This is a genomic window from Janthinobacterium sp. BCJ23 (assembly GCF_059617945.1).
In genome coordinates this window covers 1,140,730-1,198,400 of record NZ_JCAQAW010000001.1, presented here as the reverse complement: position 1 = coordinate 1,198,400, position 57,671 = coordinate 1,140,730, and the positions used below count along the sequence as shown (strand labels likewise).

General features: G+C 57.3%; 49 protein-coding genes, 1 tRNA gene and 2 pseudogenes (2 of these 52 only partly in view). 29 read left to right on the top strand and 23 right to left on the bottom strand.

The window, feature by feature from the left end; genetic code table 11:
* From AC54AG_RS05385 to AC54AG_RS05315, 15 genes are all read left to right on the top strand, one after another.
* Positions 1-107, top strand: partial view of a CopD family protein gene (locus AC54AG_RS05385; protein ID WP_034745744.1) — the 3' portion only. Its footprint begins 331 nt before the window's first position; the window shows 107 of its 438 coding nt (coding positions 332-438); its start codon lies beyond the left edge, outside the window; its stop codon occupies positions 105-107.
* Between the two features lie 10 nt (positions 108-117).
* Positions 118-735: a 2-hydroxychromene-2-carboxylate isomerase gene (locus AC54AG_RS05380; protein ID WP_034745748.1), complete on the top strand. Its 618-nt coding sequence runs from the start codon at positions 118-120 to the stop codon at positions 733-735.
* 153 nt (positions 736-888) lie between these two features.
* Positions 889-2,094, top strand: coding sequence for a THUMP domain-containing class I SAM-dependent RNA methyltransferase (locus tag AC54AG_RS05375; RefSeq protein WP_374106838.1), 1,206 nt, complete (start codon positions 889-891; stop codon positions 2,092-2,094).
* Positions 2,095-2,168: 74 nt separating this feature from the next.
* Complete coding sequence (locus AC54AG_RS05370; RefSeq protein WP_198511227.1) at positions 2,169-3,449, top strand: multidrug effflux MFS transporter; 1,281 nt, start codon at positions 2,169-2,171, stop codon at positions 3,447-3,449.
* A 203-nt stretch (positions 3,450-3,652) separates the two neighbouring features.
* Positions 3,653-5,815: an HDOD domain-containing protein gene (locus AC54AG_RS05365; RefSeq protein ID WP_072457218.1), complete on the top strand. Its 2,163-nt coding sequence runs from the start codon at positions 3,653-3,655 to the stop codon at positions 5,813-5,815.
* A gap of 5 nt (positions 5,816-5,820) precedes the next feature.
* Positions 5,821-8,025: an EAL domain-containing response regulator gene (locus AC54AG_RS05360; protein WP_496629662.1), complete on the top strand. Its 2,205-nt coding sequence runs from the start codon at positions 5,821-5,823 to the stop codon at positions 8,023-8,025.
* A 2-nt stretch (positions 8,026-8,027) separates the two neighbouring features.
* Complete coding sequence (locus AC54AG_RS05355) at positions 8,028-9,617, top strand: SEL1-like repeat protein (protein ID WP_496629661.1); 1,590 nt, start codon at positions 8,028-8,030, stop codon at positions 9,615-9,617.
* A gap of 181 nt (positions 9,618-9,798) precedes the next feature.
* Entirely contained in the window at positions 9,799-10,503 is a 705-nt protein-coding gene (locus tag AC54AG_RS05350) for a DUF4197 domain-containing protein (protein ID WP_496629660.1), read from the top strand.
* A gap of 379 nt (positions 10,504-10,882) precedes the next feature.
* Positions 10,883-13,801 carry a YjbH domain-containing protein gene (locus tag AC54AG_RS05345; RefSeq protein ID WP_496629659.1) on the top strand — a complete coding sequence of 973 codons (2,919 nt, stop codon included), beginning with the start codon at positions 10,883-10,885 and terminating at the stop codon, positions 13,799-13,801.
* Between the two features lie 55 nt (positions 13,802-13,856).
* Positions 13,857-15,767 carry an SLBB domain-containing protein gene (locus tag AC54AG_RS05340; RefSeq protein ID WP_331777267.1) on the top strand — a complete coding sequence of 637 codons (1,911 nt, stop codon included), beginning with the start codon at positions 13,857-13,859 and terminating at the stop codon, positions 15,765-15,767.
* Between the two features lie 211 nt (positions 15,768-15,978).
* Positions 15,979-17,157, top strand: coding sequence for a GumC family protein (locus AC54AG_RS05335; protein WP_331777266.1), 1,179 nt, complete (start codon positions 15,979-15,981; stop codon positions 17,155-17,157).
* Between the two features lie 48 nt (positions 17,158-17,205).
* The gene (locus tag AC54AG_RS05330) at positions 17,206-18,471 is read left to right on the top strand and encodes a flippase (protein ID WP_331777265.1); all 1,266 of its coding nucleotides are present in this window, start codon (positions 17,206-17,208) and stop codon (positions 18,469-18,471) included.
* 15 nt (positions 18,472-18,486) lie between these two features.
* Positions 18,487-19,554, top strand: a complete 1,068-nt coding sequence (locus AC54AG_RS05325; protein WP_496629658.1) for a glycosyltransferase family 4 protein — start codon at positions 18,487-18,489, stop codon at positions 19,552-19,554.
* Complete coding sequence (locus AC54AG_RS05320; protein ID WP_331777263.1) at positions 19,547-20,731, top strand: glycosyltransferase; 1,185 nt, start codon at positions 19,547-19,549, stop codon at positions 20,729-20,731. The genes AC54AG_RS05325 and AC54AG_RS05320 overlap by 8 nt, the downstream gene beginning before the upstream one ends.
* Positions 20,709-21,752: a glycosyltransferase family 4 protein gene (locus AC54AG_RS05315; RefSeq protein ID WP_331777262.1), complete on the top strand. Its 1,044-nt coding sequence runs from the start codon at positions 20,709-20,711 to the stop codon at positions 21,750-21,752. The genes AC54AG_RS05320 and AC54AG_RS05315 overlap by 23 nt, the downstream gene beginning before the upstream one ends.
* A 114-nt stretch (positions 21,753-21,866) precedes the next feature.
* On the opposite strand, the gene AC54AG_RS05310 is transcribed toward AC54AG_RS05315, so the two are convergent.
* Entirely contained in the window at positions 21,867-22,142 is a 276-nt protein-coding gene (locus tag AC54AG_RS05310) for a hypothetical protein (RefSeq protein ID WP_319990525.1), read from the bottom strand.
* 142 nt (positions 22,143-22,284) lie between these two features.
* On the opposite strand from AC54AG_RS05310, the gene AC54AG_RS05305 reads away from it, so the two are divergent.
* Both AC54AG_RS05305 and AC54AG_RS05300 read left to right on the top strand, forming a co-directional pair.
* Positions 22,285-22,932: an O-antigen ligase family protein gene (locus AC54AG_RS05305; protein ID WP_496629718.1), complete on the top strand. Its 648-nt coding sequence runs from the start codon at positions 22,285-22,287 to the stop codon at positions 22,930-22,932.
* A pseudogene (locus AC54AG_RS05300) lies at positions 22,932-24,029 on the top strand (glycosyltransferase family 4 protein); the annotation flags it as partial. The gene AC54AG_RS05305 and the pseudogene AC54AG_RS05300, both read left to right, overlap by 1 nt.
* Positions 24,030-24,709: 680 nt before the next feature.
* Here AC54AG_RS05300 and AC54AG_RS05295 read toward each other — a convergent pair.
* From AC54AG_RS05295 to AC54AG_RS05260, 8 genes and pseudogenes are all read right to left on the bottom strand, one after another.
* Positions 24,710-26,050 (bottom strand): sulfatase-like hydrolase/transferase, encoded by a 1,341-nt coding sequence (locus tag AC54AG_RS05295; RefSeq protein ID WP_496629657.1) that lies wholly within the window; start codon positions 26,048-26,050, stop codon positions 24,710-24,712.
* Positions 26,051-26,547: 497 nt separating this feature from the next.
* Positions 26,548-27,073: pseudogene (gene rfbC, locus AC54AG_RS05290) on the bottom strand (dTDP-4-dehydrorhamnose 3,5-epimerase).
* Positions 27,074-27,102: 29 nt separating this feature from the next.
* A complete protein-coding gene (gene rfbA, locus AC54AG_RS05285; RefSeq protein WP_070302889.1) occupies positions 27,103-27,996 on the bottom strand; it encodes a glucose-1-phosphate thymidylyltransferase RfbA in 894 nt (297 codons plus the stop codon).
* Complete coding sequence (gene rfbB, locus AC54AG_RS05280; protein ID WP_496629656.1) at positions 27,996-29,075, bottom strand: dTDP-glucose 4,6-dehydratase; 1,080 nt, start codon at positions 29,073-29,075, stop codon at positions 27,996-27,998. Before rfbB ends, rfbA begins: the two co-directional genes overlap by 1 nt.
* A 54-nt stretch (positions 29,076-29,129) precedes the next feature.
* A complete protein-coding gene (gene wbaP, locus AC54AG_RS05275; RefSeq protein ID WP_081368237.1) occupies positions 29,130-30,593 on the bottom strand; it encodes an undecaprenyl-phosphate galactose phosphotransferase WbaP in 1,464 nt (487 codons plus the stop codon).
* 79 nt (positions 30,594-30,672) lie between these two features.
* The gene (locus AC54AG_RS05270; protein ID WP_496629655.1) at positions 30,673-32,091 is read right to left on the bottom strand and encodes a mannose-1-phosphate guanylyltransferase/mannose-6-phosphate isomerase; all 1,419 of its coding nucleotides are present in this window, start codon (positions 32,089-32,091) and stop codon (positions 30,673-30,675) included.
* A 242-nt stretch (positions 32,092-32,333) separates the two neighbouring features.
* Positions 32,334-32,693 carry a diacylglycerol kinase gene (locus AC54AG_RS05265; protein ID WP_496629654.1) on the bottom strand — a complete coding sequence of 120 codons (360 nt, stop codon included), beginning with the start codon at positions 32,691-32,693 and terminating at the stop codon, positions 32,334-32,336.
* A 301-nt stretch (positions 32,694-32,994) separates the two neighbouring features.
* Complete coding sequence (locus AC54AG_RS05260) at positions 32,995-33,234, bottom strand: hypothetical protein (RefSeq protein ID WP_139143361.1); 240 nt, start codon at positions 33,232-33,234, stop codon at positions 32,995-32,997.
* Between the two features lie 299 nt (positions 33,235-33,533).
* Here AC54AG_RS05260 and AC54AG_RS05255 point away from each other — a divergent pair.
* From AC54AG_RS05255 to galE, 3 genes are all read left to right on the top strand, one after another.
* Positions 33,534-33,607: transfer RNA gene (locus AC54AG_RS05255), tRNA-Gly, on the top strand.
* A 92-nt stretch (positions 33,608-33,699) separates the two neighbouring features.
* Entirely contained in the window at positions 33,700-34,380 is a 681-nt protein-coding gene (gene trmB / locus AC54AG_RS05250; protein WP_331777256.1) for a tRNA (guanosine(46)-N7)-methyltransferase TrmB, read from the top strand.
* Between the two features lie 148 nt (positions 34,381-34,528).
* Entirely contained in the window at positions 34,529-35,548 is a 1,020-nt protein-coding gene (galE, locus tag AC54AG_RS05245; protein ID WP_496629653.1) for a UDP-glucose 4-epimerase GalE, read from the top strand.
* Positions 35,549-35,688: 140 nt separating this feature from the next.
* Here the strand turns inward: galE and AC54AG_RS05240 are convergent, their stop codons facing one another.
* The 7 genes from AC54AG_RS05240 to AC54AG_RS05210 all read right to left on the bottom strand — a co-directional run bounded on the left by AC54AG_RS05240 (position 35,689) and on the right by AC54AG_RS05210 (position 43,427).
* Complete coding sequence (locus tag AC54AG_RS05240; protein ID WP_496629652.1) at positions 35,689-36,975, bottom strand: Glu/Leu/Phe/Val family dehydrogenase; 1,287 nt, start codon at positions 36,973-36,975, stop codon at positions 35,689-35,691.
* Positions 36,976-37,124: 149 nt separating this feature from the next.
* Positions 37,125-38,105, bottom strand: coding sequence for a LysR family transcriptional regulator (locus AC54AG_RS05235; protein ID WP_072454897.1), 981 nt, complete (start codon positions 38,103-38,105; stop codon positions 37,125-37,127).
* 44 nt (positions 38,106-38,149) lie between these two features.
* Positions 38,150-38,632, bottom strand: a complete 483-nt coding sequence (locus AC54AG_RS05230; RefSeq protein ID WP_034745928.1) for a hypothetical protein — start codon at positions 38,630-38,632, stop codon at positions 38,150-38,152.
* Complete coding sequence (recQ, locus tag AC54AG_RS05225) at positions 38,632-40,455, bottom strand: DNA helicase RecQ (RefSeq protein ID WP_496629651.1); 1,824 nt, start codon at positions 40,453-40,455, stop codon at positions 38,632-38,634. Before recQ ends, AC54AG_RS05230 begins: the two co-directional genes overlap by 1 nt.
* Before the next feature lie 6 nt (positions 40,456-40,461).
* Positions 40,462-41,307: an undecaprenyl-diphosphate phosphatase gene (locus AC54AG_RS05220; RefSeq protein ID WP_072454899.1), complete on the bottom strand. Its 846-nt coding sequence runs from the start codon at positions 41,305-41,307 to the stop codon at positions 40,462-40,464.
* Between the two features lie 168 nt (positions 41,308-41,475).
* Positions 41,476-42,624, bottom strand: a complete 1,149-nt coding sequence (locus AC54AG_RS05215; protein ID WP_051990746.1) for an MFS transporter — start codon at positions 42,622-42,624, stop codon at positions 41,476-41,478.
* 32 nt (positions 42,625-42,656) lie between these two features.
* Positions 42,657-43,427: a DeoR/GlpR family DNA-binding transcription regulator gene (locus AC54AG_RS05210; RefSeq protein ID WP_070302905.1), complete on the bottom strand. Its 771-nt coding sequence runs from the start codon at positions 43,425-43,427 to the stop codon at positions 42,657-42,659.
* 186 nt (positions 43,428-43,613) lie between these two features.
* Between AC54AG_RS05210 and AC54AG_RS05205 the strand changes: the two genes are divergently transcribed.
* Entirely contained in the window at positions 43,614-44,597 is a 984-nt protein-coding gene (locus AC54AG_RS05205; protein WP_219328054.1) for a DUF5655 domain-containing protein, read from the top strand.
* A 22-nt stretch (positions 44,598-44,619) separates the two neighbouring features.
* On the opposite strand, the gene AC54AG_RS05200 is transcribed toward AC54AG_RS05205, so the two are convergent.
* Together AC54AG_RS05200 and AC54AG_RS05195 are read right to left on the bottom strand one after the other, a co-directional pair.
* Positions 44,620-44,898, bottom strand: a complete 279-nt coding sequence (locus AC54AG_RS05200) for a YkgJ family cysteine cluster protein (RefSeq protein ID WP_496629650.1) — start codon at positions 44,896-44,898, stop codon at positions 44,620-44,622.
* A 70-nt stretch (positions 44,899-44,968) separates the two neighbouring features.
* Complete coding sequence (locus AC54AG_RS05195) at positions 44,969-45,838, bottom strand: head GIN domain-containing protein (protein WP_496629649.1); 870 nt, start codon at positions 45,836-45,838, stop codon at positions 44,969-44,971.
* A 296-nt stretch (positions 45,839-46,134) separates the two neighbouring features.
* Here AC54AG_RS05195 and AC54AG_RS05190 point away from each other — a divergent pair, with 296 nt between their 5' ends.
* The 4 genes from AC54AG_RS05190 (at position 46,135) to AC54AG_RS05175 (ending at position 49,568) form a co-directional block, all read left to right on the top strand.
* Positions 46,135-46,785, top strand: coding sequence for a TetR/AcrR family transcriptional regulator (locus AC54AG_RS05190; protein ID WP_034745948.1), 651 nt, complete (start codon positions 46,135-46,137; stop codon positions 46,783-46,785).
* 169 nt (positions 46,786-46,954) lie between these two features.
* Positions 46,955-47,605 carry a protein-L-isoaspartate O-methyltransferase family protein gene (locus AC54AG_RS05185; protein WP_046684434.1) on the top strand — a complete coding sequence of 217 codons (651 nt, stop codon included), beginning with the start codon at positions 46,955-46,957 and terminating at the stop codon, positions 47,603-47,605.
* A 13-nt stretch (positions 47,606-47,618) separates the two neighbouring features.
* Complete coding sequence (locus AC54AG_RS05180) at positions 47,619-47,942, top strand: rhodanese-like domain-containing protein (protein ID WP_034745954.1); 324 nt, start codon at positions 47,619-47,621, stop codon at positions 47,940-47,942.
* A gap of 303 nt (positions 47,943-48,245) precedes the next feature.
* Positions 48,246-49,568 carry a TolC family outer membrane protein gene (locus tag AC54AG_RS05175; RefSeq protein WP_034745957.1) on the top strand — a complete coding sequence of 441 codons (1,323 nt, stop codon included), beginning with the start codon at positions 48,246-48,248 and terminating at the stop codon, positions 49,566-49,568.
* Between the two features lie 72 nt (positions 49,569-49,640).
* On the opposite strand, the gene AC54AG_RS05170 is transcribed toward AC54AG_RS05175, so the two are convergent.
* A complete protein-coding gene (locus tag AC54AG_RS05170; RefSeq protein WP_496629648.1) occupies positions 49,641-50,108 on the bottom strand; it encodes a DMT family transporter in 468 nt (155 codons plus the stop codon).
* Positions 50,109-50,198: 90 nt separating this feature from the next.
* Here AC54AG_RS05170 and AC54AG_RS05165 point away from each other — a divergent pair, with 90 nt between their 5' ends.
* Positions 50,199-51,104, top strand: a complete 906-nt coding sequence (locus tag AC54AG_RS05165) for a LysR substrate-binding domain-containing protein (protein WP_496629647.1) — start codon at positions 50,199-50,201, stop codon at positions 51,102-51,104.
* A gap of 4 nt (positions 51,105-51,108) precedes the next feature.
* On the opposite strand, the gene gloA is transcribed toward AC54AG_RS05165, so the two are convergent.
* The 4 genes from gloA to AC54AG_RS05145 form a co-directional block, all read right to left on the bottom strand.
* Positions 51,109-51,516, bottom strand: a complete 408-nt coding sequence (gene gloA, locus AC54AG_RS05160) for a lactoylglutathione lyase (RefSeq protein WP_080698394.1) — start codon at positions 51,514-51,516, stop codon at positions 51,109-51,111.
* 114 nt (positions 51,517-51,630) lie between these two features.
* Entirely contained in the window at positions 51,631-52,053 is a 423-nt protein-coding gene (locus tag AC54AG_RS05155) for an OsmC family protein (RefSeq protein WP_034745965.1), read from the bottom strand.
* Between the two features lie 105 nt (positions 52,054-52,158).
* Positions 52,159-53,469 (bottom strand): PQQ-dependent sugar dehydrogenase, encoded by a 1,311-nt coding sequence (locus AC54AG_RS05150; RefSeq protein ID WP_496629646.1) that lies wholly within the window; start codon positions 53,467-53,469, stop codon positions 52,159-52,161.
* Between the two features lie 39 nt (positions 53,470-53,508).
* Positions 53,509-53,775, bottom strand: a complete 267-nt coding sequence (locus AC54AG_RS05145) for a hypothetical protein (protein WP_128141755.1) — start codon at positions 53,773-53,775, stop codon at positions 53,509-53,511.
* Between the two features lie 261 nt (positions 53,776-54,036).
* On the opposite strand from AC54AG_RS05145, the gene AC54AG_RS05140 reads away from it, so the two are divergent.
* The 3 genes from AC54AG_RS05140 to hemH all read left to right on the top strand — a co-directional run.
* Entirely contained in the window at positions 54,037-55,008 is a 972-nt protein-coding gene (locus AC54AG_RS05140; protein WP_223278865.1) for an NAD kinase, read from the top strand.
* A gap of 47 nt (positions 55,009-55,055) precedes the next feature.
* Positions 55,056-56,723, top strand: a complete 1,668-nt coding sequence (recN, locus tag AC54AG_RS05135) for a DNA repair protein RecN (protein WP_331777244.1) — start codon at positions 55,056-55,058, stop codon at positions 56,721-56,723.
* Positions 56,724-56,897: 174 nt separating this feature from the next.
* On the top strand, positions 56,898-57,671 hold the 5' portion of the coding sequence (hemH, locus tag AC54AG_RS05130) for a ferrochelatase (RefSeq protein ID WP_496629645.1). The gene runs 336 nt beyond the window's last position; 774 of the gene's 1,110 nt are visible here — the first part of the coding sequence; it begins with the start codon at positions 56,898-56,900; its stop codon lies off the right edge, out of view.

The following is a 57,671-nucleotide window of genomic DNA, read 5'->3' as shown; positions in this document are numbered from 1 at the left end:
AAAAAGGTCTCAACAAGCGCAGCCACACCTGGTTCCGCTGGTTTAATGAAGTGCCGGTGGTGATGCTGCTGGCCGTCGTCGTGCTGGTCGTGGTCAAGCCTTTCTAAGGGAGTCGAGATGAGTGCAAGTCAGAACAAAGTCGTGCAGTATTTCTTCGCCCCCCACTCGCCATGGACCTACCTGGGCCACGCGCGCCTGATGGCCATCGCCGCGAAGACGGGCGCACAGATCGACGTGCGTCCCTTCGACCTGGGCAAGGTCTTCAGCGTCTCGGGCGGCCTGCCGCTGGCCAAGCGCGCGCCGCAGCGCCAGGCCTACCGCCTGGCCGAACTGGCGCGCTGGTCGGCCTTTTTGCAAGTGCCATTGACCCTGCAGCCGAAGTTCTTTCCCGTGTCGCCGGAAGCGTCGGCCAAGCTGATCATCGCCACGCGCCTGGCGCACGGCGTGGAAGCCTCGCTGAACCTGGCGCACGCCATCATGCGCGGCCTGTGGGCCGAAGAACGCAACATCGGTGACGAAGAGACGCTGGTGCAGATCGCCGTTGATGCCGGTTTCGATGGCCGCCAGTTGCTGAAAACGTCGGAAACGGCCAGCGTGCAGGCCGAATACGACGCCAATACGGAGGCAGCCACCGCCGCATCCGTCTTCGGCTCGCCGTGGTACATCGTCGATGGCGAGGGTTACTGGGGCCAGGACCGCCTCGATTTCGTCGAGCGCGCGCTGGATGCAAAATAGATAGGGATGTAGGTCGGATTAGCGCTTCGCGCGTAATCCGACAAGCTCAGTCGGCAGCGCACGTCGGCTTACGCCCTGGCGGGCTAAGCCGACCTACGTGATATGCAGGATTTTTAGTTAATTGTTTTTCAACGGATAAAAGGTATCCTCATTATGGCTTCATATTTTTGCCCATGCCCGCGCGGCATGGAAGCGGCGCTGGCCGAGGAACTGGGCGAGATCGCCCAGGATAGTGCGACCATGAAGGTCCACAACCAGGTACCGGGCGGCGTACACTGCTCGGGCGACCTGCTCGATTCCTATCGCATCAACCTGCATTCGCGCATCGCTTCGCGCGTGCTGATGCGCATGGCCCATTCCGGCTACAAGACGGAAAACGACATCTATGACCTGACCCTGGCGCAATCCTGGGAAGACTGGTTCGGCGTGCACCACACGATCCGCGTCGATGTCACGGCCGTCAAATCGCCGCTGCGCAGCCTGGAATTCACGACATTGAAAATCAAGGATGCGATCTGCGACCGCTTCCGCGACCAGTTCAACGAGCGTCCTTCGGTCAACACCAAGACGCCGGACATGCGCATCGTCGGCTTCCTCGACGCGCACACGTTCACCGTCTACCTCGACACCTCGGGCGAAGCCCTGTTCAAGCGCGGCTGGCGCGAAGAGACGGGCGACGCGCCGCTGCGCGAAAACCTGGCCGCCGGCCTGCTGCGCGTGTCGGGCTGGAAGCCTGGCATGGTGCTGTTCGACCCGATGTGCGGTTCCGGCACCATCCTGGCCGAAGCGGCGCAGATGCTGCAGGGGATTCCACCGGGCGCGTCGCGCCAGTTCGCGTTTGAAAACTTCCACGACTTCGACCCGGCGCCGTGGAATGCCATGAAAAACGCCATCAAGGTCAATCCGCTGCCGGCCGAACCGACCATTTTCGGCAGCGACATCTCGGGCGACATGGTCGCCATGACGCGCCACAACCTGCGTTGCGCCGGCGTGCGCTTTGACGTGCCCTTGAAACAGATCGAGGCGCAGGAAGTCAAACCGCCAAGCGACGTGCCGGGCATCATGCTGACCAATCCGCCGTACGGCGAGCGTATCGGCGTGCGCGGCGACAGCACCATCCCGGAAGATGAACTGTCGACGTCCTTCTACTCGGCCATGGGCACGACCCTGAAGCAGCGTTTCGCCGGCTGGACCGTGTTCCTGTTCACGGCCGACCTGGGCTTGCCCAAGCTGCTGCGCCTGAAAGAAGCGCGCAAGACGCCATTCTTCAACGGTGCGCTGGAATGCCGTTTGTTCCGCTTTGATATGGTCGCAGGCTATAACCGCCGCGAAGAAGCGAAACCGAAGCCACAGCAGTAAGCATTCACCGCAAGACACCCGCAGTAACCCCGCGCGCGGACCGCAACCGGTCCGCGCGCCACTTTGGATCCGCCATGTTTCCCACCCCTCCGGCCGATGTGCCGCCAGACCCGGTTACCCCCGTTCCGCCTCCCACGCCGAGCCACATGGCGCCGCTGAGCCGCGGTGCGCTGGCGATGATGCTGGCCGGGCTGTCGATGCTGGGCCCCCTGTCGATCGATACGTATCTGCCCGCGTTTGGCGCGATCCAGGGTTCGCTGCAGGCGTCGCCGCTGGAAGTGCAGCAGTCGCTGACGTTCTACATGCTGGCCTTTGCCGGCATGGTGCTGTGGCATGGCGCGATCTCGGACACCTTTGGCCGGCGCAACGTCATCCTCGTGTCCCTGCTGATGTTTGCCATCGGCTCGCTCGGTTGCGCGTCGGCGCACACGGTGCACTATCTGTGGTTCTTCCGCATCATGCAGGGCGTCTCGGCCGGCGCCGGCGTGGTGATCAGCCGCGCCATCATCCGCGACCTGTATGCCGATGCGGCGGCGGCGCGGCTGCTGTCGCTGGTGACGATGATCTTTTCCATCGCCCCGGCCGTGGCGCCGATTCTCGGCGGCTGGATCGTCATCTGGTTCGACTGGCGCTCGATCTTCCTGTTCCTCGCCTTTTACACGGTGGTGCTGCTGGCGTTCTGCTACTGGCGCCTGCCCGAAACCCTGCCTTTGGCCAAGCGCCAGCCGTTCAATCCGCGTTTCCTCGCGTCGAGCTATGGCCAGATCCTGCGCTCGCCCCTGTTCCACATCAAGGCCGGTATCGTCGCCCTCAATTTCGCTGGCCTGTTCCTGTTCATTACTGCCGCGCCGGAAATGCTGCCCAAGCAGCTGGGCCTGGGACCATCGCAATTCGCCTGGCTGTTCATTCCCTGCGTGAGCGGCATCTTCATGGGCGCCGCGGCGGCCAACCGCATCGCCGGCAAGGTCACGTTCGCGCGCCAGATCGGCATCGGCTTTGCCTTCCTGCTGTGCGCCGCCAGCGTCAATGTCGTGTATCACCTGTTCCTGCCGCCATCGTTGCCCTGGTCGGTGTTGCCCCTGTTCTTCTACACCTTCGGCATGTCGCTGGTGGGGCCGGGCGCGACCCTGCTGGCGCTTGACCTGTTCCCGCATATCCGCGGCACGGTGGCCTCGTGCCAGTCGTTTGCCAGCACCTTGCTGGGCGCCGTGGTAGCTGGCGTGATCTCGCCGCTGCTGTCCGGTTCCGTGCTGTGGCTGGCCTCGGGCCAGCTGGCGTTTACAGGCCTGGCACTGGCGCTGTGGCTGATATCGCGGCGCTTCCGCCACCGTTTGCTTGGTTCCTTCAAGGCATAAGTTTCCACTGTAGAACGCTGGATTTATTTCAACTTAATTTTCTATATTGCAAGTAATATCCGGCGCTTATGATAAGATGACTGCTTTCCCGGCATCCTCTCAGGCAACACATTTTTTGCTTACAGGAGTGGAGGATTCCTCTGAACGTGGCCGCGCTTCGCTGCTGAGCGCTCATCCTTTTCGAACCGGCAATGCCTGATACGATGCATCAATCTGATCAAGATATACGCAATCGCCTGCTGATTGCCCGCCTGCCGGCCATGCCGCAGATCCTCCTCAAGCTGATCGCCCACCTGCAGGCCGACGATGCCGGCATGCCGGAACTGGCCGCCCTGATCGCCAAGGATGCGGGCATGACCAGCAAGATCCTCGGCGTGGCCAACAGCTCGGCCTACCATCGCCAGAGCAAGGTCGTCAGCCTGGAGCAATCGCTCGTCTCGCTCGGCACGGACATGATCAAGACCCTGGTCATCAGCGAATCCGTGTTCCAGACCTTCAACAGCTTCCCTCATTCCGGCAGCACGGATTTGCGCGCCTTCTGGAAAAGTTCGCTGTCGGCCGCCGTCATGGCGCGCGCGCTGGCCAAGGCCATGGCCTATCCGCACGCCGAGGAAGCGTATCTGGCCGGCTTGCTGCACAACGTGGGCCGACTGGCCTTGCTGGCCACGGCGCCGAAGGAATACGCCTTCAATTTCACGGCGCGCGACGATGCCGCCCTGTGCGCGGTGGAGCAGCGCACCTTGCAGATCACGCATGCGGAGGCGGGCGCCTGGCTGATCGAACGCTGGCACCTCGATTCCTTCCTGGCCGACAGCGTGCTGTATCACCATGAACCGCTGGCGCGCCTGGAAGCGAGCCATCCCCTGATCCGCATCGTGCGTCTGGCGCACCTGTTGTGCTGCCATGCCGACGATGCGGACGAGGCCGAGTCCATCACGCAGGCGGCAAGCCTGTGCGCGCTGGACGTCGAGACACTGGACGACCTGGCCGGCAGCGTCGCGCGCCAGGTGGAGCAGGCCGCGCAGCACCTGGGCATCGACCTGGCCGGCGCGGATGATATCGCCACGCCGCCCGCGTATGCGCCGCCAGCCGTCGATCCGGTGCAGCGGCGCCTGTCCGACGAAGTGCGCAATATGGTGCTGGTGTCCGAAGTGGGGCAGACCTTCGCCCGGCAGCAGGGCGAGAGCAGCCTGCTCGAAGCCATCACGCGCTCGGCGCGCATCCTGTTCGATTTCGACACCGCCGTCATCCTGCTGCAAAACCCCACCGGCCATGCGCTCGTCGGCGTGGCGGCGGGCGAGCATCAGCAGCGCCTGGCCGGCTTCTCGATCCCGTTGGCCAAGGGCGGGCCTTTGGCCGCCTCCGCGCTCGAGTGCCAGCTGGCGTTCCTGAAACGCGACATGCCGGCGCTGGGCATCGTCGAAGAGCAGCTGTTCCGCATTCTCGGTACCGACAGCCTGGTTTGCGTGCCGCTCGTGGCGGGCCAGCGCAGCCTCGGCGTGCTCATTGGCGGCGTGGCGGCGTGGCAGATTCCCGCTTGCCAGAAGCGCGAAGGTTTTTTGCGCGCGTATGCCAACCAGGCCGCCACGGCGCTGGAAACGGCCTTCAGCGCGCGCGGCCTGGCGCGGCGCCAGCTCGATCACGTGGCCGAGGAATACCGCGCCGCGTCGCGTCGCGTCGTGCATGAAGTGAACAACCCGCTGTCCATCATCAAGAACTATTTGAGCGTGCTCGATCACAAGCTGGAGAAGCAGGAGCCGGTGTCCGGTGAAATGGCGATCCTGAACGAGGAAATCGACCGGGTCGGCCAGTTGATCGGCGGCCTGGCCGATCTGCAGCCGGCAGCGGCCAGCGGCGTGACCGATTGCGCGCGCGTCGTCGACGATGTGCTGCGCCTGTTCCGCGCCACCGACTTCCTGCCGCCGAAGATCGAGGTGGTCACGCGCATGCAGGATGCGCCATGCGAGGTGGAGGCCGATGCCGACATGCTCAAGCAAATCCTGCTCAATCTGCTGAAAAACGCCGTCGAAGCCTTGCCCGATGGCGGGCGCATCGAAGTGGCGAACCGTGGCCACGTCAACCGCGACCGCCGCCTGTACCTGGAACTGTGCGTCAGCGACAATGGCGCCGGCCTGGCGCCGGAAGTGCTGGCCAATCTGTTCTCGCCTGTGCGCAGCAGCAAGGAAGGCGCGCATCACGGCCTGGGCCTGTCCATCGTGCATGACCTGGTCACGCGCCTGCATGGCGTGATCGGCTGCCGCAGCAGCAAGTCCGGCACCTCGTTTGAAATTTTACTGCCCATTCCCTTGCCAGCGAGCGCTGCAGCCGCGCTGCCCGCGCCCGGCAATACCGCCTTGTCTTCGTAACGTCCATGAACTCCTCCGCCATTCCGTTTGACCTGGAAAATAGCCCGCGCATCCTGCTGGTCGACGACGAGCCCCGTTTGCTCGTCTCCCTCCACGAATTGCTGAAGGACCGCGGCTACCAGCTGCACACGGCCACCTGCGGCAGCGAGGCGCTGGCGCAGTTGTCGAAACTGCGCTTCGACCTGATCCTGCTCGACTTGCGCCTGCCCGACATGAGCGGCCATGAAATCATGGACCACATCAACCGGCGCGGCATCGAGGGCGACGTGATCGTCATGAGCGGCGACGTCGGCATCGAGGCGGCCATCGGCGCCCTGAAGCGCGGCGCCTACGATTATCTGCGCAAGCCTTACAGCCGCGAGGAGCTGCTCAAGACGGTGGAGAACGCGCTGCAAAAGCGCAAGCTGGCGCTGGAGAACGAGCGCATCGCGCTGCAGCTGGAAAACTCGGAAAAGATGTACCGCTACCTGGTCGACAGCTCGCCCGACATCATCTATACGCTGAACCACGAAGGCCGCATCACCTTCATCAACGACAGGGTGCACCAGTTGCTGGGCTTTAGCCGCGAAGAACTGATCGGCAGCCATTATTCGATCCTCGTGCACGATGAAGACCAGGAGCGGGCGCGCTATGCCTTCAATGAGCGCCGCCTCGACGAGCGCGCCTCGCGCAATGTGGAATTGCGCCTGAAGTGCCATAGCGGCACTGGCAGCGACCGCACCTTCAACAACACCTTGATGACGATCCCGCTCAATTCGATCGGCATGCACGGCCACGATCAGGAAGTGAAAAAGCCGGAATACTTCGGCACCTACGGCGTGGCGCGCGACATTACCGACCGCAAGCGCGCCGAGGAAGTCATCTCCTACCAGGCCTATCACGACATCCTGACGGACCTGCCGAACCGCATGCTGTTCAAGGACCGCCTGGGGCTGGCCGTGATCCAGGCGCGGCGCAAGCTGACGGAGCTGGCCGTGATGTTCATCGACCTCGATCGCTTCAAGCTGGTCAACGATACCCTGGGCCACGTGAAGGGCGACGAATTGCTGCAGCAGGTGGCGCTGCGCCTGAAGGATTGTCTGCGCCGCGGCGATACGTTGGCGCGCCAGGGCGGCGATGAATTTACCATCGTGCTGCCGGAACTGCGCGACCGCCAGGATGCGCGCCTGATCGCCGACAAGTTCCTCGAATGCCTGCACCAGCCCTTCGACCTCGATGGCAACCAGGTGCATATCTCGGCCTCGATCGGCATCGCCATCTATCCGGGCGACGGCGAGACCATCGACGAGCTGCTGCGCCATGCCGACATCGCCATGTACCAGGTCAAGGCGCTGGGCAAGAACGGCCACAGTTTTTATCACGAGTCCATGCTCGACGTGTCGCACCAGAAGATCGCGCTCGAGCAAAGCTTGCGCAAGGCGCTGGAGCTGAACCAGCTGGAGATGTATTACCAGCCGCAGGTGGACGTGATGACGGGCCGCATCGTCGGCGCCGAAGGCCTGATGCGCTGGAACCACCCGCAGCGGGGTTTGCTGACGGCCGCCGAATTCTTGCCGTTTGCCGAGGAAAACGGCTTGATGCTGCCGATCTCGGACTGGATGCTGGGCGCGCTGTGCCGCGACCTGGTGCAGTGGAACGCGGCCGGCGGCGACGCCGTGCGCCTGTCGCTCAATTTGTCGCCGCAATACCTGGACCGGGGCGACTTTTTCGAGAAGATGCGCGGCGCGCTGACGCGCTATGGCATCGCGCCGGAAAAGATCGAAGTGGAGATCACGGAAAACATCTGCATCCGCAACCCGCAGTATGCGATCGAGCAGTTGAACAAGCTGTGCCAGCTGGGCGTGTCGGTGGCCATCGATGATTTCGGCACCGGTTATTCTTCGCTGTCGTACCTGCACCGCTTCCCCATCCACACGATCAAGATCGACCAGTCGTTTGTGAAGGAAATCCACGACGAGCACGGACACTATCCCGTCATCCTGGCCATCATCTCGATTGCGCGCGGCCTGGGCCTGCACCTGATCGCTGAGGGCGTGGAAACGGAAGGGCAGGCGCGCTACCTGCAGGACAAGGGTTGCACCACGATGCAGGGCTATCTGTACCATCGGCCCATTTCGCTGGGCAGCTTCATCGGCGTGCTGCAGGAGCAGAACCGCCTGATCGCCGATGCCGCCCCCGCGCCGTCCCAGACGCTGACCATCGAGGCTTGACCGTGTCGCTTGCCGATCCCCGCTCCACGGCCGCTCATTCCACAGCTGCTCATTACACGGCTGACTACCTGCGTCTGAAAGGTCTGGCCGAGAAGGGCAATGCGAACGCCCAGCACGGCCTGGGCTTCATGTATTTCAATGGCCAGGGCATCGAGCAAAGCTATGCGCTGGCGCTGCACTGGTACGGCCTGGCTGCCGCGCAGGGACTCGAGCATGCGCAATACAACCTGGGCGTGATGTGCCAGAAGGGCCAGGGCGTGCCGCAGGATTTTGCGCAGGCGGCGCACTGGTACCAGCAGGCGGCCGAGCAAGGTTACGCGGCGGCGCAGTACAACCTGGGCTGGCTGTATGCCAAGGGCCAGGGACTCGCGCAAGATAGCGGGCAAGCCATGCTGTGGTTCAGCCGCGCGGCCGAGCAGGGCGACGCGGGTGCGCAGAATAACCTGGGCATGATGTATGACAATGGCAAGGGCGTGCCGCAGGACTTCGTGCAAGCGATCGCCTGGTACCGCAAGGCGGCCGAGCAGGGCTATGCGCGCGCGCAGTTCAACCTGGGCCTGCGTTACGACAATGGCCAGGGCGTGCGCCAGGATCGCCAGCAGGCGACGGCCTGGATGCGCAAGGCGGCAGAACAGGGCTATGCGCCGGCCCAGTTCAACCTGGCGCTGCGCTATGAAAATGGCGACGTGCTGCCGCAGGACAGCCGGCAGGCGATCGCCTGGTACCGGCGCGCGGCCGAGCAGGGCCACGCCAGTTCGCAGTTCAACCTGGGCCTGATCTACGACAATGGCCAGGGCGTGCCCTGCGATAAGCAGGCGGCGCTGGAGTGGTATGTCAAGGCGGCGGGACTGGGCCATGCGGCGGCACAGCACAACCTGGGCCTGCACCATGAACACGGCGCCCACGATTACGCGCAGGCGCAAGCGTTCTACCGCCAGGCGGCAGAGCAGGGTTTTCCCGCCGCCCAGTATCAGCTGGGGCTCTTGCATGAGCATGGTCAGGGCATGCCCGCCGATGCGCAGGAAGCCATCTTCTGGTACCGCAAGGCGGCCGACCAGGGGCATGTACGGGCGCAGTTCGACCTGGGCCTGCGTTACGAACATGGCCAGGGCGTGCCGCAGGATCTGGCGCTGGCGCTGGAGTGGTACCGGCGCGCCGCGGATCAAGATTACGCGCCGGCGCAATACATGCAGGGCGTCTTGCACGACCGCGACGATGGCCCGGCGCCCGACAGTCAGCAGGCTTGCGCCTGTTACTGCCGCGCCGCCGCGCAGGGCCACAGCCTGGCCCAGTTCGCGCTGGGGCTGCGCCATGACAATGGCCAGGACGTGCCGCAGGATTATGCCGCCGCCTGGGACTGGTATGCGCTGGCTGCGCGCCAGGGCCATGCGCGGGCGCAGATGAATCTGGGCTTGATGGCGGCCAGCGGCCAGGGCGGTCCGCTCGATTTGCAGCAGGCGTATATCTGGCTGTCGATGGCCGTGGCGGCCGGCGTGGCCGGCGCTGAAAAATCCTTGCGCCAGACGGCGGCGCGCATGCGCGAGACGGATCTGGCGCGGGTGCGCGAACAGCTGGCGGCGATAGCAGGCTGAGCCTTGCCGCCCGCGTTAGCGTGCGCGGATACAACAGCAGGTGCTGTATAGTCCTTTCCCTTCGCCATCTGTGGCACCCCTTGTTTCCCCCAGACGCACAAAATTGCTGCGGTATTTGCAGTTTTGATGTGCTAAGGTTCCAGAAGAAGGTGGTCTGTATATTCTTTAGAAAAGGAAAACCATGCGCCAGAACCCTTTCCCTGGCCGTCCGGCCGCCATGCTGTGTGCGCTGGCGCTGCTGTCGTCCGGCGCAGGTGCCGCCGGCCCTCTCGATGCCCTCAGCAACCAGGATGCCAGCAATGGCTTGAAAGCGGCGCTGGAAGCCGGTTCTGCCGCCGCCGTATCGAAGCTGGGTATCGAGAATGGTTTCCTGAACAACGACAAGGTCAAAATCAAGCTGCCCGGCATCCTCGAGCAAGCCAAGCCCTTGCTGAAAATGACGGGCCGCGGCCAGCAGCTGGATGATCTGGTCGTGTCGATGAACCGCGCCGCCGAGTCGGCCGTGCCCATGGCCAAGCCCTTGCTGCTCGATGCGGTCAAGTCGATGAGCGTGAGCGATGCGAAAAATATCCTGTCCGGTGGCGATACTTCCGTCACGGATTTCTTCCGCCAGAAAACATCTGCGCCCCTAGCCGTCAAATTCCTGCCCATCGTGAAATCCGTCACCGACCGTTCCGGCCTGGCCAGCAAATACAACAGCACCATGAGCCAGATCGGCAAGACGGGACTCGTGCCGCAGCAGCAATCGACGGTGGAAGGCTACGTCACGGACCGCGCGCTTGACGGTCTGTACCTGATGATCGGCGAGGAAGAAAAAGCCATCCGCAGCAATCCGCTCGCATATGGCAGCAAGATAATCGGCAAGGTGTTTGGCAGTTTGAAGTGACGGTTCAAGCGTGATGGCGGTTGCGGACAGCGTTTGCGCGGCATTGACAGGTGTGGCGCAAGGGAAACAAGTTAAGCATTTGCTACAAGAAAACAATGTTAAAATTCTGCGACATACATTCCTGGGGCATGGTTAAGCAACGATCAATTGCCAGGGAGTGCCCAGTTTTAGCGGCGAACTGATGCGTGGCATTGCGAGATGCCCGTCAGTTGGCCTTTTTTCGTTTTATTCACGTTTCCCCAAGCTCATTGATTTTCTGAATATATTGTCAGGAATTCCAGGTGCAGGATATTTTAGGTAGCCGGATTTGTTAAGCGTACTCAGAAAATCAATCAAATATACCTGGTGTGGCTGTCTGGTGCTTGGCGTGCCTTCGGTGATGGCCGCGACTCCGAATCACGGTGGTCAATCCGGTTATATCAATATGCCCAGCGCCGTGGTGGAAACGGACGGCACCTTCAGCGTCGGCTACAGCTACGACAGCCCGTATGGCCAGCTATGGGCCACGGCGAATATCCTGCCTTTCCTGCAAATGACGGGACGTTATGTATCGATAACGGGCATTCCGGCGTTTGGTAGCAGTGATCCGGAATATGGCAAAGGATACGGCCGCTATAAAGATAAGGTTGTCGATGGGAAATTACGCCTGTGGACGGAGACGGAGTGGATGCCGTCCGTCGCTGTCGGCATGACGGATATGTTCGGTACTGAGCTGTTCAAGGGGCAATATGTGGTCGCCACCAAGACTTTTGGTGCCAGCAAGAATATCGAAGCGAGCCTCGGCTATGCCCATAGACGCCCGGATGGCGTGTTTGCCGGCATGCGCTGGACGCCAAAGGCATTGCCGCGCTGGTCGATGGTGGCCGAATATGACGCGACGAATTATCAGCGCGATATCCGCGCCATCGAGACCGGGGCGGACAAGCGCCGCAAGGGCGCTTCCGTGGGCCTGGAATATCGCTGGGGCTGGCTTGCCCTGCAAGCGGCCCGCAGCCGCGACCAGTTCAGCGTGAACGCCTTTATCAGCATTCCATTTGGCGAGCGCGAGTTCATCCCCAAGGTGTACGAGCCGCCGTATTTCGTCGACGACAAGAATCCGCCACCGCTGCCGAGCAAGGAAGAATGGCACCGGGATCCCGTATATGGCGCCGACCTGGTCAATGCTCTGGTAAAACAGGATTACAAGAATATCCGTGTCGAGCAAGAGGGCAATGTCCTGAGCCTGAGCCTGACCAACAGCCGTATTTCGAACATGGGCCGCGCCGTCGGCCGTGCCGCGCGCACGGCTGTCGCCTTCACGCCGAAGGGCGTAACGACCTTGCGCATCACGTATACCAAGCTGGACCAGCCAATCGCCACCTACGAATTCTTTGATTTGCCAAAACTGAACGACTATTTGGCAGGCAAGATCGACCGCAAGGCATTTCTCGATGTCGTGCTGCTGCGCTATCCTGAAAAAAGCGATGTCATCCGGGATGACCAGCAAGGCTGGCTGCAGGAGTTCCTCGACAAGCCCGCGCCCGTCGTTGCCGCCGCGCCTGCGCCAGTAGTAGCACCCGTGCCCGCGCCGTTAATGGCTGCAGCGCCTGCTCCCGCCGTTTCCGCACCGGCTCCCGTCAAGGCTGCCAACGTCCTCAAGGACGATGGCAAGCTGGCCGTCGGTGTCGGCGTCGATGGCGACGTGGTGCAGATCAAGTCGCTGGACCGCGAGGCGAACCGTTTCAAGATCGCTCCCAAGGTCGGCTTCTTCTTCAATGACCCGAGCGGCGCCTTCCGCTATTCGATTTCGGCCGTGGCCAACTACGACCGCCGTCTGGGCGATGGCTTGTACCTGAATAGCGCCGCCAGCTTGCAGTTGCTGGAAACGGTATCGGGCGTCAAGCAGCCATCGAACAGCAATTTGCCGCACGTGCGTACCGATATTGCTGAATATTTACGCGGCGGGCGTTTCTCGCTGAGCCGCGTCTTGCTGAACAAATACAACAATCCGGCCGAACGCGTGTATACCCGCATGTCGGCCGGCTTGTATGAGGACATGTTCCGCGGTGTGGGTGGCCAGGTGCTGTACCTGCCGAAAGATAGCCGCTGGGCTGCCGACGTGGCCGTCGATGCCTTGCAACAGCGTGGATTCAAGGGCTTGCTCGACTCGCGCGACTACAAGACAGTGACGGCGATCGGCTCGCTGCATTACCGCTTGCCGCACGACATTACCGTGACGGCCCGCGCCGGCCGCTTCTTGGCCAAAGACACGGGCGTGCGCATGGAATTCAAGCGCCGCTTCCAGTCCGGCATCGAAGTCGGCGCCTGGTACACGCATACGAACGGCAACGACATCACCAGCCCCGGCACGCCATCGAAGCCATACCAGGACCGAGGCATTTTCCTGTCCGTGCCGTTGAACAGCATGTTGCCGATGGATACGCAATCGACGGCCGGCTTCGCCATCTCGCCATGGACGCGTGACGTGGGGCAGATGGTGGCTTCGCCGGGCGATCTGTACGACATGTTCGAGCGTCCGCGCGCCGACATGCACAGCTACGATGGCCTGGGCAACTTTGCCGAGCGCCCGGACGAACAGCACTTGTCAGCAGTCAATCCGCCGGATCGGCCCTTTGTCAGCCCGTGGCCGGCTTTCCGCGCACGACTGGAGCAATCGTCTTCCGCCTTGCCGCAACCGGCCGAGTGGGTCAAGGCCACAGCCCTGATCGGCGGCGTGGTGGTCGCTTCCGCGCTGGCCGACAAACCCGTCGACCGTTTCGTCAAGAAACATGAAGATTCCAAGGTCTACCGCCACTGGGACAAGCTGGGCAAAGCCATGCCCTACGCGGCAGTGGGCGCCGCTGCCGCTGCTTTCGCTCTGGGCGATGATCGCATGCAAAATACGGGACTCATTTCCCTGCAATCGGTTGCCGCAGCAACGGGCCTGGCGGTGGCCGGCAAGTATGCGTTTGGCCGCGCCCGCCCAGAGGAAGACCGCGGAGCGTGGAGCCGCGTCGGCAGCGGCAATTCCCGCTCGAATTCCTCGTTCCCTTCCGCGCATGCCGCCATCGGTTTTGCCGCGGTGACGCCATTTGCCAAGGAATACGATGCGCCATGGCTGTACAGCGTGGCCGCCGTGGGTTCCGCCGGCCGCGTGTTTGGCCGCAAGCACTGGGTATCGGACACGGTCGCCGGCGGCATCCTCGGTTACGCCATGGGCAGCTGGCTGTGGCACGCGCAGCGCGACCAGAGCAAATCGGGCCTGTCGATCAATCCCGGACCGAAAGAAATCAGCGTGACCTGGCAGGGCAAGTATTAAAAGCGCATAGCGCCCCTTTACTCATACAACATCATTCATCCAGACAAAGACCAGCATGAAAAAGCAATTTCGTACTTCCCCGCCTTTCGTGAAACACATGATTTTATCGGCTTGCCTGCTGGGCGCAACTTCGGCCTATGCGGCAGGGCAGGAACTTGGCGCGGGTGAGATGCCTCGAACGGATCTTTCGCGGGCACAAGCGAATGACATAGGAGGCAGCAGCTTGCCCAGCATTCGTAGTGGCATCAATGAACAGCGTCACGCAAAATCGCCACCTGCCAATCCCGGCAGCCAGCGTAGTACGGCTGATGTGTCCGTTGGCGCATTTGAAGCGTATGTCGATGGCGTCACAGGGCAAAAATTAAGTGTCTTTGGCAAGGATTTGTTCAGCGATGTACCGTCCACCTTTGCACCGCTCGATGGAGTACAGGTAAACCAGGAATATGTGATCGGTACGGGCGACGAGTTGCAGGTACGCGGCTGGGGCATGGTTGATATCGACGTCAGTGCCACGGTCGACCGCAGCGGTGCGATTTTCATCCCGCGCGTCGGCTCCATCAAGGTCAGCGGCGTGCAGTACAAGGACTTGCAAGGCTACCTGAAGAAAGCCATTGGCAAGATCTATACCAATTTCGACCTGACAGCGAGCATCGCGCAAACGCGTGCCGTGCAAGTGTACGTGGTTGGCCACGCGGTGCGTCCTGGGACATATACCTTGAACTCCATGAGCACTCTGCTCAATGCCTTGTTTACGTCGGGTGGGCCGGACGCCACCGGTAGCATGCGCAATATCCAGCTCAAGCGTGGCAAGGATACCGTCAGCACCTTCGACTTGTATGACATGCTGGTCAACGGTGACAAGAGCCGCGACGTCACCTTGCGCGACGGCGACGTGATTTATATTCCTGAAGTGGGCCCGCTGCTGGCGTTGACGGGGAGCGTGAAACGGCCCGCTATTTTCGAATTGAAGGGCAGTTCCAGCCTGGCTGATGTGTTGAGCTGGGCCGGCGGCTTTGATTCTGCTGCGGAAACGAAGCAGGTGATTGTCGAGAGAAACGTCGATAACCAATACAAGACGGTGCTGGAGTTGGCTGCCGATAAAGACATCAGTCATACCCAGCTGGCCAGTATCGCAGTCAAGCCTACCGATATCCTGCGGGTGTTCGCGCCTGGTGCAGTGCCCGTGCAGGCACAAATCCAGAATGAATACGTGCGCGTGGCCGGCGAGGCAAAGCAGAGCGGTATTTTCCTGTTGAAAAAAGGTGAAACGCTGCGCGAGCTGATCGCCCGTGTCGGCGGCGCCAATGAAAACGGCTACTTGTACGCCACCCAGCTGAACCGCGAATCCGTACGTCGCGCCCAGCAGATCAAACTGAATCAGGTTGCTGACCGCTTTGAACGGGAGCTGGAATCGAATGCGACCCAGCGCATGGCTGCTTCTGGTGACAAGGAAAATGCAGCGAAAACCGCTGCCGAAGTGGAGCAGCAGCGCCGCATCGTGCAAAAACTGCGTTCCGTTAAGGCCGAGGGCCGCATTGTGCTCGATTTGCCCGGCGTTGACACACAAGTCAAAAACCTGCCGGATTTGCCGTTGCAGGACGGCGATTCCATCCTGATCCCGCGCCGTCCTGGTACGGTAGATGTGCTTGGTTCCGTCTTCCAGCAAAATGCGTTCGTTTACCGTCCGCAACGTACGGTTAACGATTATGTACAACAAGCCGGCGGCATCACATCCAACGCGGACAAATCCGAAATGTACGTGATTCGTGCCGATGGCACGGCGCAAAGCGGTCAAGGCACGGGCTGGTTTAGCGGCCTGGGTGGCACGGCGTTGAACCCTGGCGATACCGTCGTGGTACCGGAGAAAATTGAACGTAGCACGTTCATGCAGAGCCTGAAGGACTGGACTGCCATCTTTTATCAGTTTGGTTTGGGTGCGGCTGGTTTGAAAGTGTTGAAAAACTAGAATGCCTGTAAACCGTAAAGTACATCTTTGGTAGTGACTATTGATGGCAGAGCGGTTTTACAGTACTACGCCGTTTATCGCGTGACAATTTCATATACCATCGGTGTGTACTTGACATATAGTTATCCCGATGGTTTTTTAAATATTCAGCCCCTAAAAAATATTCACGTTATTTTTATTATGCGTGAAATAACGAAGTAGCGAGAAAAAGATGTCAACTGTAAATCCTTCAAATAATAGTGGTGACGGGATGGCTGGAAAATCAGAGTATTTGAATATTTTTGATTTTTTCAAAATAATAAAAAAAAATAAAAGGATCGTATTCCTGACGCCGTTGGCATTTGCCGTAGCAACAGCGGCCGTAAGTATGTTGTTACCTAATATATATACTGCGTCAGCGAAAATCCTGCCACCGCAGTCGCAATCAGGCGCATCTCAGTTGCTTGGGCAACTCGGCGGCCTTGGCGGTCTCGCTGGCGCGGCCTTGGGTAGCAAGAATACAGGTGAGACATACGTCGGCATGCTAGGCAGCCGTACTGTTGGCGATAATCTGGTCCAGCGATTCAACCTGATGGAAATATACAAAGCTGATTTCAAAAGTGACGCCCGTAAGGCGCTGAAGAAAGCGACCACGATTACTAATGGACGTGACGGCATTATTGTCATCGATGTCGATGATAAAAATCCTGAACGTGCCGCACTTTTGGCGAATGGTTATGTTCAGGAGCTGCAGAAACTGACAGAATCGCTGGCGATCACGGAAGCTTCAAAACGCAGGTTGTTTCTTGAAAAACGTTTGGGTGAATCTAAAAAAGCTCTTGATGAGTCAGAGCTGGCATTGAAGGAAATTCAGGAGAAAACGGGACTCATTAAGCTTGATGGTCAGGCACAGGCAACGATTACTGCCATTGCAATGATTAAATCACAAATCGCCTCGAAAGAAGTTGCTTTGGCGGCAATGCGTACTTTTGCCACCGCAGACAATCCCCTGTATATCCAGAACAGACAGGAAATAAATGGCTTGAGGGCTCAGCTGGAGAAAGTGGAGCGAGGTACTAATCAGGGCAATGGTGATATTTCCATTTCTACCGAAAAGTTACCGGGTCTGGGCATGGAATATATCAGGAAAGTCAGGGATGTGAAATATAACGAACTGTTGTTCGAAAACCTGGCGAAGCAGTTTGAAATTGCACGTATTGATGAAGCACGCGATAGTTCGATGATTCAGGTACTGGATGATGCGGTGATTCCGGATAGGAAGTCAAAACCTACCCGCAGCATATTGGTGATGATATTTTTGATGTTGGGTGGTATTGTCGGTCTGGTCTGGGCATTTTCAAAAGAAGCGTTGACACAAGTTGGAAATCCATTTCTAAAAAATAATGAATAATTATGCTGGAGGAAAAATTGCCTTCGATTTTTTTGGGTGGACGTTCAAATGTTCTTGAAATATGCCGGCTCGAAAGTCGCGAGAGATATTGTTAAAGTTCTTTCTGGAAACGTTGTAGCACAAGGACTATCATTTCTCGCGATAATTATCATATCGCGGGATCTTGGCCCCAAAAGCTATGGCGATTTTGCCCTGATCATTGCCATTTTCACGTTCCTTACCCAGATATCTGATTTTGGTACGTCTACTTCCTATGTGAAGTTTTTGAGTGAAAATAAATCCGAGGAGAAAACAATATTTTCTTCAGTTTTGATATTCAAGACACTGACAGGCATTCTATTTTCTGCGGCGATCTGGTTTTTTTCATCCGACATATCAGAGTATTTTTTCTCGGTAGACAGGTATGAGTATTATTTCAGGTTGGCCGCCATTGCTCTTGTTTTTCATTCTATCTTGGGGACGGTTATTGCCCATTTTCAGGGGTTGGAGAAATTCAGGCAGTATTCTCTCGTCAGTATTTCGCATTATGCTATTCGGTTCGTGGCGGTAGTCGTCGTTATCTTTGCTTTTTCTGCAGGAAAAAGGTTCGAGTATTTTATCTATATTTATTTCTTCGCTGTCGTGCTTGTTTCAGTATCCGCTATTTATATCTTGAAGACCGGATTTTTATTCAAGTGGAAATACGTTGAAGAAATTTACAAGCTGGGATTTTGGATATTTTTCTCATCAGTAGCGGTCGTTATAATGATGAGAATTGATGTGGTCATGCTGAAGAAATTAGGCGATGCCGAGGCGGTTGGATTCTACTCTGTCGCGTCAAATGTGGCAATGATTCTGCCATTGATTACCATGTCGATCACGGCCACATTGATGCCAAAAATGGAAGCTTTCTTAAGGGAAAGTACCATTCGAGAATTCATTAAGAAAATACTCAAGAAAGTAAAGTATGTCATCGGGATCAGCTTGCTTTTACAAGCGGCCTCACCGTTGATCATCTATATATTATTTGGTGAAGCATATTTAAAAAGTATTCCAGTCTTACTGATACTTGTTGTTTCTTATATGTTTGGCGTCATCGTCAATCCGATCTCTTTGATTTATTACCAGATAAAGAAACCTTTTCTGTTGACTGCTGTGAACTGGGGACAGCTTTTGATCGGTTATTCCCTCAATCTGCTGCTGATTCCCGATTTTGGAGCGATAGGCGCAGCCATTTCTTCGCTCGGCATACATATATTCAGCAGTTCGATTATTGTTGGATATCTTTATTTCTCCAAGATTCGAGATTTCAGTTTAAAAGAGAAACTAATATAAGAAATTGGACAGAATATGCGTGTGGCTTTAATGACGGAATACCATCACATTGGTGGTGGCGAGTCAAATTTACTCAATTTGTGTGAAGAACTGAGCAAGAGTATAGAAGTTGTACTTTTTTGTGACGGTGCAGTTTATAAAAAGGCTAGAGAACTTGGACTTGCATGTAGGAAAACTGATTTGTCGGGAAAAAGATGGCTCCGCTTTATTCCGTTCCTGTCTTTCCCTGCTGAGCTCAGAAAAGAGTTAAATAGTTTTGATGTGGTTCACTCTTACTCATTAAATGTTCTTTCCCGGCTGGCTTTTCTGAAGCGTCCTGTTATATGGACTACGCATGGTTTCTGGGAGAGCCCTTTTGGATTGCGCGCGAAAGTCATCAATCTGATTGTTGATAAAGTAGTAGCAGTTTCTACAGATGTATACGATATTTGTAGCTTTGGATCAGATAAGCTGTCCAAGATATTCCTGGGCACGAAAATGAAAGGAATCCAAGGAACGAAAAAGGAAATTGATCCTCGCAATATTACTATATCCTGCATTGGCCGTTTTCAACGGATAAAAGGCCAGGATATCCTGTTGTCAGCGTTGATGGATATTGCAGAAGAGCGGCACGACATTAATATAAAATTGCACTTTGTTGGTGGCGTGAATAGTAATAAAAAAGAGGATATTGATTTCCATACGGAATTACATAGTATCGTGGAAACGCAAAGGCATGATAATCTGGACGTTGTTTTTGATGGATTCCAGGCAGATATTTCTCCCTTTCTGACGGCTAGTGATTTTATCGTCGTACCTTCTCGTTATGAATCTTTTAGCATGGTAGCAATTGAAGCTCTTGCATATGGCAAGGCAGTGATTTGTCCGAATATCGGTGGCCCTAAAGATATTATTAACGCCAAAAATATTGGAATCTTGTTCACTCCGGAAGACTCCACGGCGCTGAAGAAATCAATATTGGAAATGATCGAGAGTTTTGAGATGTTTGATCCAGAGCAAGCCAGGGTTAGGGCTGAGGATTTTTCTATTGTTCGCCAGGCTCGTGAACATTTGACGATTTATCAGGACGCCTGTAATGGATAAAGTATTGATTGTTGCGACCAGTTATCCTTATCCCGAGTATAGGGACGGCCTGGCGAAAATAAATGCAAATTTGCTAAAGAAAAATGATTATTTTGATGCCGATATGCTTTGTATTGGTGATTTAGGTGATTTGAACACTTCCGATGTTGGAAATATATTTAAAATTTCTCCAAGGAAGAAGAAAAATAAGTTCTCCCAAATTTTCAGTTTCATTTTTTCGATGAAACCAATTAATGTATCGAAATATTCTGAATATGTTCGTCAATACAAAGATTTTTTGCTCGAACATCACTCTCGTTATTCGGTTATTCATCTTAGTTCCCCCTATCTGGCGGAAATAGCTATTGGCATGCCATCAGAAATTGTCAATAAGATGATTATTTTCCCTATCGACTGTATGACGCTGTTCTGGTGTCGCCGCAAGAAAAATGAAGAGAATATTCTTAAAAAAATAATTTATTCGATCGAATTTCTGAAGTGTTCGTCATTCGAGAAGAGATATTATAATATATTCAAGGCTGCCGTCTTTGTTTCGGATGTCGACCGAGATTATGCCAAGGCAATTACCAAAAAAGATAATTATTACTGTATTCCTAATGGTGTAGATGTAGATTACTTCAAGTCTGATAGTTTGGCTCAAAGGGATAAAAATTTCCTGATTTTTACAGGAGACATGTCATACGCCCCAAATAAGGATGCGGTCAATTTTTTAGTTAATAAAGTACTCCCAAAAATAGACCAAAAATTTCAACCACATCTGCTTCTGGTAGGGCAAAAGCCGGATGAAACCACGTTATCTTTTGCTAGTGAACATATCACCGTGACTGGTTTTGTCGAGGATCTGAGGCCATACCTGAACCGTTCCAAGGTCTATATTTCTCCTTTGCGCTTTGGAAGTGGAATTAAGAATAAAATTCTGGAAGCCATGTCCATGGGGATGGTTGTTATTGGGACGAAGGTAAGCTTTGAAGGGATCGGATGTACCCCTGGTCATGATTGTGTACAGGTCGAGGTTGATGAATTTAAAATGGCAAAAGCCGTGGAAGAAATTTTTCAGAATCAAGTAGCTTATACGTCAATGCGCAAAAATGCCAGGGACTTGGCTGAGAAGAAGTATTCCTGGGATTCCATAAGAAAAGCATACGGATTGATTTATGAAAATCGCTTTAGTAACTGACAAATTTTCTACCGGCGGGGGATTGGAACATATTTATCAACTATGTCGCGGCATGCCGGATGTAGAGTTTGGTGTGTTTGCTAAAGATGGGAATGCCAAGGACAAATTCCTTTTACTGGACAATGTTACTGTCTTCAATAACGGATACACCTCGGAATCCATTGTTGCCTATGCTCCTGATGTGATTCACTTCCACCATTTAAGGCCGTTGCTGGCATTTAGAGGTAAAGCCAAGAAAACCATGTTTACAGTACATGGAATTCATTTGCACCAGTATGAATTCAAAAACGGAACTGTATCAAAGATTCAATATTTCATCCGATTAAATCTTGAGAAATTTTTATATCGAAAAGTTGATAAAATCATTTCGGTATCATATGAGGATGAATATTTTATTGAAGAAAAATATGGAGTTAAGGCAAAGACCGTATTTAACGGAATTCAATTCGACGCAATAAAAGATGTTCAGGGAAGTCAAGATAGCTATAGAATTTTATTAGATATCCCTTTGGATCGGAAAATCTTTCTTACCGTCGCGCGTTTTGATTTTCCCAAAGGATATGATGTATTAATCAAGGCGATTGGGCTTCTGAAGCAGCAAGATAAATTAACCAACCAGCTGTTTGTCTTTGCTGGCGATGGTGCCGAGCTGGCCTCGATGCAGGAACTAGCCGTTACGCTAAAGATCGATAAACATGTGCGATTTTTAGGGCGTCGGACGGACGTCTATGAGCTGATGAAAGCGGCTGATGTTTTCATACTTCCAAGCAGGTGGGAAGGGTTACCCATTACATTAATCGAATCGCTGGTCTCACATTTGCCGGTTATCGCTAGCAATACCTATGGCATAAAAACGGTTTTTAATGAAATAAAAAATAACATTTCTCTTTTTGAAAACGAGAATTCTTCAGATTTGGCAAAGGTTATTCTTGAGGAACTTACCTACAAGCCATGCGATATGAGCATTTTTTCACTTGCTCCCATGATATCGGCTATGCAGAAGGAATACTCAAATGTATAAAATAAGAAATTCCCTGATATTTTTCATATTTTTCTTTTTTTTATTAAGTGTCATTTCCATGCCTATGGCATTGTTGGATAAATTCACTATTGCAGGAAGTGAATTTTCAGCATCCTACATATTTGTATTTTGCATGATACTCACTTTCGTGGTTTTTGCTTTGTCGAGTATAAGGAAAAATTTTCCAATTGAAATAGATAAGAATTTTTTGTGCGTAATTGCTCTTGCCTTCAATTTTTTATTTTTTTCCTTGCTCAATGAGCCAGATGGCGGGTTTTTTCTTGGAATATCCTTTTGGATAATATCAATATTCATTGGTTTGAATATAGATACCTTGAGCGGAACTAAATTTCTAAAAATAATATTTTTTCTAGCATGGACTTTGTCCATTATCGGGTTGATATTGTATTTTCTGAATTTACCATTGCTCGATTTGAAAACGGCTGGCCGCGAACTTTATTTTATAAACTCGAATGGTTATTATAGGGCATCGTCTGTATTCTTGAACCCGAATAGTTTTGCATATTTTTTGGTGTTCTATTTTTGTATTTTCTCTATATCAAGAAAATATGACATAAAGCACTGTGCTGTATTCCTGATTGTTTTTCTTGCATTCTACTTTTCCGAGTCCAGGTCGGCCATGCTGTCTCTGTTCCTGATTTTCTTGTTTGCCATCTTTGTAAGGACAAAGCCGGCCAATTTGTCAGGGAAATTGTACTTCCTTAATATAGCCATTCTTTTGGCATTGTTCTTCTTGTTGCTATTGTCCGGCGATCTTTTCTCATATGACATCAGGTTCGAAAAATGGCACATGGCACTTGATATCTTTTTTGGAAATTATGAATACCTGTTGAAGGGAATTCCTTTTTCTGTTCCGTTATCCTCTCAAGGAATTACTTTTAGCGATAATATGTTTTTATATATATTATTCAGGCTGGGTTTCTTTGGTTTTTTGGGTTTCTTTGTATTTTATATTTCTATATTAAAAAAATCATGCACAATCTTGGCGAACGAAAGTACCCATAGCCAAAGTGCACCGTATGCAATGTATTTTCTTGTGTCATCAGTTTCGATGTTTTATTCAAACTTCTTATTGTTTTATCCAATAATGATTTTGCATGGAATTGTGGTCGGCGTCGTTTTGCAAGAAAAAAATGTTAAAAGTAGGTGTGGAAAATAATGAAGATTGCAATTGTTCATGAGTGGTTCGTAAACTATGCGGGCTCAGAGAAAGTCGTCGAGAAAATTCTGGAGTGTTATCCCGATGCAGATCTGTTTGCTTTGGTTGATTTTTTGCCAGACGATAGCAGAAAATTTATTATGAATAAAAAGGTGAAAACATCATTTATTCAGAAATTGCCAATGGCGAAGAAGTCTTATAGAAATTATATTGCGTTGATGCCAATTGCAATAGAGCAATTTGATCTTTCATCTTACGATTTAATTATTTCCAGCTCACATGCCGTGGCGAAAGGTGTATTGACAGGACCAGATCAATTACATATCAGCTATGTTCATTCTCCAATCCGATACGCTTGGGATTTTCAGCATCAGTATCTACAAGAATCAGGGTTGACAAAGGGATTGAAATCCATATTGGCGCGCTGGATTTTGCATAAAATCAGATTGTGGGACACTCGTACATCCAACGGTGTTGATTATTTTTTGGCCAATTCTCACTTCATAGCAAGAAGAATTATGAAGTCATATCACCGGCAAGCTACTGTAATTTATCCACCGGTTGATGTAGATGCGTTTACGTTTCAGGGCGAAAAAGAGGAATTTTATCTCACCGCATCGAGAATGGTTCCCTACAAAAAAATTGATTTAATTGTGGCCGCTTTTTCATTAATGAAGGACAAGCGGCTTGTTGTCATTGGCGACGGTCCGGACTTCGAAAAAATAAAGTTGAAGGCTGGCGAAAATGTCGAATTACTGGGTTATCAGGAATTTGATGTATTAAAAAAATACATGATGAATGCCAAGGCTTTTGTATTTGCGGCAGAGGAGGATTTTGGTATCACTCCGGTAGAGGCTCAGGCTTGTGGTACGCCAGTTATTGCATTTGGTAAAGGCGGGGCGCTTGAAACTGTTTTGCCGTTATCACATGAGACACCTACTGGAGTGTTATTTTCACAGCAGACAGTCGAGTCGGTCATCGAAGCGGTGAACACATTTGAAAATAGCTCTGCACAGATATCGGCGGAAAACTGCAGAAAAAATGCTGTACGATTTAGTAATGACCGTTTTAAAAGCGAGTTTGTTGACTTTGTCAAAAAATCCCATGAAGACTGCAATGAGAGAAAATTTACAGTTCCTGAGAAATTATTGACTTGAGAACTGAGGTTACTGTCGAAGAGAGAACCCATCGCATTTGCTTCTCTGCTGAATATAAAATACAGAATCTCGGTTTCATCCATGAATCAGCTGATGGAGTCAACTTCATCCAGTGGATTCGTCAGCGCTGGCTCGCCATCGTCTTCCCTTGAGCGCCGCGCGTCTTCATGCCAGGCTGTTTGGTTGACGCGGCTATACCGCCACTGGCGCGACTGTTGCCAGGATCGGCTTGTCAGCAGGCATCAAGGTCAGGCTGGCCACATGACCGCCATGTGCGCCAGCATGAACGGACTGGCGACAACGGCGTTGGCCGAAAGGGCCGTTACAAGGAGAGGACGACTTTTGACACTTACGCCCGGGAATTATCTGTACCTGAAAAGCACTCCATCTCCCAACTATGTGAGGCCATCCTCTGACGCGATACGGCACCCTGCTCAGGACCGCGCCGGGTAAAAAAGAGGCCAGACCGTGCATGTGCGCGGTTTGGCCTTGATTTTTTACAACCGTGACAAGCGTCGCTGCTATTTTTTGAAATTGCAATCTTGTTATAGATCAGAGCGTTTTTTCCCGGAAAATCTGGGAATTAATTGATCAGGCGTTATGGCGACCATTAATGGCATCTACTCTTTGCAATGAAAGGACATCCGCATATATGGAACCTGATTTGCCGGGAGTTGTTCACTATTGACCGCCGATGGCGGTTGGTGATCACCTACAATGTAGGCTTCGGTACACCCCATATCAGCACTCATGCTCAAGGTGGCTGCCATGCTGCCAATGGCATTGCGCGCAACAATTTGTGAATCGCCGATAGCATCGATATCCCGGAAATACTGGGTTGGAGTTTCCAGCATGGACGAGGCGACCGGTTCATGACTGGACAATGAAAGCATGTATAAAAATGCCCTATCTTCATGACGTATCAAGTCAATGCCAAAAGTAATCATATCCTCATCACAAATGCCTGCAAATGGTCCGGGGCAGGTATTGAGTTGCCGCATTTCCGGTTGAAAGTATGCATTATCGATACCCAAGTGCTTCCAAACAGTATCGCGCGCATAAAACATTTTTTGATAACCATGCACTCCAAAAACTTCATACCCCTTGTTTTTCATATACGCAGGTGCGCAGTTATCGGCAACCGATGAAAAGTTGGTGCCAGAATCGAGTTTTATATATTGGGAACATAACTCGCGGATCTCTCCCTGCATGGTAGAACCGTGGTAGTCGGTAAAACCTGAGTCAAGCACTTTGACACCGTCGCGCTGTAACCGCTTCTTAATTGACACCAACGATGCCTGGCTCTCTCCCCATGACTCCACAACCATCAAAACCATCTTTTGGGGCATCTTTTCTGCACCCTTGATATGATTTAAAAATGTTGGCTCGGCAGTTTTCCCCAAAAAATTCTTGTCACTAGAGATATCATCAAGAAACAATGTCTTTATTGCAAACGGCGATGGTGTAATGATCGATTTCCGTAGCGATGTTGGGCCCACATCAAACATCGACATGGTGGATTTTAAAATAAGTAAAAAAACTCCAATAATTAATGCAAATTTTCTGAATCCAAGGGAACTTTTTCTATATATGTCGGAGAAAACGAAGAATGACATTACTGCCACAAATAAAAAGCAGGTAAATAATACAGGCGTAGGGGCATTTCCCATTACTGTAAAGAAATAGAAATTATAAGCGTTCGGCCGGATATTCCAATTTGCCAAAATGGAAATTAAAAAGACAAAGAACCAGACGCTCTTTATCAAGAGAGATAGCCAAGGCTTGAGGCGTTTTTCCATGTAAGGAAAAAACAGCGGCTCGATGCATATGTATATCCTGCCGAATGCAAAACTCCAGATAATGCTGGGTAACAACATCCATAAAAAACAGCGAAAATATATGAATTTTTTAGATTGAAGAGAAAAAGATTGATCTTCTTGTAGTGTATAAGGTGAACTCATGAATTTGGAAATGCAAAAAAAGAATTTTATTGGCGCGAGGAAGAATCTCAGAAAGCACCAAAAGATGTGAATATTTGGCAATGTTTTTTTTGGGTATTTATTGTAACACGCTTGTCATAAATTCTGCCTAGCATACCCACATTCAAAAACGCCGTATAGTCGTGCAAAAAAAAACGCTGTATTTGGTTCATTTTTGTGACAGTTCAGTGGCAGTGAACCAGCTGGTCTTGAAGCAGGCTGTCTTACACTGACGTGTCCAAGTCGGCCGGAAATGTGGTGGTATGGCTTGTCCTGAGCTGCGGCGCAACGTCGAAGCGTGGGCTCGACGACCGGGCATCATGTCATCGACACTTCGAATATCCGGCATCGTTCCGCGACGCAGCCTCGCATGGACGGAGCTTGGTAGCAGCGATTGCCTTGGAATGGCCTGCGATAGTGTACGGCTTGGCCTTTTGATTCCTCAGCAGACCAAATTTTGGACGCGAGGTTAGCAGTGTTTACGCGAAGACATCGGCATTGGCCAGCAATGCGCCGAGTTTTTTCCTGCCCGACAAGAGCGGTTCGCCACCCAGCGGCTAGTCGATGCCGATTGCCGGGTCATTCCACAGGAGACTACGTTCAAATCCGGCGCCCAGTAATCGGTCGTTTTGTAGGGGAATTCAGCGTTGTCGCTGGTGACCACGAAGCCTTCAGGAATCCATATTTGGCGGTTGTTGGCCGCTGAAAGGTCGCGCCTGTCCAGTGGCCGAATGTCGGCGAGCTCTTGCTTAGGTCGACGGCAACGCCGAATACTTCGTCGGCGGTGACGCGTACGAGTTTGCCTTGCGGCTGCTGGATCTGATAGTGCAGGCCGCGCAACACCCCCTTGGTCGACTTGGAATGGTTACACTGTACGAAGTCGCGCGTGACGCCGGTCAGTTCGGCAAAGCGCTTCTGGTTGAAGCTTTCGCAGGAAAAGGCCCGGTCGTCGCCGAACACGGTGGGCTCGAGAATCAGGATATCAAGTATGGCGGTTGTTTGAATTGCATGATGTGAAATGAGCAGTAAGCCTTTTAGTATATTTTTTCTTCGAGCAGGCGCAGCAGGTATTGACCGTAGGCGTTCTTTTTCAAGGGTTGCGCCAATGCCTCGAGCTTGGCCGCGTCGATGTAGCCGCGGCGGTAGGCGATTTCTTCTGGGCAGGCAACTTTCAAGCCTTGGCGGTTCTCGATGGTGGCGATGAATTGGCCCGCTTCGAGCAGGGATTCATGCGTGCCGGTATCCAGCCAGGCCATGCCGCGCCCCATCAGCTCAACGTTCAACTGCCCGCGCTCCAGATAGGTGCGGTTGACATCCGTAATTTCCAGCTCGCCACGTGCTGACGGGGCGATGCCGGCAGCGATATCGCACACCTGGCTGTCGTAGAAATACAGGCCGGTGACGGCGTAGTTCGATTTTGGCTTGAGCGGCTTTTCCTCGATGCTGACGGCGCGACGTTGCGCGTCGAAATCGACGACGCCATAACGTTCCGGATCGTGCACGTGATAGGCGAATACGGTCGAGCCGCTGGTGCGTGCCGAGGCTTCGCGCAACTGCGTTTCAAAGTCATGGCCGTAATAGATGTTGTCGCCAAGAATCAGGGCCGATGGCGCATCGCCGACAAATTCTTTGCCAATGATGAACGCCTGTGCCAGTCCATCCGGAGTCGGCTGCACGGCGTAGCTGAGCTTGATACCCCACTGGCTGCCGTCATTCAGTAACTCTTGGAAGCGCGGTGTATCTTGTGGCGTGGAAATGATCAGGATGTCGCGTATGCCGGCCAGCATCAGCGTGGTCAGCGGATAGTAGATCATCGGCTTGTCATACACGGGCAGCAGCTGCTTCGATACGGCCATGGTGACGGGATACAGGCGCGTGCCGGAACCGCCAGCGAGAATAATGCCCTTGCGTTCGATGGTGGTTCCCATTATTTTTGCTCCTGGGCCGTCTCGCGTGCCGCGTAGTTTTTCTCGACCCACTTCAGGTAATCGCCCGACTGCACATCGCGTACCCAAGCCTGGTTGTCCAGGTACCACTGAACCGTCTTGCGGATGCCGGTGGCGAAGGTTTCGGCCGGCTTCCAGCCCAGTTCGCGCTCGATCTTGCGTGCGTCGATAGCATAGCGGCGGTCGTGGCCCGGGCGATCCTGCACATAGGTGATTTGTTCGCGATAGCTGCCGGATGCCTTGGGATCGAGCGTATCGAGGATGTCGCACAAGGTATGGACGACTTCCAGGTTGGCCATTTCATTCCAGCCGCCGACGTTGTAGACCTCGCCCAGGCGTCCTGCTTCCAGGACGCGGCGGATCGCCGAGCAATGGTCGCCCACGTACAGCCAGTCGCGCACCTGCATGCCATCGCCATAGATAGGCAAGGCTTTGCCGGCACGGGCATTGCTGATGATGAGCGGAATCAGCTTTTCCGGGAAATGGAAGGAGCCATAGTTGTTCGAGCAGTTGGTGGTGAGCACCGGCATGCCATACGTATGGAAATACGCGCGCACCAGATGATCGGACGCCGCTTTCGATGCCGAATAGGGGCTGTTGGGCGCATACGGCGTTGTTTCCGTGAATGGTGGGTCACCCGGTCCCAGGGTGCCGTAAACCTCGTCGGTCGAGACGTGCAGGAAGCGGAAACCGTCCTTGTCTTCACCTGTCAGGCCGGACCAATAAGCGCGTGCCGCTTCGAGTAGGCTGAAAGTGCCATTGACATTGGTTGAAATGAATTCGCCGGGGCTATGGATCGAGCGATCGACATGGCTCTCAGCGGCAAAATGCACGATGGCGCGGGGCTGGTGTTCGGCCAGCAGGCGGGAGATGTGGGCGGTATCGCAAATATCGCCGCGTACGAAGATATGCCGCGGGTCTTGCTCCAGACTGGCCAGATTGCTGAGATTGCCAGCATAGGTCAGTTTGTCAAAATTGACCACGGGCTCATCGTTGAGCGCCAGCCAGTCGCGTACAAAATTGGAACCGATGAAGCCGGCGCCGCCAGTCACTAAGATCATACTGTTATCCTTTTCTCACTGTGTAAGTTATCAAATTCTACACTGTATATTTTGTTAATACGCGCCATCCTTCTTGAAGATGACTTTGACTGTTTTCAGCAGAATGACGATGTCGTTGAACAGAGACCAATTCTTGACGTACCAGGCATCGAGATAAACGCGCGTATCATAGCTCACGTCGTTCCTGCCGCTTACTTGCCATAGGCCTGTGACCCCGGGTTTCGCCTCAAGATAATAGTCGATCTGGTTGCCGTAGCGCTCCAGTTCCGCATCGACAACCGGGCGCGGACCGACCAGGCTCATTTCGCCCTTCAGTACGTTCCACAGTTGCGGCAGTTCATCAAGGCTGGTGCGGCGCAGGAAGTGGCCGATCGAGGTGATGCGCGGGTCGTTCTTCAGTTTGAAATCACGGTCCCACTCGGCACGGGCTTCAGGATCGCGTTCCAGTAATTCCTTCAGCAAAACGTCGGCATTCACGGCCATGGTGCGGAACTTGTAGCAAAGAAAATGCTTGCCATTCTGACCTACGCGTTTGTGGCCGTAGAAGATGGGACGGCCCGATGCCATGACCTTGGCTGCGATCCACAGCAAGACGGGGGCGCCGATGATCAATACGCCGACCGAGGCTATCAGATCAAAGCAGCGTTTAATCAGCTGCAAGCCTGGCCGCGCCAGGTTATTGCGCATGGTCAGCAGCAGCACTTCATGTGCAAAGAAATGGTTCACTTCCATGCCGTACAGGGGAAGTCCACGGACGGCAGGTACTACTTGCATATTGGCAACGCAACGGCTGACCTGCTGGATCATGCCCTGATAAGCGTCGATGCCGCCTTGCTCCAGGGCGACAACCGTATGTGGGTCGCCCAGCAGTTTAAGCGTTTGTTCCGGTTTTTCGCCCAGCTGAATGCAGGGCACAATTTGCTTGCTGCGGTTGACATAACGATGTTCGAGGCGGCCTTGACCTTCGGGGATCAGGAACGCAATCAGGCGGTAGCCCATTAACGCTTCCTCATCGAAAGCGCGTGCTGTTTGCAAGGCGTTGTCACCCCATCCGATGATGACCATGGGCCGTATCCAGCCGCCAGCTTTCATCAGCAGGTATTTGATCATGCCACGCAGCAGCAAGACACAGCATGGCACCAGCAGCCAGGTAGCCAGCAGTGCCTCGCGTGAGGAGTCGCGCTTGTCGAGGAAGACCAGGGCAGCATCGATCAAGCCCATGACCATGACGATCTTCAGGAGTTCCTTGATTTCATTCGAGTACGGACGGCGCTTGGCATGATGCCCCTTCAGCTTGAAGATAGCCACAGTGACCAGAGATAGCAGGCTGTAACTGAGCAGGCGCGAGCTATCCAGCCCGAAGCTGTTCAAGTCGGTGGCATCGAGGATCCATTTGCCAGCAAACCAGAATGCCATGAACATGGCAAGTGCATCGGCAAAGGTGAGAAAATATTTTTCTGCCCTATTGCTGCAATACCATTTCACTTCTTGTACAAAGATGCCTTCGATTGGTTTCATGATGACTTGCTAAACCTTATAAACTTCAGTGTGAATTTTTTTGCGATGCCGACTGCGTGGTGATGACGTATCTGATGAGTCAAGCGCGGCCGTAGCGGTCTTCAAAGCGGACAATATCGTCTTCCCCAAGGTAGCTGCCTGATTGAATTTCAATCAATTCCAGCGGTAGCTTGCCTGGGTTGGCCAGAGAATGGACAACGCCGAGGGGGATGTAGGTGGACTGGTTTTCGGTCAGCAAATATTCCTTGTCGCCATTGGTGATCTGGGCAGTGCCCGATACCACGATCCAGTGCTCGGCGCGGTGGTGATGCATTTGCAATGACAGCTTGGCGCCAGGCTTGACCGTAATCCGCTTGACCTGGAAGCGGTCGCCATTGCCGATGGAATCATAGGAACCCCACGGACGGAAGACTTCACGGTGCATGGTGGCTTCGGGGCGTTCCCTGGCGATCAGTTGCGCGACCATGGATTTCGTTTGTTGTGCCTGATCCGCATCCATGACCAGCACGGCATCGGCTGTTTCGACGATCACGGTATTGCGCATACCGATGGCGGTGACCAGGCGGCTACCGCTGTGCACCAGGCAATCGTTGCAATCCTGGATCAGTACATCGCCGTGGGTGCTATTCTGGCTGGCATCCTTTTCCGCCACATCGAGTACGGCTTTCCATGAGCCGATATCATTCCAGCCCGCATCGAGGGCGATGGTCGAGGCATGGCTGGTGCGCTCCATGACGGCGTAGTCGACGGCGATATCGGGACTGGCAGCGTAGGCATCCTTGTCCAGGCGAATGAAGTCAAGGTCGCTCTTCGCGGCGGCAATGGCAGCGCGGCAAGCGGCCAGTACGGCAGGTTGGAAACGCTCAAGCTCTTCTAGGTAACGGCTGGCGCGGAACAGGAACATGCCGCCGTTCCAGAAGTAATCGCCGCTGGCAATATATTGTTCTGCAAGCGCCAGGGCCGGCTTTTCGACGAATTCAAGTACGCGCTGGATCTGCCCGGTTGCCATGCCTTCGGCGCGGATATAGCCGTATCCTGTTTCTGGTCCCGTTGGCGTGATGCCAAAAGTCAGCAAATTACCTGCTTCAGCAGCCGTGCGTGCCAGCGCGATCGCGCGATGGAAAGCCGGGGTATCCAGTATGACGTGATCCGATGGCAGTACCAGCAAGAGTGGATCTTCGCCGTTCTCCATCGCATGCAAGGCGGCTGAGGCGATCGCCGGCGCCGTATTGCGGCGCATGGGTTCAAGTAACATGCGGCTATTTTCCAGGCCGATTTCACGCACTTGCTCCGCGATGATGAAACGCGACGATTCGTTGCATACCAGCAGTGCTGGCGACACGGTGTCGATGCCCGCCAGCCGCTGCAGCGTTTGTTGCAGCATGCTGCCCTGAGTCGACAAGCGCAGAAACTGCTTTGGGAACGCTTCGCGCGAAAGCGGCCATAAACGTGTGCCGGAACCGCCACAAAGAATTACCGGTAAGAGGGGAATAGTCATTTATGCTTCAATTTAAATTTAGTATTGGATAGAACTGAATAATTGGTCATTTGGGTATTAAAACTTGCCCGGCTTGCCGCGCTTGCATGCGGCGGCGTATGTACTGGCAAAACATCAATATTGTCAGTGGGGGCAATATTTTAATAAATTACAGGAATCTTTGTATTTTCTCTCGACGCGCTGGAGTCTGAGAGGCGCGCACTTTAGCGCGTCCTGTATTGTAGTTTGCTACCCTGGTATTTCTACTTGGCACACAACGTTTCAAGCAAAAAAGCAACAAACACGCACACAGCCATCACACTGAGGAGTAACACTGCTCCTGCTGCACAATCCTTGGCAATCTTGATGCTCGGATGTAGCGATGGATGGAGGTGGTCGATCAGGTGCTCCAGCGCGGTATTAAATAATTCCGCAGCCAGAATCAGGCCACAATTGAGCAATAGCAGAGCCCACCACATCAGGGAAGGTTTGTACCAGCAGAGCACGATGAGTACCATTAAGGCAGCCAGGCATTGCAGGCGAAAGCTCGATTCCAGGCGGAAGGCGGCGCTTATTCCTTGCAGAGCAAATCCCATGCGCTTGAAGAAAGATTGGTTCTTCATGGCAACTGTAGCGATGGCGTGGGATATGTCAATGGCATGAAAGCGGATCTGTTAAGAAATGGATGAGGATCGCAGGCGTGATCATACGATATGGCATTATTCGTACACAGCAGAAAGACTGCTGCCAATCTTTTTGATGTTGGATAAAAAGTAAAAAAGCCCGTTTTCAAATGAAAAGGGCTTTTATTGCAATAGCTAAGACATTTGAGTATGTCAACTATTGCGGTACCAGGCCTTCATCTTTCGGCTTGAGATCAAGCTGCAGAATGGACCTACCTGTCGCTGCCTGGGCAGCCAGGTATTAATGGTGGGTTGGGGTGGTGTGCGCGGTGGTCGAATCCGAGCTGGCGGCACCGGCCACAACGGCAACTGCTGCGCCGATTGCGATCATGGTGCTGACGCTCAGACCGGCAACGGTGGTGCCGGCAGCAGCGCCAGCTGCTGGTGCAGCTGCTGCTGGTGCAGGAGCTGGTGCCGATTGAGCCATGGCTTGTGCGGAAGCGAAGCACAGGATTGCCGAAGCGATCAGAATTTTCTTCATGGGATATCCTTTTAGGTTGAACAGCGGGAATGCTAAACTGTCACGCGATTGTAGCAACATTTCTCTTGCTAGTCTGCGCCACACCATTCACGGTGACAATAATTTATTCTATTTTAGCCGTATACCAGACCATTCACCGTGCTTGGCAGCCTGTGATGTTGTTCTTTATTAACAAAAACGCTACCTCGCCGATGCGGCCGTCTTATCTTTTTATTCAATGTCGCGAGAGTTCCTGATGAATTCGACAGCGCCGCACAAGTTTGCCAAGTCCTTGCCATCGCGCGTAAAATGCAGGCTTCGCGGGTGTAGCTCAATGGTAGAGCAGAAGCTTCCCAAGCTTACGACGAGGGTTCGATTCCCTTCACCCGCTCCATTTTCCGCTGGCGCCTGGTTTTGTGCGGCGCGGCCACTATTTTCCTCATTCCCATGTCTTCTGATACCCCAGCAAACGGCCCGGCGCGGCCGATGATGTACGATCCGACCGAACACCGCATCCGCAGTTTCGTGACCCGCGCGGGACGGCTGTCTGTCGCGCAGGCGCGCGCGCTCGAGACCCTGGGGCCGCAATTCCTGCTGCCTTTCGCCAAGGAATCCATGGATTTCGAGCAGGTGTTTGGCCGCAAGGCGCCCGTGATTCTGGAAATCGGTTTTGGCATGGGCGCGACGACCGCGCATATCGCCAAGGCCATGCCGGAGAAGGATTTCATCGGCGTGGAAGTGCATACGCCCGGTGTTGGCAGCCTGTTGAAGCTGATCGGCGAAGAGTCGCTGACGAATCTGCGCTTGCTGCAGCACGATGCCGTGGAAGTGCTGACGCACATGATTCCTGCCAATTCGCTGGCCGGTATCCACGTGTTCTTCCCCGATCCATGGCACAAGGCGCGCCACAACAAGCGCCGCCTGATTCAGTCGCCGTTCGTCAAGCAATTGACCGATCGCCTGGCGCCGGGCGGCTATCTGCATTGCGCCACCGACTGGGAAGATTACGCAGTGCAAATGTTGGAAGTGCTGGGCGCCGAGTCGCAGTTGCGCAATAGCGCAGAGGGCTACGCGCCCCAACCCGCATATCGTCCACTGACCAAGTTTGAAAACCGCGGCTTGAAGCTGGGCCATGGCGTGTGGGACCTGGTGTTCATCAAGAAATAACCTGGCGGTTTGCCCACCTGTGCCGTTGGCACGAGAACAAGCCTGCCGCGGCGACGCCGCAGGCTTTTTTATGTACGCGCTATCGTGCGCTGGCTAGGCAAGGTGGGCGAATTACGGTAGTCTTATCTTTTTTGCATTGATTGATATTATGTCCAAGAAAATACTCGTGACCGGCGCATCCGGTTTCATCGGTTCGCATACCTGTGTCGAATTGCTGGCTGCCGGCTTTGAGGTAGTCGCGGTGGATAATCTGTGCAACAGCGCGCGCGAAGCGATGGCGCGTGTGGAGCGCATTGCCGGCAAAAGCGTGCCCTTCTATGAGGCGGACGTGCGCGACCGCACGGCCATGGCCGCCGTCCTGCGCGAGCACACCATCGATGCCGTGATCCATTTCGCAGGCTTGAAAGCCGTGGGCGAATCCGTGGCGCAGCCACTGATGTATATGGATAACAATGTATCGGGCACCGTGGCGCTGCTGGAAGTGCTGGCGGCGGCGAACGTGAAGCGTTTTGTGTTCAGCTCGTCGGCTACCGTGTATGGCGATCCGGAAGCCTTGCCGATCCTGGAATCGTCGCGCCTGTCCGTGACGAACCCGTACGGCCGCTCGAAGCTGATGGTCGAGCAGATCCTGGCCGATCTCGTGCATGCTGATGCTCAATGGCAAGTCGGCGTGTTGCGCTACTTTAACCCCGTTGGCGCGCATGCCAGCGGCTTGATCGGCGAAGATCCGGCCGGCATCCCGAACAACCTGATGCCCTTCATCGCCCAGGTGGCCGTGGGCCGCCGCGAGCGCCTGGCTGTGTTCGGCAACGACTACGATACGCCGGACGGCACGGGCGTGCGCGACTACATCCACGTGGTCGACCTGGCGCTGGGCCACGTGGCCGCGTTGAATCGCCTGTTTTCCACCGAGGGCGGCTTTACCGTCAACCTGGGCACGGGCCACGGCTACAGCGTGCTTGACACCGTACGCGCCTTCGAGGCCGCCAGCGGCCGCAAAGTCCCTTACGAGATCGTGCCGCGCCGCCCCGGCGACATCGCCAGTTGCTACGCCTCGGCCGACAAGGCGAAGCAATTGCTGGGCTGGCAAGCGCAGAAAAACATCGACGACATGTGCCGCGACCACTGGCGCTGGCAGCACCAGAACCCGCAAGGCTACGCGGCGTAAAAAGTCCGCAGATACAAAAAATCCCGCTCACACGTCAGTGCGGCGGGATTTTTTTTAGAGCGCCAGCAACCCAATGGCGCCTGAAAAATGTCTGGAGCGAGGCGAAGCAACAACGCCCCAGGCATTTTCTCAGGCAGCCATTATGGATACAGGCCGCGTACTTCGCGAGCCTGCAGCACACGCGTGCACGCCAGGATGAAGGTCGCGGTACGCATCGACACTTTCTTCTCTTGCGACACTTGCCATACCGAGTCGAACGCTTCGCGCATGATGCGGGTCAGGCGGCTGTTGATTTCTTCTTCCGTCCAGAAGAAGCTCGAGAAGTTCTGCGCCCATTCGAAGTAGCTGACGGTCACGCCGCCGGCGTTGGCCAGCACGTCCGGCACGATCAGCACGCCGCGGTCGGTCAGGATGTCGTCCGCTGCCGGCAGGGTCGGGCCGTTGGCGCCTTCCAGGATGATCTTGGCGCGGATGACTTGTGCGCGTTTAGCCGTGATTTGCTGTTCCAGCGCGGCCGGGATCAGGATGTCGCAATCGATGCCCCAGAAATCTTCGCGTGGCACGAATGCCTCGGCGCCCGGGAAGCCTTCGACGCTGCCCACTTCGGCCACGTGTGCCAGCAATTGCGGGATGTTCAAGCCGCCGGAGTGCACGACGGTCGTTTTGTGGTCTTGTACCGCGACCACTTTCGAGCCGGCCTCAGCGAACATGCGTGCAGCGACGCCGCCCACGTTGCCGAAACCTTGCACGATGACTTTCGCGCCTTCGAGCGACATGCCGACCTTGGCGGCCGCATCGCAACCGACGACGAACACGCCGCGGCCCGTCGCATCGCGGCGGCCCAGGCTGCCGCCCAGCGAGATTGGCTTGCCCGTCACCACGCCGGTCGACATATTGCCGCCGATCATGGCGTAGCTGTCCATCATCCACGCCATGACTTGTTCATTCGTGTTGACGTCCGGCGCCGGGATATCCTTGTTCGGTCCGATGATCATGCTGATCTCGCTCGTGTAGCGGCGGGTCAGGCGTTGCAGTTCGTTGCGCGACAGGGTCTTCGGATCGACACGGATACCGCCCTTGGCGCCGCCGTATGGCACGTTGACGGCTGCATTCTTGACCGTCATCCAGGCCGACAGGGCCATCACTTCCGACAGGGTCACGTCCTGGTGGAAGCGCACGCCGCCTTTGCCCGGGCCGCGCGACAGATTGTGCTGCACGCGGTAGCCTTCGTAGTGGGCAATGGTGCCGTCATCGCGCTCGATAGGCACGTCGACCGTCAGGATGCGCTTTGGACGCTTCAGCGTTTCCACCCAGCGCGACAGGTTGCCCAGGTATGGCGTAACGCGGTCGATCTGCTCGAGGTAGACGCCCCATGGGCCAAGGTCTTCAGGATTGAGGTAGGAAGGAAGTGCGTGCTTGCTGGTCATGCTTGATAAGCTCCTGGACAATACGAATACGTTAGAGGCACAGCCGAGATGCAGCTGCGCGCAGCGGAACCGCATCGTAGGCGATAGCCTCATGCCCCGGCCAATGCTTTGTGCGCATCCGGTTATGCATTTATTGCATAGTTAGGAAATCAGGAGGGAATTGTGGTGACAGCTGCGCGCCGGCGTTTTTTCCCGCTGCGCGCGGCGCTTTCCTGCGCCTGCACCAGGTACTGCCACAGGCTTTCGACGATCTGCTTGCCGGGACGCAGGCTGGACGGGCGTTCGCGGTACAAGCGGATTTCCAGTTCGATTTCCCAGCCGGGCGCGCCGCCGTCGGCGCGTGCCAGGTGCTTGTATTTGACGTCGCGCATGACGGCCGATTCGGGCAGGAAGGCGATGCCGCGGCCTTCCAGTGCCATCATTTTGAGGCCTTCGGCCATGTCCGTTTCATAGCAGGTTTCCAGGAACAGGGGCGCCTTGGCGTCGGCCAGCAGCAATTCCACCATGCGTCCCAGGTAGGCGTTGCTGGTGTAGGAAAGGAAGGGCAATGGCTCCTTGGCGCTGCCGGGCAGGACGAAGTCCGGCACCTTGTCCTGGCCGCAGCGCGCATACGCGCGCAGGGTTTCGCGGCCCATCACCAGCATGTCGTAGCGGCCCGGGTCCAGCTGCACCGGTTGGCGCGGATGGTGGTAGCACAGCAGCAAATCGCAGCCGCCGTCGACCAGTTGCAGCACGGCGTCGTGCACGTTCAACGCCATCAGGCGGCTGTTGATCGGCGCGAAACCCTCTTCCAGCGCCGTCAGCCACTTCGGCATGAAGGTCAGCGACAGGGTATGCGGCACGGCGAAATCGACGCTCGTTTGCGTGGCCGCCCGCTTGCCGCGCAACAGGGCGCGCACGCCGTTGATCTGCCCCAGCATTTCCAGCGCCTGCTCGTAGAACACGGCGCCGGCCGGCGTCAAGCGCGTCGGGTAGGAGGTGCGGTCGACCAGGTCGATGCCGAGCCAGTTTTCCAGCGACTGGATGCGCCGTGAGAATGCCGGCTGGGTCACGTGGCGCAGGGCCGCGGAACGGCTGAAATTATGCGTTTCAGCGAGCGAGATGAAGTCTTCCAGCCATTTGGTTTCCATCGCGGGACCGTTCTCTTATCAAGGGCAAAGGCAAGGTAAAGTGGTCAGGGCGTCTCGGGCGATGCCGCCGGCTGGTACAGCGCGGCGGGCAGGCCAAAGAAGGACGGCGGACCCAGGGTCGTGCCATCGAGCGAGCCGCCCGCGTTCAATCCCTTGTTGATGGCCGCCAGCAGGGAGCTGCGGTTGGCCAGATTTTGCAGCAGCGCGCGCGGGCCGTTGTGGAAGGTGTGCTGGGCGATATCGGCGGCGACGACAAAGATCGGCTCGCGGCGCAGGGGGAACTCCACCCATTCGCCGTCTTCGTCCTGCGCGCAGAACGTGTCGGGCAGGGTCATGTTTTCGGCGCCGGGAAGGTGCGACGCCAGCACCAGTCCAAAAGCTTCCGGCACCACGTCGGCCAGGCGGCGCAAGGTGAGCTCGTCCTGCACCAGGGCGCGTACTTGCGCTTCCACCGCATCGTCGGCGTCTGGCTGGGCGCCCAGAATTTTCACGGCCTGATAGATCAGGTCCGGCGAGAGTGCTTCCATTAAATCATCTCCAGAATCATGGCGACGATTTCGTCGCCGTACGAGGCCAGTTTTTTCTCGCCCACACCGCTTACGCCGCGCATCTGTTCCAGCGAAGTAGGCTTGGCCTTGGCGATTTCGCGCAAGGTGGCGTCGACGAAAATCACATAGGCGGGCACGTTGTGCGTGCGCGCCGTCTCCACGCGCCACCAGCGCAGCTTGTCGAAGATCGCCTGCTCGCTTGCCGATAGATCCGTCTCGACATAGCCCTTCGCCACGCTGGTGCTGCGCTTGCTGGTTTTCACCGGTTTCTGGTACTGGCGCAGCTGTACTTTCTGGCCGCCCTTGAGCACGGGGCGCGAGGCGTCCGTCAGTTTCAGCGAGCTGTATTGTTCATGGTCGACCGAGACGAGACCCAGCGCGATGGCCTGGCGCAGGATCGATTTCCATTCCGCTTCGCCCAGGTCCGAGCCGATGCCAAACACCGACAAGGAATCGTGGTGCCAGGTCTTGATGCGTTCCGATTCCACGCCGCGTAGCACGTCGATCACGTGGCCGCCGGCGAAACGCTGGTCAACGCGGTAGATGGCCGACAGCAGTTTTTGCACGGGCACCGTGGCGTCGAACGATACGGGCGGCACCAAACAGGTGTCGCAATTGCCGCACGGCGAAGCCGGTTCGCCGAAGTATTCGAGCAGCCGCATGCGCCGGCAGCTGAGCGTTTCGCACAGGCCCAGCATGGCGTCGAGTTTGACGCCCAGCACGCGCTTGAAGGTGTCGTCCGCTTCGGACTCGTCGATCATGCGCCGCTGCAGCACCACGTCCTGCAAGCCGTACGCCATCCAGGCGTTGGCGGCCATGCCGTCGCGGCCCGCGCGCCCCGTTTCCTGGTAATAGCCCTCGATGCTTTTCGGCAGATCCAGGTGGGCGACGAAGCGCACGTCTGGCTTGTCGATACCCATGCCGAAGGCGATGGTGGCGACCATGACGATGTTTTCTTCACGCAGGAAGCGCGCCTGGTTGGCACTGCGCTTGGCGTACTCCATGCCGGCGTGATACGGCAGGGCGCGGATACCGCTCTGGTTCAGAAATTCCGCCGTCTCTTCGACTTTTTTGCGCGACAGGCAGTACACGATGCCGCAGTCGCCCGCGTGTTCCGTGTTGATGAAGTCGAGCAGCTGCTTGCGGCCATTCGCCTTTTCCACGATCTGGTAGCGGATGTTCGGGCGGTCGAAGGACGAGACGAACTGGCGCGCGTCTTCCAGCTGCAAACGCAAGGCGATTTCGGCGCGCGTCTGCGGGTCGGCCGTGGCGGTGAGCGCGATGCGCGGCACGTCCGGGAACTGCTCGTGCAGCACAGACAGCTTGATGTATTCGGGACGGAAGTCGTGGCCCCACTGGGCCACGCAATGCGCCTCGTCGATGGCGAACAAGGAGATCTTCGAGGCCTGGAACAGGTCCAGGCAACGCTGCGTCATCAGGCGCTCGGGCGCCACGTAGACGACGTCGATGCCGCCGGTGCGCACCAGGCGCTCGATGCGGCTCGCTTCTTCGTAGGTTTGCGTGGAATTGAGGAAGGCGGCGCGCACGCCGACTTCGGCCAAAGCGTCCACCTGGTCCTGCATCAGCGCGATCAAAGGCGAGACGACGACGCCGACGCCATCGCGCAGCAGCGCGGGAATCTGATAGCACAGCGACTTGCCGCCGCCCGTGGGCATCAGTACCAGCGCGTCGCCGCCATGGCTGACGTGGTCGACGATGTCGGCTTGCTGGCCTCGGAAAGCCGGGTAGCCGAAAACGGTTTGCAGCAGGTGCAGCGCGCGCTGGTTAAGATCTTGATTCATAGTGCCTTATTCTGCCCAAACAACCCAGCCGTAGTGGGCGCTGGCCAACACCAGCAAGCCGAACACAATGCGGTACCAGGCGAAAAACGTGAAGTCGTGCGAGCTGATATAGCGCAGCAGCCAGCGCACGCACAGGAAGGCGGAGACGAAGGCGGACACGGTGCCCAGGCCGAACAGGGGCACGTCGGTGGCCGACAGGATATCGCGCGCCTTGTACAGCGAGTAGAAGGTGGCCGCCAGCAGGGTGGGGATGGCCAGGAAGAACGAGAATTCGGTGGCCGTCTTGCGCGACAGGCCCAGCAGCATGCCGCCGATGATGGTCGAGCCGGAGCGGCTGGTGCCGGGAATCAGCGCGAACGCTTGCGCGCAGCCCACTTTCAAGGCGTCGAACGGCGTCATTTCATCGACCGAGTTGACGCGCACGGTGACGGGATTGGTGCGCGCGCGGCGCTCCACCAGCAAAATCACGATGCCGCCGATGATGAAGGCCATGGCCACGGGTACTGGTTTGAACAGCGCATGCTTGATCATCTTGCCAATCGCCAGACCGATGACGGCCAGCGGCAGGAAGGCGATGGCCACGTTCAGCACGAACTTGCGCGACTTCGCTTCGCTGCCGAAGGTGGTCAGCACGCTGCCGATGCGCTGGCGGTATTCCCAGCACACGGCCAGGATGGCGCCGGCCTGGATGGCGATCTCGAAGACATCCATGACTTCTTTCGATACATCCTTGGTAAAGTCGAGCAGGCTGCCGGCCAGGATCAGATGACCGGTGGACGAAATCGGCAAGAATTCGGTAAAACCTTCGACCAGCCCCATGATGATGGCTTTTAACGCAAGAATGAGATCCATAGATGTATAAAAGGGTATAAGTACGGGTATAAGTGACAGGATGGGGTGAGTGTGCGGCGCCCGCAATGTGCGCGGGGTCGAAGCTTACCATGCCGCAGGCCCGGCTAGCCGATTTGGGCGCAGGCGGACAGCGGTTTTTTGCCGCTGCCAGCCAGGCAAGGGGAGGGGTCAGGAAGCCTGTTTTGCCGGCGCCACCAGGCGCGCGCTGGCCGCCACCAGCAGCAGGGCGGCGCCCAGCATGGCGAAGGCGATATTCAGGCTGGTAGCGTGCGCCACGAAGCCGATCACGGCCGGACCGGCCAGGATGCCCGCATAGCCGATGGTGGTGATGGCCGCCACCGCCAGGCTGGCCGGCATGGCATGTTGCTGGCCCGCCGCCGTAAACAGGATGGGCACGATGTTTGCCGCACCGAGGCCGATCAGCACGAACCCAAGCATGGCCAGGCTGGCATGCGGCGCCAGCACGGCCAGGAAGAAGCCTGCCGCCGCGCACAAGCCGCCAAAAGTAAGCACCCGCTTGCCGCCAAAGCGGCTGACCACCTTGTCGCCCGTGAAGCGGCCCACCGTCATGGCGATGGCGAAGGCGGCATAGCCGAGGCCACCCTTGGCTTCTTCCACGCCGCGCGTGGTGGTGAGGAACAGGGCGCTCCAGTCGAGAATCGCGCCTTCGGCCAGAAAGACGATAAAGCACAGCAAGCCGATGAAAATGACGGCGCCATGCGGCATGACGAACAGCGGCGTCTTTTCGCCGGTTGCGGACGCCGTCGGCAGCAGATGGCCTTGCGCCGCACCCAGCACACCGCACAGCAGCAGCATCACCACGACGCAGGACCAGGCCGGCGTCAGGCCCAGCCACAGCAGCAGGGCCATGCAGGCCGCGCCGGCGAAGCCGCCCACGCTGAACAGCGCATGAAAGCCCGACATCATGGCGCCGCCGTTGGCCTTTTCGATGATCACGGCCTGGATGTTGATGGCCACGTCAAACGTGCCCATGGCCGCGCCGAACACCAGCAGCACCAGGCCCAGCTGCAACGGCGTGGCGGCCAGCGCCAGGCCGGGCAGCACGGCGGTCAGCAGCAGGCCGGCGCAGACGATGACCTTGCGGCAACCGAAGCGTGCCGTGAGCATGCCCGTGAACGGCATCGCGCACAGCGAGCCTGCGCCCAGGCACAGCAGCAAAATGCCGAGCGTGGCTTCATCGAGGCCCAGGCGCGACTTGGCGTAGGGAACCAGCGGGGCCCAGGCGGCCATGCCGAGGCCGGCGGCGAAAAAGACCAGGCGCGTGGCGCGTTGTTGCAGGGTGCCGGTGAGATGCATGGGGGAGCTTTTCAAGAGTCGGGTGGATAAAATCAGGCGCGGGCGCGCAAGATCTGCACGCCCAGCCGTTCAAAGGCGGCCACGTGGGCCGCATCGGCATCGGCTTCCAGCACCAGGTGCTGCAGCAAGCCCGTGGCCAGCACGCCGAATGGCGCGGCCGTGCCCAGCTTGTCGCTGGTGACGGCGACGACTACCGCCTTGCTGGCACCGGCGATGCTGCGCTTGAACTCGGCCTCGTCGTAGTTGAATGCCGTCACGCCCGCGTCCGCATCGGCGCCGCAGGCACCGAGGAAGCACAGGTCGGGATGCATGCGCTCGACCGTGCGCAAGGCTTGCGGACCCAGGCTGGCGCCCGCGCGGCGGTCGACCCGGCCGCCAGCCATGATCAGCTCGATTTCCGGGCGTTCCATCAGTGCCATGGCGATCGCAGGCGCATTGGTGATGACAGTGAGCGCCAACTCTGGCAAGGCGCTGGCGATGGCCAGGTTGGTTGAACCCGCATCAAAAAACAATACCTGGCCCGCGCGCACGAGCGACACGGCGGCCTGCGCCAGGCGCGCCTTGCGTTCGGGCGCTTCCTGCTTGCGCTGCGTCAAGGTGCCGCCGTCGGGCGCCAGCGGCAGGGCGCCGCCATACACGCGCTGGCACAGGCCGGCCGCCGCCATCTCGCGCAGGTCGCGCCGTATCGTATCTTCGGAAACATCGAGCTGGCGCGCCAGGTCCAGTGCCAGCACCCTGCCATCGGCGTGCAATTGTTGCTGAATCAGCGCGTGGCGTTGTTTGAGGAGCAGGGTGGCGGACATGGTGAACTTGTAAACGTGCAGGAATGTGCATGAATATACGCAAACGTGCAAAATGCGTCAACGTTTACTTGATGCAGGCATCGTCGCAAATCAATTTGCAAAAAAGATAAATTTACGTTTATGCTCATCGCCGATATCGTGATGCACCTTGGTGTTTGCTTACCAAGGAATAAGGGAAACAGACGGATGAGCGACATTAAACTTTTCAAGTTGGCCCATGGCCAAGCCCAGGAACTGCAAGGTAGCGCATCGGACCTGGAAAAACCATTGCAGACCTTGATTGAGGCAAACCTCGATACTTTGCTGAGCATCCGTTTTCTGGCGAGCGAGTATTCGACCGGCAAGACGCATGCTGGGCGCATCGATTCCCTTGGATTGGATGAGAACAATTGCCCGGTCATTCTTGAGTACAAACGGTCGGTTGGTGAAAATGTGATCAATCAAGGTTTGTACTACCTGGACTGGCTGATGGACCATCAGGCAGACTTTAAACTGCTGGTCCTCGACAAGCTGGGCAAGCTTGCATCGGAGGCCATCGATTGGAGCGCGCCGCGGGTGATTTGCATTGCGGCTGACTTTACCAAGTTTGATAGCCATGCCGTCCAGCAGATAGGCAGGACGATCGAACTTATTCGCTATCGCCGATTTGCAGAGGACCTGCTCCTTCTTGAGTCCGCAAGCGCCGGCATGGATCCGGCAACAAAAAAGGGCCCTGCCAAGCGGCAGACATCGGTGCCAGCCAGGTTGGAAACAATGGCGGCGGGGCCCGCAGATGGGGGCACGAACAAGTCGACGGGACCAGACAGGGCATTTGTGGAAATACTGGCAGGTCTGTCGGAGTCCATGCGTCAGTTGCTGGCCTCGCTAGAGGATTACACGATGTCGCTGGGGGATGACGTTGAGCGTAAAGAGCTGCGCTTGTATTTGGCTTTCAAACGGCTGAAGAACTTTGCGACGGTGGTGATACACAAGAAGAATTGCCTCGTGCTGTACTTACATATCGACCCGGCGCCCGTATTGCACGTCCTGCCAAAAGCGCGCGACGTGAGCGCCATCGGGCATTGGGGTACGGGTAATCTGGAGATCAACATCGGTACGCTCGCGGAACTCGATGCTGCAAAGCCGTTCATTTTTGCCGCGTATGCAGGCCGGAGTAGCGTGCAAACGTAGCCAATGGTGGCCTATGCGTGTGTCAGTTGTGCGGTGCCGTCAGCCGTTCCAGCTCGGCCAGCCAGTGCACCGCATGCTCGCGGCTGTCGCCGCACATGTCCTCGGATGGCTGCAAGCCGCCGCAAAACGCGGGCCGTTCCGGCCGGCCAAAGATCTTGCAGCGGTTGTCGTCAGCCAGCTGTACGCAGCGTACGCCCGCGGGTTTTCCATCCGGCATGCCAGGAATCGGGCTGGTGATGGACGGGGCGGTGCAGCAGGCGCCGCACGAAGGACGGCATGCCAGGGTGGCGGAGGGTGACATGGGATTTCAGGCGAACGGGTGAGGAGCCGACAGTATAGCAAGCCGGCTCCCATGCGTCGCCAGGGTGCGTTCAGCGCACGATGCTGACGCGCTTGCCCGACAGGGTGCGGCGGGCCGGATCGCCATGCACGGTGATACGGCCGGAACCGCTGGCGCGGGCGTTGACTTCATTCTGGACGGTGACATCGACGTCGCCGGAACCGTTGCTCGCCAGATAGGCAACGTCGCTGCGCAGGGCGGCCAGGTTGATATCGCCCGAACCATTCACGTTGGCGTCGAGGCGCTGCACGGCGCCGCTGGCGCTGATGCTGCCCGAGCCGTTGACGGCCACGTTGACGCGCTCGCCGCGCACATTGCCCAGCTGGATGTTGCCCGAACCGTTCTGCACCGCATCCGTGTTGCCGCTGGCGAGGGCCGCCGCGTTGATGCTGCCGGAACCATTGTTGGCCACGTCGAAGCGTCCCACCGTGCCCGACAGTTCGCTCTTCATCGAACCGCGTTGTTCCAGGCTGAAATCGTCGCCGTTGAAACCGCTGGCCACCAGGCGGCCCGAGCCGGAAATGGTGATCTTCTTCAATTGCGGCGTCGTGTAGATGACGTGGATGCCATTGCTACTACGAATGTTCGTATCGCTCCAGATGCGCAGGGTATTGCCGCTCACTTGGCTATGGATGCGCGGCTGCAGATTGCTGTCCGCTTCGATCACCAGCGATGCAGCTGGCCCGACGCGCACGTCGATCTTGATATCGATGCGTTTCATGCTGTCGATGTCGAGCGTGCTGATGTTGCTGACCTGGCGCACGTCGCGGCTCACTTGCTCGTTGCCCTGGATGGCATTGCCACCCGTGTCGACATGGCGCACTTCGCCATCGTTGGGGTTGATGACGATGGCGCAACCGCCAAGGGCAACGGCACAGCACAGGGCCAGCAAGGTACGCATAGTGTTTCCTTTATGATTGTTTTAGTTTGGGAACAGAAAAAGCCGGCTGCCGCGCCGCGGCTGCCGTGCTGTCGATGACAAGGTAGCAAATCGGACACGCTTGCTGAGTGGAAATGCGATGAACTGCGCAAAATGGGGACTGAAACGCATTCTGCTTCACCCGGCGCCGCAGGCCCGGCGTCGGCACGGAGCGTACAATGCCTGTATTCGACGTGCCCGGCGGTGCCTCGCGCTTGACCTTGGCGGTAGACAGGACTACTATTAATGACTCAAAAGTAAGTTACTTGGAAAGATACATGCAAGCCCCGATTGATACCAAGCCCCGCTGGGAGCGGCGCAAGGATGCCCGCCCGCAGGAATTGCTCGCCGCCGCCCTCGACCTGTTTGTCGAACGGGGTTTCGCATCGACGCGCCTGGAGGATGTGGCCAAGCGGGCTGGCGTGTCGAAAGGCACTCTGTACCTGTACTTTGAGAATAAACAAGAGTTGTTCAAGGCCGTGGTGCGCGACAATATCGTGCAGTCGATCGGCGAGGCGGAAGACAGCATGGCCGCCTCGGACAGCAGCAGCGCCGAGTTGTTGCGCAGCATGATGATGCAATGGTGGGAAGAGTTCGGCGCCACCAAGCTGGCCGGTTTGACCAAGCTGATGCTGGCCGAAGCGAACAATTTCCCGGAACTGGCGCAGTTTTACAACGAAGAGGTGGTCACGCGTGGGAATGCGCTGATTGCCACCCTGGTCGAACGGGGCATGCAGCGCGGTGAATTCCGCCAGGTCGATCCCGTGCTCGTCAGCACCATCCTCAGCGCACCCGTCACCATGCTCATGATGTGGACGCATTCCTTCCTGCCGTGCGAGGTCAAGAATATCGATCCGATCGCCTACATGGATGCGTTTATCGACATGAGCTTGCGCAGCCTGCAGGTGGAGGCGCCCGGGAAAAGTTGAGGCGCCGTGCCTGCTACTACCGTTCAGTTGCCCCTTTTCCAAGGTTCGCCCCCCCAAATCTGCAGATCGTCGCAAATTCCCTCCATTCCCCGCCTTTATGGTTAACATGTGCTTTCAGCCAGTTCAACGATAAAATGGCGGATTATTACTTCACTTACCGAGTCCAAAGATGAATATCGAACAAGCCCGCTTCAATATGATCGAACAGCAAATCCGTCCATGGGACGTACTGGATATCGACGTGCTGGAGCTGTTGAACGTGGTCAAGCGTGAAGATTTCGTACCGGCCGCCTATAAAAACCTGGCCTTCGTCGATACCGAAATTCCACTGGGCGGCGGCGAATGCATGTTGACGCCGAAGCTGGAAGCGCGCATTTTGCAAGACGTAGCCGTCAAGAAGCATGAAAATGTGCTGGAAATCGGCACCGGTAGCGGCTACATGGCCGCTTTGCTGGCGCACAAGGCGCGGCATGTGACGAGCGTGGAAATCGTTCCCCAATTGAAAACCCTGGCCGAGCAGAACCTGGCCGCCAATGGCGTGACGAACGTCACCGTGGAACTGGGTGACGGCGCCCAGGGCTGGAGCAAGGGCGCGCCGTACGACGTGATCGTCGTGTCTGGCGCCCTGGCCGTGTTGCCGGAAGCGTTGTTGCAACAAGTAAAAGTGGGCGGCCGCATCCTGGCCATCATCGGCGAAGCGCCGATCATGTCCGCGCATCTGATCACGCGCAGCTCGGACAAGGCCTACGACACGCGCAAGCTGTTTGAAACCAATGTCACGCCGCTGCAAGCTGTTGCACCGTCGCATTTCCAGTTCTGAGGCGACCGATTCGATGGAGCATTTGAGTGCACCGCAGCTGGCCGCCTGGCTGGCTGACCCTTCCCGCCCGCGTCCGTTGTTGCTGGACGTGCGGGAACAGTGGGAGTTTGACCTGTGCCACCTCGACGGTGCCACCCTGATGCAGATGAACTCGATTCCTGCCCGCATCGACGACCTCGATGAAGACGCCGAGATCGTCTGCATCTGCCATCACGGCATGCGCAGCATGCAAGTGGCTGCCTTCCTGGAGCGCAATGGTTTTGGCAAGATCAGTAATTTGACGGGCGGCGTGCACGCCTGGGCGCTGCAAGTCGACAGCGCGATGCCTAAATACTAAGAGCCTATCCCAGTAGATGAATACATCTCCTGCTGGCGCCCCTCAGAAGCGGGGACTGCGTTGATCGTCGTTGCGTGGCTCGCCACGCGTCCTCCTCACGCCTTGTCCGCGCTCCTGATGAACTGCCAACAGAAGACGCTCCCTACTGGGATAGGTTCTAAGTTATTTTTTCAGTAGATGCACCCAGGCATGTTTTTCTGCATGCCTGCGGAGGCCTGTACCCCGCTCACCCGGCGGGCGCAAGGCAAGCGGTAGCAGATTTTTGATTCCATCAACTTTTGACGACTCCAACGGAGAAATGCAATGCGGAAACCCCTTATCGCCGTGCTGATGACCAGCGCCTTTGTCTCGATGACATGCTCGTTGCAAGCGCAGGCGGCCGATCTCATCCAGGTGTACCAGCAGGCGCTGGCCAATGACGCGCAGTATGCGAGTGCGCGTGCGGCCCTGTCGGCCGGGATGGAGCGGGTTCCGCAGGGGTTGGCAGGCTTGCTGCCGCAAGTGTCCGCTTCGGGCAGCAATACGCGCAACAGCATCGAGCCGATCACCAGCACGATCTCCATGCCGACGGTCAAGGTGCACACGAACACTTACAACCTGACCCTGGCGCAGCCGCTGTTCCGCTGGGATCGCTGGGAAACCTATCAGCAAAGCAAGCTGGCGCAGGCGATTGCTGAAGCGCAATTTGCACAGGTACAGCAAGACCTGATCACGCGCGTGGCGCAGGCGTATTTCGACGTTCTGAGCGCGCAAGATAACCTGGGCGCCACGCAGGCGCAAAAAGTGGCCACGACGGAGCAACTGGCATCGGCCAAGCGCAACTTCGAAGTCGGCACGCAAACGATTACCGATACGCACGAAGCGCAAGCGGCGTACGACCTGGTGGTGGCGCAGGAATTTGCCGCCATCAATGACCTGGCCAACAAGCGCAGCGCCCTGCAAACCATCATCGGCGAAGCGCCAACGTCGCTGGCGCCGATGCGCACGGGCGTGGTCATCAGCGCGCCGGAACCGGCCGCCATCGAACCATGGGTGAGCTCGGCGGAAGAGCAGAACTTTGGCGTCGTCACGGCCCAGTTCAACGTGGAATCGGCCAAGCGCGACATCGGCCGCAACCGCGCCGGCCATTATCCGACCCTGGACCTGATCGCCAACGCGGGCCATACCTACACGACAGGCGGCGGCAGCGGCAGTTCCAACAACAACGCCATCGGCGTGCAGTGGAGCATCCCGATCTTCAGCGGCTTTGCCGTCACCAGCAAGGTGCGCGAATCGATCGCGCTGGAAAACAAGGCCCGTAACGACCTGGAAACGGCACGCCGCACGGCATCGCAAGGCGCGCGCCAGGCTTTCCTCGGCGTCAACAGCGGCCTGGCGCAAGTGAAGGCGCTGGAAGCGGCGGAAGTGTCGAGCAAATCGGCGCTGGAATCGAACCAGCTCGGCTATCAAGTGGGCGTGCGCATCAATATCGACGTCTTGAATGCGCAGAAACAACTGTTCTCGACGCAAAAAGACCTGTCGAAAGCCCGCTACGACACCATCATGAACGGTTTGCGCCTGAAGGCGGCGGCCGGCACCCTGAAGGAAACGGATTTGATGCCCGTCAACGCCTTGCTCGACAAGTAATCTTTTTTCTGCAGATTCAGATGAAAACCAGCACCGGCAGCGGCGCTGGTTTTTTTTCGTCTTGACCTGTTTTCACGCGGCACGGCTGTTGGCTATTTGCGTGAGGATCACCCCCGCCACCACCAGTCCCGCACCGGCCCAATGCAGCGGAGAAATGTGCTTGACGGCAAAGCCCAGCAAACCGTAGCGGTCGATGGCCAGCGCGGCCAGCATCTGTCCGCCGATGACGGCCGCCATGAAGGGGCCGGAACCCATGCGCGGGGCCAGCATCAGCGCGGCCGTAATGTAAAACACGCCGGCCGCGCCGCCCAGCCAGGACCAGCCCGGTCCACGCATGGCGAGACCGACATCGGGCGCGGGCACCCGCCAGACCAGCATCACGAGCGCCGCAAGCACGGCGCTGACGGCCAGCGAGGCGAGCGTGGCCCACAGCGGGTGGCCCAGGTTGCGGCCCAGCGCGGCATTCGCGCCGGCCTGGAACGGGACGACGGCGCCGGCCAGCATGGCCAGCGGGGCAAATACGGTAATCCATCCATGCATATGTGACTCCACAGTTGAGTTGATGGAGTCATCGTATTATGCTGTCATCATTAAATCCAATTCGTAGTTTGTCAGCCAACTATGCAGCAAATGAATAATCTGCGGGCCGTCGATTTGAACCTGCTGGTGATCCTGGAAGCGCTGCTCAGCGAGCGCCATTTGTCGCGCGCAGCCGAGCGCTTGCACATGAGCCAGCCTGCCGTCAGCCATGCGCTGGCCCGCTTGCGCCATCTGCTCGGCGATCCGCTGCTGCTGCGCGGCAAGGGCGGCTTCCAGCCGACGGCGCGTGCTTTGGAGCTGGCGCGGCCGCTGGCCGAAGCCTTGCAAAGCGTGCGCTCCGTGCTCGGTGGCGCCGTCTTCGAGGCGGCCACGGCGCAGCGCGTGTTTCGCCTGGCCATGTCGGATTACGGCGCGGCGCTGATCTTGCCGCGTTTGTTGCGCCGCTTGCGCGTGGAAGCGCCCGGTATCGACCTGGCCATCAGCTATGCCAGCCGATCGGCCGTGATCGCTGGCGTGCAAGATGGCGAGATAGACCTGGCGCTGGGCGTGTTTCCGCAACTGCCCGAGCACTTACATCGTGAAACCCTGTTCGAGGAAACATTCGTGTGCGCGCTCGATCCTGCCAGCCTGGCGTCCGGTGAAATGCTGAGCCTGGAAACCTATCTGGCGCGCCCGCATGTGCTGGTGGCATCCAGCGAAGGCGGCATGGCGGCCGAAGTCGATGCTGCCCTGGCCCAGCTGGGACAGACACGCCGCATCGCCGTGCGTGTGCCGTACTGGACGGTCGCACCGGAGGTCGTGAGGGGGACGGACTTGATCCTGACGGTGGCGCAGCGCGCCTTGCAGGACAGTGCGGCGCAGGGGCTGGTGCTGTACGCCGCGCCATTTGCCATCGCGCCGTTTGCGTTTGAAACGATACGGCACCGCCGCACGGACGGCGATGCGGGCATCGCCTGGCTACGCGCGGCCATTGCACAGGCCGCCGAGCCAGGCTGAGGACTTACAGCCCGCCACCCTGGCCGTCGAACTTGCGTTCGATCAATTCGATCTTGTAGCCGTCCGGATCGGTGATGAAGGCGATGACGGTATTACCGCCTTTGACGGGACCCGGTTCGCGCGTGACGTTGCCGCCATTCGCGCGTGCCGCAGCGCAAGCGGCGACGATGTCGTCGGCCGAAATGGCGATGTGGCCATACGCCGTACCCAGCTCGTAGCTGGTGGTGCCATAGTTATACGTCAGTTCCAGTTCCGCATGATCGGGATTCGAGCCATAGCCGACGAAGGCCAGGGTGTACTGGTATTCCGGATTGTCGCTGGTGCGCAGCAGCGTCATGCCCAGGACCTTGGTGTAAAAATCGATGGAGCGCTGCAGGTCGCCGACCCGTAACATGGTGTGCAAAATACGCATCGTAAATCCTTGATGGTGATAGGGGAATGGCAGGATTTTATGCGTTTTACGGCTTTCTTGCCGAGACCGCCCCTGCCGCCCGGTGATGGAACAGCAGCGGACGGCATGCCGGCATTACTCCAGATGGGCGTCCAAGGTGATTTCCGTGGCCAGCAACTTCGATACGGGGCAACCGAGCTTGGCGCGCAGGGCCGCGTCCTGGAACGCTTCGTCGGTGGCGCCGGGAATGGTCGCCACCAGGGTCAGGTGCACGGCCGTGATGGCATAGCTGCCATCGATTTTTTCCAGGCTGACATCGGCCGTGGTTTTCAGGGCGGTGGCGCGCATGCCCGCCTCGCCCAGCTGGCCGGACAGGGCCATGGTGAAGCAGGCCGCATGGGCCGCGCCGATCAGTTCTTCCGGATTGCTGCCGGGACCGTCTTCGAAGCGCGTGTTGAAGCCATAGGCTACATTGTCGAGCGCGCCGCTTTGGGTGGAAATAAACCCTTTGCCATCTTTAAGGCCGCCACTCCAGACGGCTGATCCTGTTTTTTTCATGATGTACTCCTTGCGTGGTTCGAGCGCCCATCATGCGCGTGCCACCCTTGCCCTTCCGTTCGTTGCGCCACACAGGGGGCGCATGCGCGCGCCGGGCTTCGCCGCTCACGGCGCCGGCGTCACGCGCCAGATCACATTGCCCACGTCGTCCGCCACCAGCAGCGCGCCCGCCTTGTCGACGGCCACGCCGACGGGGCGTCCCTGCGCCTTGCCATTGCTGTCAAGGAAACCGGCGATGATGTCCTGCGGTGGCCCGCTGGGCACGCCATTCGCGAAGGGTACGAAGATGACTTTATAGCCGCTGAAGGGTTTGCGGTTCCACGAGCCGTGCTGGCCGATGAAGGCGCCGCCCCGGTAGCGTTCGGGCAGCAAGGTGCCGTCATAAAACGCCAGCCCCAGCGAGGCCGTGTGCGCACCCAGCGCGTAGTCGGGCGCGATGGCGGTGGCCACCAGTTCGGGACGGGGCGGCTTGACCCGCGCATCGACGTGCTGGCCGAAATAACTGTAGGGCCAGCCATAGAAGGCGCCGTCCTTGATGGACGTCATGTAGTCGGGCACCAGGTCGTTGCCCAGCTCGTCGCGTTCATTGACGGCCGTCCACAGTGCCCCGCTGTGCGGCTGCCAGGCCATGCCGACGGGGTTGCGCAAACCCGTCGCATACACGCGTGCCTTGCCCGTCGCGCGCGTGACTTGCCAGATGGCGGCGCGGCCGTCTTCGGCCGACAGACCATTCTCGCCCACGTTGCTGTTCGAGCCGACGGTAACATAGAGAAATTTGCCGTCGGCACTGGCGATGACGTTCTTGGTCCAGTGGTGATTGATGGGGCCGCCCGGCAAATCCACCACCTTCACGCCACGCGCCGTGATGCTCGTCTGGCCTTCCTTGTAGGGAAAACGCATCAAGGCGTCGGCATTGGCGACATACAACTCGTTGCCGACCAGCGCCATGCCAAATGGCGAGTTTAATCCTTGCAGGAACACGCTGCGCGTTTGCGCCACGCCGTTTGCATCGACGCCGCGCAGCAAGGTGATGCGGTTGGCGCTGGGCGTGGCGGCGCCCGCCTTTTTCATCTGCATCTGCATGATGGCGCCCTTGATGCCCTTGTTGTCGTCGGGCTTCGGCGGCGCATTCGTTTCCGCCACCAGCACGTCGCCATTCGGCAGCACGTACAGCCAGCGCGGATGGTCGAGGTCGCGCGCATAGGCATGGATGGCCAGGCCGGGCGCGGCCACGGGGCGCTGTGCCGCCGTCCAGCGCTGCACGGGCGCCACATTGACGGTGGGAATCAGTTGCTTGTCCGGCGCAGGCAGCACGGGTTGCGGGCCGAAGCCGACGGGCATGGCGGGCGCCTGGGCATGGGCGGTAGTGGGGCCGCAGACGGCGGCCAGCAGCAAGGAACAGACGTAACGGTGCATGGCGTACTCCGGAAAAGTAGCGGTGCCTGACAGTTCGATTCAGCGCGCTTTCTTTGGTTCCAGCTGCGGGTCGGGACGCGCCTGTTTCGGTTCGGTGGGCTTGACCTTTTCCACGCCGGGCTGGGCGCGGCGGTCCGTGTCGACCAGGCCCTGTTCCAGGTCGCTGGCCGCCTGTTGCATGATCTTGCGCGGACGCACGTTTTGCGCATCGGGCGATTCATCGCGCTCGTGGGGCAGACGGTCGACGCCGTCATTCTTGACCTTTTCATCGGTATTGATCTTGCGTTCGCTATGCTGGGTAACCATATGGCCTCCTGACAGTAAAAGTAACGTGAAATCAGTGTCCTGCCGCGGCAGGCCATCTGCAAGCGGATTTGTCCATGCAGGGAGCGCTGGCGCACGCATGGACGATTCTTTTTCTGCGCTACACTGCGTGCAACACCAAGAACGCCCCTTGCGGGCACACGGCAGCCGCACTATACTGTGGATATATACAGTATCTGCGATGCCGGCGTGCGACGCGACAGCCTGGGGCGGCTTGCCACCGAATTCACTACCGAGACTCTTATGCCCGTCGATACACACGCCGAACAGCGCGCCGAACAGCCAGCCGCGACCTTGCCAGCCCCGGGCGAACGCTTCAACCTGGGTGCCAAGACCATCGCCCTGGTCGTGCGCCAGAATACGGATGGCATTGCCGAACCCGTAAAAAGCATCGTCGATTTCCTGCAAGTGCTGGGCCACACGGTGGTCTTCGAGGCGGAGACGGCCGCGCACCTGAACCTCGCGTTTCCCGGCGTGCACGCCATGTCGCCGGCCGAGATCGGCGCCGCCGCCGATTGCGCCATCGTCATGGGCGGCGACGGCACCATGCTGGGCATTGCGCGCCAGCTGGCGCCATTCGACGTACCCTTGATCGGCATCAATCAAGGGCGATTGGGTTTCATGACCGATATCCCGCTCGAGCGCATGCTGCCCGTGCTGGCGCAAATCCTTGGCGGCCGTTTCAAGGCCGAACGCCGCACCTTGCTCGAAGGCAGCGTGCTGCGCGACGGCGAGTCGATCCACGTGGGCATGGCCGTCAACGATGTCGTCGTCTCGCGCGGCGCCGGCGCCGGCATGGCCGAATTGCGCGTCGAGGTCGATGGCCACTTCATGTACAACCAGCGTTCCGATGGCTTGATCATTTCCACGCCGACAGGCTCGACCGCGTACTCGCTGTCGGCCGGCGGCCCATTGCTACATCCGACCCTGGGCGGCATCGTGCTCGTGCCGATCGCCCCGCATGCGCTGTCGAACCGCCCCATCGTCTTGCCCGATTCCAGCCAGATCGTCGTGGAAATCGTGCGCGGGCGCGATATCAGCGTCAATTTCGACATGCAGACCTTTGCCAGCCTGGTGCAGCAAGACCGCATCCTCATCCGCCGTTCGCCGCACACGATTACCTTCCTGCATCCGGAAGGGTGGAGCTACTACAACACCCTGCGTGAAAAATTGCACTGGAATGAGTACCCGTCGGGCGAGGGCAAGCTCAGCTAAATTTTTCTCCACCTCAACCCGCGGTGCGCCGCCCAACCACAGAAGCCATGCTCCATACACTGTCCATTCGCGATTTTGTCATTGTCGATACCATTGAACTGGAATTTTCCGCCGGCTTCAGCGTGCTGACGGGCGAGACGGGCGCCGGCAAGTCCATCCTCATCGATGCGCTGACCCTGGCGCTGGGCGGGCGCGGCGACGCCAGCGTGGTGCGCGAAGGCGCGGCCAAGGCCGACATCACGGCCGATTTCTCCGTCAGCGAGGTGGCGCAAGCCTGGCTGGTGGCGCATGAATTCGCCAACGACGATGGCGGCGCCCTGCTGCGCCGCGTGATCGATAACGCGGGCCGCTCGAAAGCGTATATCAACGGCATCCCCGCCACGGCCGCGCAGCTGCGCGAACTGGGCGACATGCTGGTCGACATCCACGGCCAGCACGCACACCAGTCCTTGCTGAAAAGCGAAGCGCAGCGCGCCTTGCTCGACGGCCAGGCGACGGCGCGCGAAGCGGGCGCGGAACAGGATGCGCGGCAAGTGGCCGCCCTGCACAAGCGCTGGCGCGCCCTCGTGCGCCAGCGCGAGGAATTCGAAACCAACGCGGCCAATGTGCTGTACGAGCGTGAACGCCTGGAATGGCAAGTGGGAGAGCTGGAAAAACTGGCCGCCAAGCCCGGCGAGTGGACAGAGATCACGAACGAGCACAGCCGTCTGTCGCACGCGGCCAGCCTGCTGGAAGGGGCGCAGGAAGCCTTGTCCCTCATTTCCGAGTCGGAAGACCACCCGATCGTGTCGCAACTGTCGGCCCTGAACCAGAAGCTGGGCAAGCTGGTCTCCGTCGATGCGGAATTGCAGCCGATTGTCGACCTGATCGAATCGTCGCGCATCCAGTTGCAGGAATCCGTTTACGCGCTGAACAATTACCTGGACCGGGTGGAACTGGACCCGGAGCGCCTGCACCAGCTCGATGCGCGCATGGAAGCCATGCACAGTACGGCGCGCAAATTCCGCGTCACGCCGGAAGAATTACCGGAGGAACACGCGAAGCTGTCGGAAAAGCTGCAGCACCTGGCCGACGCTTCCGACATCGAAGGCTTGCTGCGCCAGGAAGCGAAGATCGAGGCCGAGTACCGCGCCGTGGCCGAGCGCCTGTCCGCCACGCGCCACGCGGCCGCCCTGGAACTGGGGCAAGCCGTCACGCGCGCCATGCAGGAACTGAGCATGACGGGCGGCAGTTTTGAAATCGCTCTGCACCCGTGCGAACCGGCCGCCCACGGACTCGAGCAAGTCGAGTTCCTCGTCGCCGGCCATGCGGGCACGGCGCCGCGTTCCCTGGCCAAGGTGGCGTCCGGCGGCGAACTGGCGCGCATCGCGCTGGCCATTTCCGTCATCACCTCGCACGCCACCACCACACCGACCCTGATCTTCGACGAGGTCGACAGCGGCATCGGCGGCGCCGTCGCCGAGGTCGTCGGGCGGCTATTGAAACGCCTGGGGCAGGGACGCCAGGTGCTGTGCGTGACCCACTTGCCGCAGGTGGCCAGCCAGGCGAATCAGCATTTCCAGGTGGCGAAAAGCACCCTGGACAATGGCAAGACGGCCTCGCGCATCGACATGCTCGACGCCAAGGCCAGGGTGGAAGAAGTGGCGCGCATGCTGGGCGGCCTGGAAATCACGGCCACCACGCGCAAGCATGCGCGTGAACTGCTCGCGATTTGATTCATGGCTGGGGGCAGACCGGGGTCAGACCCGCCGGGTCTGACCCCAGCCCTTGGCTGTATCCGCGCTGAGCTTGACGTTAGCGGCATTGAGGGTCTGACCCCAGCACTTCGCTATTAACTCAATGCAACTATAATAACTGGCTAATCCATCCAACGCCTTCGAAGAGCCTTCATGTCATTTCAAACAGAACCGCCGTACACGCATGGCAGCATCGACCGCAGCGCCGTGGTGCTCGTCAACCTGGGCACGCCCGATGCACCGACCTCGTCAGCCGTGCGGCGTTACCTGAAGCAATTCTTGTCGGACCCGCGCGTGGTGGAGATTCCCCGCCTGGTTTGGTGGTTCATCCTGAACCTGATCATCTTGCCGTTCCGCTCTGGCCAGTCGGCCAAGAAATATGCATCGATCTGGACGCGCGAGGGCTCGCCCCTGAAAGTGCATACGCAAAAGCAGGCCAAGTTGCTGGCCGGCGCCCTGGCCGAGCGGGGCCATGACGGCGTGACGGTGGCGATGGCCATGCGCTACGGTTCGCCTTCCTTGCCGGAAGTGCTGGCCCAGCTGAAAAGCGAGGGCTGCGAACGCATCGCCATCCTGCCTGCGTATCCGCAATACTCGGGCACGACGACCGGTTCCATCTATGACGCCGTGTTTGCCCATTACGCCACCGTGCGCAATGTACCGGAATTGCGTTTTATCAAGCAATATCACGAGCACGACACGTATATCGACGCCTTGCGCGATTCGGTGCTGAACCACTGGGAAGCGCATGGCCGTCCGGAAAAACTGGTGATGAGTTTTCATGGCGTACCCAAGCGTACCTTGCTGCTGGGCGACCCCTACCACTGCCAATGCCTGAAAACGGCGCGCCTGCTGGCGGAAAAGTTAAAATTAACTAAAGAGCAATATGTGGTGACTTTCCAGTCGCGCTTTGGCAAGGCCGAATGG

What these genes read in the sequence shown, in the direction of transcription:
- AC54AG_RS05380 (WP_034745748.1), top strand. Translation starts at nt 118, where the DNA reads ATGAGTGCAAGTCAGAACAAAGTCGTGCAGTATTTCTTCGCCCCCCAC.
- AC54AG_RS05375 (WP_374106838.1), top strand. Translation starts at nt 889, where the DNA reads ATGGCTTCATATTTTTGCCCATGCCCGCGCGGCATGGAAGCGGCGCTG.
- AC54AG_RS05370 (WP_198511227.1), top strand. Translation starts at nt 2,169, where the DNA reads ATGTTTCCCACCCCTCCGGCCGATGTGCCGCCAGACCCGGTTACCCCC.
- AC54AG_RS05365 (WP_072457218.1), top strand. Translation starts at nt 3,653, where the DNA reads ATGCATCAATCTGATCAAGATATACGCAATCGCCTGCTGATTGCCCGC.
- AC54AG_RS05360 (WP_496629662.1), top strand. Translation starts at nt 5,821, where the DNA reads ATGAACTCCTCCGCCATTCCGTTTGACCTGGAAAATAGCCCGCGCATC.
- AC54AG_RS05350 (WP_496629660.1), top strand. Translation starts at nt 9,799, where the DNA reads ATGCGCCAGAACCCTTTCCCTGGCCGTCCGGCCGCCATGCTGTGTGCG.
- AC54AG_RS05345 (WP_496629659.1), top strand. Translation starts at nt 10,883, where the DNA reads ATGGCCGCGACTCCGAATCACGGTGGTCAATCCGGTTATATCAATATG.
- AC54AG_RS05340 (WP_331777267.1), top strand. Translation starts at nt 13,857, where the DNA reads ATGAAAAAGCAATTTCGTACTTCCCCGCCTTTCGTGAAACACATGATT.
- AC54AG_RS05335 (WP_331777266.1), top strand. Translation starts at nt 15,979, where the DNA reads ATGTCAACTGTAAATCCTTCAAATAATAGTGGTGACGGGATGGCTGGA.
- AC54AG_RS05330 (WP_331777265.1), top strand. Translation starts at nt 17,206, where the DNA reads ATGTTCTTGAAATATGCCGGCTCGAAAGTCGCGAGAGATATTGTTAAA.
- AC54AG_RS05325 (WP_496629658.1), top strand. Translation starts at nt 18,487, where the DNA reads ATGCGTGTGGCTTTAATGACGGAATACCATCACATTGGTGGTGGCGAG.
- AC54AG_RS05320 (WP_331777263.1), top strand. Translation starts at nt 19,547, where the DNA reads ATGGATAAAGTATTGATTGTTGCGACCAGTTATCCTTATCCCGAGTAT.
- AC54AG_RS05315 (WP_331777262.1), top strand. Translation starts at nt 20,709, where the DNA reads ATGAAAATCGCTTTAGTAACTGACAAATTTTCTACCGGCGGGGGATTG.
- AC54AG_RS05310 (WP_319990525.1), bottom strand. Translation starts at nt 22,142, where the DNA reads ATGGACAAAGTCCATGCTAGAAAAAATATTATTTTTAGAAATTTAGTT.
- AC54AG_RS05295 (WP_496629657.1), bottom strand. Translation starts at nt 26,050, where the DNA reads ATGAGTTCACCTTATACACTACAAGAAGATCAATCTTTTTCTCTTCAA.
- rfbA (WP_070302889.1), bottom strand. Translation starts at nt 27,996, where the DNA reads ATGGGAACCACCATCGAACGCAAGGGCATTATTCTCGCTGGCGGTTCC.
- rfbB (WP_496629656.1), bottom strand. Translation starts at nt 29,075, where the DNA reads ATGATCTTAGTGACTGGCGGCGCCGGCTTCATCGGTTCCAATTTTGTA.
- wbaP (WP_081368237.1), bottom strand. Translation starts at nt 30,593, where the DNA reads ATGAAACCAATCGAAGGCATCTTTGTACAAGAAGTGAAATGGTATTGC.
- AC54AG_RS05270 (WP_496629655.1), bottom strand. Translation starts at nt 32,091, where the DNA reads ATGACTATTCCCCTCTTACCGGTAATTCTTTGTGGCGGTTCCGGCACA.
- AC54AG_RS05265 (WP_496629654.1), bottom strand. Translation starts at nt 32,693, where the DNA reads ATGAAGAACCAATCTTTCTTCAAGCGCATGGGATTTGCTCTGCAAGGA.
- AC54AG_RS05260 (WP_139143361.1), bottom strand. Translation starts at nt 33,234, where the DNA reads ATGAAGAAAATTCTGATCGCTTCGGCAATCCTGTGCTTCGCTTCCGCA.
- trmB (WP_331777256.1), top strand. Translation starts at nt 33,700, where the DNA reads ATGATGTACGATCCGACCGAACACCGCATCCGCAGTTTCGTGACCCGC.
- galE (WP_496629653.1), top strand. Translation starts at nt 34,529, where the DNA reads ATGTCCAAGAAAATACTCGTGACCGGCGCATCCGGTTTCATCGGTTCG.
- AC54AG_RS05240 (WP_496629652.1), bottom strand. Translation starts at nt 36,975, where the DNA reads ATGACCAGCAAGCACGCACTTCCTTCCTACCTCAATCCTGAAGACCTT.
- AC54AG_RS05235 (WP_072454897.1), bottom strand. Translation starts at nt 38,105, where the DNA reads ATGGAAACCAAATGGCTGGAAGACTTCATCTCGCTCGCTGAAACGCAT.
- AC54AG_RS05230 (WP_034745928.1), bottom strand. Translation starts at nt 38,632, where the DNA reads ATGGAAGCACTCTCGCCGGACCTGATCTATCAGGCCGTGAAAATTCTG.
- recQ (WP_496629651.1), bottom strand. Translation starts at nt 40,455, where the DNA reads ATGAATCAAGATCTTAACCAGCGCGCGCTGCACCTGCTGCAAACCGTT.
- AC54AG_RS05220 (WP_072454899.1), bottom strand. Translation starts at nt 41,307, where the DNA reads ATGGATCTCATTCTTGCGTTAAAAGCCATCATCATGGGGCTGGTCGAA.
- AC54AG_RS05215 (WP_051990746.1), bottom strand. Translation starts at nt 42,624, where the DNA reads ATGCATCTCACCGGCACCCTGCAACAACGCGCCACGCGCCTGGTCTTT.
- AC54AG_RS05210 (WP_070302905.1), bottom strand. Translation starts at nt 43,427, where the DNA reads ATGTCCGCCACCCTGCTCCTCAAACAACGCCACGCGCTGATTCAGCAA.
- AC54AG_RS05205 (WP_219328054.1), top strand. Translation starts at nt 43,614, where the DNA reads ATGAGCGACATTAAACTTTTCAAGTTGGCCCATGGCCAAGCCCAGGAA.
- AC54AG_RS05200 (WP_496629650.1), bottom strand. Translation starts at nt 44,898, where the DNA reads ATGTCACCCTCCGCCACCCTGGCATGCCGTCCTTCGTGCGGCGCCTGC.
- AC54AG_RS05195 (WP_496629649.1), bottom strand. Translation starts at nt 45,838, where the DNA reads ATGCGTACCTTGCTGGCCCTGTGCTGTGCCGTTGCCCTTGGCGGTTGC.
- AC54AG_RS05190 (WP_034745948.1), top strand. Translation starts at nt 46,135, where the DNA reads ATGCAAGCCCCGATTGATACCAAGCCCCGCTGGGAGCGGCGCAAGGAT.
- AC54AG_RS05185 (WP_046684434.1), top strand. Translation starts at nt 46,955, where the DNA reads ATGAATATCGAACAAGCCCGCTTCAATATGATCGAACAGCAAATCCGT.
- AC54AG_RS05180 (WP_034745954.1), top strand. Translation starts at nt 47,619, where the DNA reads ATGGAGCATTTGAGTGCACCGCAGCTGGCCGCCTGGCTGGCTGACCCT.
- AC54AG_RS05175 (WP_034745957.1), top strand. Translation starts at nt 48,246, where the DNA reads ATGCGGAAACCCCTTATCGCCGTGCTGATGACCAGCGCCTTTGTCTCG.
- AC54AG_RS05170 (WP_496629648.1), bottom strand. Translation starts at nt 50,108, where the DNA reads ATGCATGGATGGATTACCGTATTTGCCCCGCTGGCCATGCTGGCCGGC.
- AC54AG_RS05165 (WP_496629647.1), top strand. Translation starts at nt 50,199, where the DNA reads ATGAATAATCTGCGGGCCGTCGATTTGAACCTGCTGGTGATCCTGGAA.
- gloA (WP_080698394.1), bottom strand. Translation starts at nt 51,516, where the DNA reads ATGCGTATTTTGCACACCATGTTACGGGTCGGCGACCTGCAGCGCTCC.
- AC54AG_RS05155 (WP_034745965.1), bottom strand. Translation starts at nt 52,053, where the DNA reads ATGAAAAAAACAGGATCAGCCGTCTGGAGTGGCGGCCTTAAAGATGGC.
- AC54AG_RS05150 (WP_496629646.1), bottom strand. Translation starts at nt 53,469, where the DNA reads ATGCACCGTTACGTCTGTTCCTTGCTGCTGGCCGCCGTCTGCGGCCCC.
- AC54AG_RS05145 (WP_128141755.1), bottom strand. Translation starts at nt 53,775, where the DNA reads ATGGTTACCCAGCATAGCGAACGCAAGATCAATACCGATGAAAAGGTC.
- AC54AG_RS05140 (WP_223278865.1), top strand. Translation starts at nt 54,037, where the DNA reads ATGCCCGTCGATACACACGCCGAACAGCGCGCCGAACAGCCAGCCGCG.
- recN (WP_331777244.1), top strand. Translation starts at nt 55,056, where the DNA reads ATGCTCCATACACTGTCCATTCGCGATTTTGTCATTGTCGATACCATT.